General features: G+C 63.7%; 27 protein-coding genes, 5 tRNA genes and 1 pseudogene. 27 read left to right on the plus strand and 6 right to left on the minus strand.

Features of this window, described 5'->3' with window-relative positions; genetic code table 11:
- Positions 1-131: 131 nt before the first annotated feature.
- The 4 genes from pap to CKO15_RS08320 all read right to left on the minus strand — a co-directional run bounded on the left by pap (position 132) and on the right by CKO15_RS08320 (position 5,865).
- Positions 132-1,646, minus strand: coding sequence for a polyphosphate:AMP phosphotransferase (gene pap, locus CKO15_RS08305; protein WP_200194974.1), 1,515 nt, complete (start codon positions 1,644-1,646; stop codon positions 132-134).
- A gap of 28 nt (positions 1,647-1,674) precedes the next feature.
- The gene (locus CKO15_RS08310) at positions 1,675-3,423 is read right to left on the minus strand and encodes a BCCT family transporter (RefSeq protein ID WP_200194976.1); all 1,749 of its coding nucleotides are present in this window, start codon (positions 3,421-3,423) and stop codon (positions 1,675-1,677) included.
- A gap of 109 nt (positions 3,424-3,532) precedes the next feature.
- Entirely contained in the window at positions 3,533-4,855 is a 1,323-nt protein-coding gene (gene aepX, locus CKO15_RS08315; RefSeq protein ID WP_200194978.1) for a phosphoenolpyruvate mutase, read from the minus strand.
- 2 nt (positions 4,856-4,857) lie between these two features.
- A complete protein-coding gene (locus CKO15_RS08320; RefSeq protein ID WP_200194980.1) occupies positions 4,858-5,865 on the minus strand; it encodes an NAD-dependent epimerase in 1,008 nt (335 codons plus the stop codon).
- A 98-nt stretch (positions 5,866-5,963) separates the two neighbouring features.
- On the opposite strand from CKO15_RS08320, the gene hemH reads away from it, so the two are divergent.
- From hemH to radA, 21 genes and pseudogenes are all read left to right on the plus strand, one after another.
- A complete protein-coding gene (hemH, locus tag CKO15_RS08325) occupies positions 5,964-7,082 on the plus strand; it encodes a ferrochelatase (RefSeq protein WP_200194982.1) in 1,119 nt (372 codons plus the stop codon).
- A gap of 102 nt (positions 7,083-7,184) precedes the next feature.
- On the plus strand, positions 7,185-7,814 hold the full coding sequence (locus CKO15_RS08330; protein WP_200194984.1) for a Na+/H+ antiporter subunit E: 630 nt from the start codon (positions 7,185-7,187) through the stop codon (positions 7,812-7,814).
- A gap of 56 nt (positions 7,815-7,870) precedes the next feature.
- The gene (locus CKO15_RS08335) at positions 7,871-8,074 is read left to right on the plus strand and encodes an MrpF/PhaF family protein (protein WP_200195018.1); all 204 of its coding nucleotides are present in this window, start codon (positions 7,871-7,873) and stop codon (positions 8,072-8,074) included.
- A gap of 132 nt (positions 8,075-8,206) precedes the next feature.
- Positions 8,207-8,521, plus strand: a complete 315-nt coding sequence (locus tag CKO15_RS08340) for a cation:proton antiporter (protein ID WP_200194986.1) — start codon at positions 8,207-8,209, stop codon at positions 8,519-8,521.
- Complete coding sequence (locus CKO15_RS08345) at positions 8,518-9,591, plus strand: hydrogenase subunit MbhD domain-containing protein (protein ID WP_338036027.1); 1,074 nt, start codon at positions 8,518-8,520, stop codon at positions 9,589-9,591. Before CKO15_RS08340 ends, CKO15_RS08345 begins: the two co-directional genes overlap by 4 nt.
- The gene (locus CKO15_RS14525) at positions 9,591-10,043 is read left to right on the plus strand and encodes an NADH-quinone oxidoreductase subunit K (protein WP_200194988.1); all 453 of its coding nucleotides are present in this window, start codon (positions 9,591-9,593) and stop codon (positions 10,041-10,043) included. The genes CKO15_RS08345 and CKO15_RS14525 overlap by 1 nt, the downstream gene beginning before the upstream one ends.
- On the plus strand, positions 10,040-11,569 hold the full coding sequence (locus tag CKO15_RS08355; RefSeq protein WP_242464662.1) for a complex I subunit 5 family protein: 1,530 nt from the start codon (positions 10,040-10,042) through the stop codon (positions 11,567-11,569). Before CKO15_RS14525 ends, CKO15_RS08355 begins: the two co-directional genes overlap by 4 nt.
- A gap of 52 nt (positions 11,570-11,621) precedes the next feature.
- Positions 11,622-13,160: a complex I subunit 5 family protein gene (locus CKO15_RS08360; RefSeq protein ID WP_200195024.1), complete on the plus strand. Its 1,539-nt coding sequence runs from the start codon at positions 11,622-11,624 to the stop codon at positions 13,158-13,160.
- Entirely contained in the window at positions 13,157-15,091 is a 1,935-nt protein-coding gene (locus CKO15_RS08365; RefSeq protein WP_200194990.1) for a proton-conducting transporter transmembrane domain-containing protein, read from the plus strand. Before CKO15_RS08360 ends, CKO15_RS08365 begins: the two co-directional genes overlap by 4 nt.
- A 93-nt stretch (positions 15,092-15,184) precedes the next feature.
- Positions 15,185-16,549 (plus strand): ABC transporter ATP-binding protein, encoded by a 1,365-nt coding sequence (locus CKO15_RS08370; RefSeq protein ID WP_242464663.1) that lies wholly within the window; start codon positions 15,185-15,187, stop codon positions 16,547-16,549.
- Between the two features lie 90 nt (positions 16,550-16,639).
- The gene (locus tag CKO15_RS08375) at positions 16,640-21,157 is read left to right on the plus strand and encodes a chemotaxis protein CheB (RefSeq protein WP_200194992.1); all 4,518 of its coding nucleotides are present in this window, start codon (positions 16,640-16,642) and stop codon (positions 21,155-21,157) included.
- 103 nt (positions 21,158-21,260) lie between these two features.
- Positions 21,261-21,347 (plus strand) — tRNA-Leu (locus tag CKO15_RS08380).
- A 342-nt stretch (positions 21,348-21,689) separates the two neighbouring features.
- Entirely contained in the window at positions 21,690-24,104 is a 2,415-nt protein-coding gene (gene rnr, locus CKO15_RS08385; RefSeq protein WP_200194994.1) for a ribonuclease R, read from the plus strand.
- On the plus strand, positions 24,101-25,048 hold the full coding sequence (gene rlmB, locus CKO15_RS08390) for a 23S rRNA (guanosine(2251)-2'-O)-methyltransferase RlmB (protein ID WP_242464664.1): 948 nt from the start codon (positions 24,101-24,103) through the stop codon (positions 25,046-25,048). The genes rnr and rlmB overlap by 4 nt, the downstream gene beginning before the upstream one ends.
- 258 nt (positions 25,049-25,306) lie before the next feature.
- A complete protein-coding gene (rpsF, locus tag CKO15_RS08395; RefSeq protein ID WP_200194996.1) occupies positions 25,307-25,669 on the plus strand; it encodes a 30S ribosomal protein S6 in 363 nt (120 codons plus the stop codon).
- Positions 25,670-25,800: 131 nt separating this feature from the next.
- A complete protein-coding gene (gene rpsR / locus CKO15_RS08400) occupies positions 25,801-26,025 on the plus strand; it encodes a 30S ribosomal protein S18 (RefSeq protein ID WP_200194998.1) in 225 nt (74 codons plus the stop codon).
- Between the two features lie 29 nt (positions 26,026-26,054).
- Positions 26,055-26,975, plus strand: a complete 921-nt coding sequence (locus tag CKO15_RS08405; protein ID WP_200195000.1) for a hypothetical protein — start codon at positions 26,055-26,057, stop codon at positions 26,973-26,975.
- A 158-nt stretch (positions 26,976-27,133) separates the two neighbouring features.
- Positions 27,134-27,583, plus strand: coding sequence for a 50S ribosomal protein L9 (rplI, locus tag CKO15_RS08410; RefSeq protein WP_200195002.1), 450 nt, complete (start codon positions 27,134-27,136; stop codon positions 27,581-27,583).
- Positions 27,584-27,842: 259 nt separating this feature from the next.
- Positions 27,843-29,243 carry a replicative DNA helicase gene (gene dnaB, locus CKO15_RS08415; protein WP_200195004.1) on the plus strand — a complete coding sequence of 467 codons (1,401 nt, stop codon included), beginning with the start codon at positions 27,843-27,845 and terminating at the stop codon, positions 29,241-29,243.
- The gene (gene alr / locus CKO15_RS08420; RefSeq protein WP_200195006.1) at positions 29,240-30,673 is read left to right on the plus strand and encodes an alanine racemase; all 1,434 of its coding nucleotides are present in this window, start codon (positions 29,240-29,242) and stop codon (positions 30,671-30,673) included. Before dnaB ends, alr begins: the two co-directional genes overlap by 4 nt.
- A pseudogene (radA, locus tag CKO15_RS08425) lies at positions 30,657-32,045 on the plus strand (DNA repair protein RadA); the annotation flags it as partial. The gene alr and the pseudogene radA, both read left to right, overlap by 17 nt.
- Positions 32,046-32,376: 331 nt before the next feature.
- On the opposite strand, the gene CKO15_RS08430 reads toward radA, so the two are convergent.
- Both CKO15_RS08430 and folD read right to left on the minus strand, forming a co-directional pair.
- Entirely contained in the window at positions 32,377-32,793 is a 417-nt protein-coding gene (locus CKO15_RS08430; protein ID WP_200195011.1) for a PilZ domain-containing protein, read from the minus strand.
- A 217-nt stretch (positions 32,794-33,010) separates the two neighbouring features.
- Positions 33,011-33,871: a bifunctional methylenetetrahydrofolate dehydrogenase/methenyltetrahydrofolate cyclohydrolase FolD gene (gene folD, locus CKO15_RS08435; RefSeq protein WP_200195012.1), complete on the minus strand. Its 861-nt coding sequence runs from the start codon at positions 33,869-33,871 to the stop codon at positions 33,011-33,013.
- Between the two features lie 267 nt (positions 33,872-34,138).
- On the opposite strand from folD, the gene CKO15_RS08440 reads away from it, so the two are divergent.
- The 6 genes from CKO15_RS08440 (at position 34,139) to CKO15_RS08465 (ending at position 43,722) form a co-directional block, all read left to right on the plus strand.
- Positions 34,139-34,215, plus strand: a tRNA-Pro gene (locus CKO15_RS08440).
- Positions 34,216-34,291: 76 nt separating this feature from the next.
- Positions 34,292-34,368 (plus strand) — tRNA-Arg (locus CKO15_RS08445).
- Positions 34,369-34,475: 107 nt separating this feature from the next.
- Positions 34,476-34,551 (plus strand) — tRNA-His (locus tag CKO15_RS08450).
- A gap of 65 nt (positions 34,552-34,616) precedes the next feature.
- Positions 34,617-34,691: transfer RNA gene (locus CKO15_RS08455), tRNA-Lys, on the plus strand.
- A gap of 955 nt (positions 34,692-35,646) precedes the next feature.
- Positions 35,647-40,431 carry a hypothetical protein gene (locus CKO15_RS08460; RefSeq protein ID WP_200195014.1) on the plus strand — a complete coding sequence of 1,595 codons (4,785 nt, stop codon included), beginning with the start codon at positions 35,647-35,649 and terminating at the stop codon, positions 40,429-40,431.
- A 111-nt stretch (positions 40,432-40,542) separates the two neighbouring features.
- Complete coding sequence (locus CKO15_RS08465; RefSeq protein ID WP_200195016.1) at positions 40,543-43,722, plus strand: beta strand repeat-containing protein; 3,180 nt, start codon at positions 40,543-40,545, stop codon at positions 43,720-43,722.
- Positions 43,723-44,446: the final 724 nt, after the last annotated feature.

The raw sequence follows: 44,446 nt of genomic DNA on the forward strand, positions 1-44,446 counted from the left end.
CCCCTCCGGGCACGGCGCGAGCGGCGATCCATTCGCCGGCGGTTGGCGCGATTCCAACCCGCTAATCGTAAGCAGCACTGTTCGGCTTACGTCCGTAGGAATGGTTTTCTATGGTTTTAGGAACGGTGCTCTCAGTGAAGATCAAGCGCCTCCTCAATGCGCGCGGCCAGGTGCTCGATGGCCTGGACGCGGGCGGTGCGTTTGTCGTTCGCCGGCAGATAGAGCCACGGGGCGCCGCGGGAGTGGGTCGCTGCGATCATATCGGCGACGGCGGCTGCGTAGTCGTCCCATTTTTCGCGGTTGCGCCAATCCTCGTCGGTCAGTTTGTGGCGCTTGTAGGGATCCTTTTTGCGTGCCTTGAAGCGGCGCAGCTGTTCATCGGCGTCGATCTGTAGCCACATCTTAACGACCAGGATCTGAGACTCGAGCAGCTGCGACTCAAAGGCGTTGATCTCGTGATAGGCGCGTTGCCAGGCCGTCCGACTCGCTAACCCCTCGACCCGTTCGACCAAAACCCGACCGTACCAGGAGCGATCGAAGATGGCCAAGCGGCCACGCGGCGGAAGATGCCGCCAAAATCGCCACAGCCACGGCTGCGCGTGCTCCTCGTCGGTGGGAGCGCCGACCCGCACCACCCGGTAGCGCCGTGGGTCGAGCGGTTCGGTCAGACGGTGGATGGCCCCGCCTTTGCCGGCGGCATCTTGGCCCTCGAAGACGACGACGGCAGCGCGGTTTTGAAAGGCCGCCGCGCGTGTCAGGCGATCGAGGCGCGCCTGTGCTGCAGCCAAGCGCTCCCGGTAGGTGCTCTTATCGAGGCGTTTTTTCTCTGCCTTTGGCTCCGTCTCCGTCTCCGTCTCTTTAGGCTTGCTCCCTTTAGGCTTTGTGCCTTTGATCGCAGCCGGCGGGCGGGGCTGCGCGGGGTGGCGCGCGCGCCGCGACGGTGCCGGCAGGTCGGCGGCCTCAGCGATTGCCTTCGCATCGCCGGCTAAGCGGCGCTCGCAGGCCTCGGCGATGATCGTGGCGGTGTGGATTGCGCGCACACTGGGGTCGTGCTCAGCGATGCAGTGCCACGGTGCCCACGCGGCATGGGTCTCTTGCTGCGCCCGGGAGGAGGCGAAATCGAGCGCTTCGTACTGGGCGTGGCGCAGCCAGTCGATCTCGCTGACACGCCAGCACTGCTCGGGGTCGGCCTCCAGGCTCCGGAGTCTCTGGTACTGGGCCTCGCGGCCGATCGGATACCACATCTTGACGATCAAGGCCCCTTCAGCGGCGAGTTGGCGCTCGAAACCGGCGATGGTCTTGAGCCGTTCGTCCAGGCCGGCGTCGCTGATACGACCGCCGGCGAAGTCGAGAAAGGCGTCGTCGTACCAGGCGCCGACGAAGATGGCAAAACGGCCCTTCGGCGGCAGGGCGCGCCAGTAGCGCCACATCGCCGGGCGCTGGCGCTGCTCTTCGCTCGGGGCGGCGAAGGCGTGGGTGGCCATGTCCCGATTGTCGAACGAGCGGTTAAGGTGATTAAGGACGCCGCCGACCCCGGCTCCGGGCATACCAGCGGTCAGGAGGATGACCGGAAATTCGCCACGGTGCACGATCTCCGATTGCGCCAACAGCAGGCGGTAGCGAAGCGAGGTCTCTTTCTTGGCCACTTGCTGCCCCCTTCGATTACGGTGACTGCTAAGGCTTCCTGGAAGGCCCCGATTTCTCCGACTTCGGGGCGACTGAACTCTCCGAAGCCTCCGGGCTCTTTGGGTAGTGCGGCGGTTCGGCGTCAGGGCCGCACGGCGGGTAGTCCTCCGGCTCCTCCGGCGCGGTGGCGGTGCTCTCCTCGGTCGAGAGGACTTCCTCAAGCGTCTGCGGCGTGACGTGGTGGTCCGACTCGCTCAGCTCGATCATGCGCTGAAGCCGCTCGCGCATTAACGCCTCATGGAGCTCTTGTTGGCGCAGCTCGTTGCTCAAAGACTTCACCAGCGCAGCCGCCATGAACATCATCAACACCATAAAGGGCAAGGCGGCTACGATCGACACCGTCTGCAGCGCGGTCAGACCGCCACTGAGCAGCAAGGTCGCCGCCACCAGCACCTGCACCACCCCCCAGCTGACGCGGATCCAGCGCCGCGGGGAGAGCACCCCGCGACTGGTGAACATGCCGAGTACAAAGGTGGCCGAGTTCGCCGAGGTGACCACGAAGAGCACAATCAGCACCAGCATCAGCACGCCGAGCAGACCGCTCGCCGGGAGTTGATCCAAGGTCGCAAAGAGCGCCGAGCTCATTTCATTCACGACCGCATCGCCAATCCCGGCTTGCTTAAACAACTCGAAGTAGAGCGCCGAGCCGCCGAAGGTCGAGAACCACAGCGTGCTGAGGAGAACCGGCACACCCACGACGCCGATGACAAACTCGCGAATGGTTCGTCCGCGCGAGATGCGCGCAATAAAACTGCCGACGAAGGGCGCCCACGAGAGCCCCCACGCCCAGTAGAAGATGGTCCAGCGCTCGACCCAGGTGTCCTCGGTGTAGGGGGTCATCACCAAGCTCATGCCGATGGCGTTGGAGAAGTAGTCCCCAATCGCATTGGTCATCGCCGCGGTAATGAAATCGGTCGGCCCAAAGAAGAGGACGAAGAGGAGCAGGGCGGCTGCTAGCAGCATATTCGCGTCACTGACGTGGCGAATCCCACTCTCTAGGGGAGTCAGGGCGCAGAGCAAAAAGATGATCGTGATCCCGGTCAGGATCATCAACTGAGGCTCAATCCCGAAGGCGACGTCGGCGACCGTCCCCAGCCCGCTATTGATCTGGATCACCCCGAGCCCGAGGGTCGTCGCGACCCCGAAGACCGTCGAGACCACAGCGAGGATGTTGATGGTGTGGCCCCAGCCGCCATCGACGCGATCGCCGAGCGTGGAGCGAAAGGCCTCACTGATGAGCCCCGGGCGCTGCTGTCGAAACCGGACATAGGCGATGGCCAAGCCGACGATGGCGAAGTTCGCCCACTGATGAAAGCCCCAGTGGAAGACCGCATACTGCAAGCCTAAGCTGGCCGCCTCCGGTGTGCGCGGCTCGGCGTAGCCCAGCGGCGGGTCGACGTAGTGGGTGATTGGCTCGGCGACCCCCCAAAAGACCAGGCCGACCCCCATCCCGGCCGAGAAGATCATCCCTAGCCAGGTCGGGTAGGAGAACTCCGGACTCTCGCCGTCGGCTCCTAAGCGAATGCTGCCGTAGCGACTCACAGCAAGACCGATACAGAGAAGCAGAAACCCGGTGGTCGCAAAGAGGTAGAGCCAGCCGAAGTGGCTGGTGGTGAAGCCGAGCGCGATATCGGCCACCTGGCTGAACTCATCCGGGCGGAGCGTGCCCAGGAGCACAAAGGCCAGCAGCAATCCGAGGGAGATCAAAAAGACGGGTCCGGGACCTTTGCCTGTCATCGCATCAGCAGATTTTGTTGTGGGTTCTCGTGAGTACGGGCGCCCATCCTATCACGCGTATATCGAGGATTAAGCTTGAACTCGCCGGGCGCATCCGCCGCGCCCGGTTTTATCGAAGCCAGTCGCCCTCCGGGACTAGACCGAGGATCTCTTTGATGGAGAGCAGCTGCGCTTCGGCCTCCTTAGAGCGTCGGTGTTCAAGAATCGACTGGGCGGTGTTGACCATGGCAGGGTAGGCGCTGCGCAGTAGCTGGTTGGCGTAGATCACGACGTTGACTCCGCACGCCTCTAACGTCTGCTCATGGGTCTCGTTGTAGCTCGAGGGCACGGCAATCAACGGCACGCGATGGGCGAGTCGCTGATAGCGTTGCCCAAATGCTGCGACCTCATCGGCGGTGCGTTGGCAGCTGTGGATGAGGATACCGTCGGCGCCGGCGTCGATGTAGCCGCGCGCCCGTTCCAGGGCATCGTCGAGCCCCTGGCCGAGGATCAGGCTCTCGATGCGGGCGATGATCATAAATTCGGTGGTCAGCTTGGCGCGGTTGCCCACACCGATCTTCTCGGCCATCTCCTCAATGCTGGCTTGGGTCTGGGCGGCCTCAGTGCCGTAGAGGGAGTTGCGCTTGGCGCCGACTTTGTCCTCGATGACGGCCCCGGAGACGCCGAATCGCTCCAGGGTCCGGACCGTAAAGGCGAACTGTTCGGGCCGCCCGCCGCTATCGGCGTCGTAGAGGATCGGTTTGGTGGTCACCTCGACGATGTCCGAGAGGGTCTGCATCCGCGAGGTGACATCAACGGCCTCGATATCCGGTTTGCCCTTGGCGGTGGAGTCGGTCAGGCTGGAGAGCCACATGCCGTCGAATTCTACCCGCTGGCCCTCTTCCTCACGGACTACGTTCTCGACGATCAGTCCGGTCAGGCCGTTGTGGGCCTCCATAAGCCGCACCATGGGCTTGGCGTCGATCAGCCGGCGCAGCAGCCCGAGCCGCCGCCCTGGTGTAGTCCCGAATTGGCGGACGCTGCGGTTGAGCTGGGTCGAGGAGATGTCGGGTGTATAGGGGATCTCGACGAGCTCGCCGCCCCACTGCGCCAGGGTGTCGATTACACGCTGGCGGGTCTGCTTCTGTACCCCTTGTCGCCAGTCGTCGCCGTGGACAACGTAATCGGGCTTGAGCGCCTTGAGGTTCGGTACGTAGTCGAGCGTCTCTTGAGCTACGACTTCATCGACGCCTTTGAGGTTTTCGACGACCTCTCTGCGCTGCTCAAAGGTCATGTGCGGCAGGCGTTTGTACGAGGCGATGGCGCGATCGGTCAACAGCCCGACGACCACGCGCCCAAGCTCACGGGCTTCGCGCAGGATGTTGAGGTGACCCGGATGCACCAGGTCGGCGCTCATGCCGACGTAGACGGTAGCGTCTTTTTTTTGTGGCATTTTTATACCTGGTGGTACCAGCGATACCACTCGACGAAGCGCTTGACCCCTGCCTCTACGCTCACCTGTGGTCGGTAGCCGGTATCCCGAGTCAGGTCGGAGGCGTCGGCGTGGGTCTCGGGGACGTCGCCGGGCTGCAGCGGATGGAAGCGCTTCTCGGCGGTGATGCCGAGTTCCTGCTCCAGCACCTCGACGAAGCGCATCAGCGGCACTGCTTTAGTTGCGCCGATGTTATAGAGCCGCCACGGCGCATCCGAGGTGGCGGTGTCGGGCGCGGCCGGGTCCCACTCCGGATTGGGGGTGGCGATTCGGTCGGTGGCGCGGATCACCCCGTCGACGATGTCATCGACATAGGTAAAGTCGCGGCGATGGTTGCCGTGGTTGTAGACGTCGATCGGCTCGCCAGCGAGCATGTTGCGGGTGAAGAGGAAGAGCGCCATGTCGGGCCGTCCCCACGGGCCGTAGACGGTAAAAAAGCGCAGCCCGGTGCACGGCAGGCGGTAGAGGTGGGCGTAGCTGTGCGCCATGTGCTCGGTGGCCCTTTTGGTCGCGGCGTAGATGGCGAGCGGGTGATCGGTGTGCCGGTGCTCACTAAACGGCATATCGGTATGGGAGCCGTAGACCGAGCTCGTCGAGGCGAAGGCGAGATGCTCGACCTCGCTGTAGCGGCACCCCTCAAGGACGTTGAGTGTGCCGGTGACGTTGCTGTCGACGTAGCTGTGTGGATCGGTCAGGGAGTAGCGCACGCCGGCTTGCGCGGCTAGGTGGATGACGCGCTGGAAGCCCTCGCGGCGAAAGAGCGCTGCCATGCCGCTGCGATCGGCGAGATCGAGGCGGACGAAGCGGAACGCATCGTACCCTTGCAGCTGTGCCAGACGGGCCTCTTTGAGCGTGGGGTCGTAGTAGGGGTTGAGGTTGTCGAGGCCGACGACGGTATCGCCGCGCTCAAGCAGGGCGCGGGCGGTGTGGTAGCCGATAAAGCCGGCAGCGCCGGTAACGAGGTATTTCATGATGAGGAGTGTGGTCCGTGAGTTGAGTGGGTTCCCAGCGAGCGAGTCAGTCTCTAGCGTTGTGAGTGAGTGTCCAAAGCCAGTATGCTTCCCCTGCTATGAGACTCTACTCTAACAAGAGCGTGTTTCGCCACGACGATATGCCGGTGATGGGGGTTTTAGTAGCCAACCTCGGCACCCCGGACGAACCGACGACGACTGCGCTGCGTCGCTATTTGCGCGAGTTCCTCGGCGACCCACGGGTGATCGAGATCCCGAAGTGGCGCTGGTGGCCGATCCTCTTCGGGCTGGTGCTGCGGACCCGGCCGAAGAAGTCGGCTGCGGCTTACCGCGAGGTCTGGCGTAGCGATGGCTCGCCGCTGTTGACGATCGGCGAGCGCCAGGTTGCCGGCATCCGCCGCCGTCTTGAGGCGCGCAGTGCGGTCGGCCCCTTCGCCGTCGAGCTGGGGATGCGCTACGGCAATCCGTCGATCGCCGAGGCGCTGCATCGGCTGCGCGAGGCGGGGGCACAGCGCATCTTAGTCCTGCCGCTCTATCCGCAGTACTCGGCGACGACCACCGGCTCGACCTTCGACGCCGTGGCCAAAGAGCTGATGCGCTGGCGCTGGGTGCCGGAGTTGCGCATGGTCGGGCAGTACCACGACGATGCCGGCTATCTTGATGCCCTGGTGCGCTCGATTCGCGAGCACTGGGATCGCGAGGGGCGCGGTGAGCGGCTGCTCTTCTCCTTCCACGGCATGCCGCAGCGCTATCTGCTCAACGGCGATCCCTACTACTGCCAGTGCCACAAGACGGCACGCCTGCTTGCCGAACGGTTGCAGTTGCCCGCCGGGAGTTGGGAGGTCTCCTTCCAGTCCCGCTTTGGCAAGGAGGAGTGGCTGAAGCCGTATACCGACGAGACGGTGGTCCACATGGCGCGCGAGTTGGGAGTCAAGCGCCTCGATGTGGTCTGTCCGGGGTTTGCCGCCGACTGCCTGGAGACGCTTGAGGAGATCGCGGGTGAGAATCAAGAGTACTTCGAAGAGGCCGGTGGCGAGCGCCTGGCCTATATTCCGGCACTCAATGATCGGCACGACCACGTCGATGCCTTAGCGCGCCTGATTCTGCGCCACGCCCAAGGGTGGCCGGAGGCGGCGGCTAGCCGCAATTGGGAAGAGGAGCGGTGGCGACTGCAGGAGAGTGCCGAGCGGGCGCGTAAGCTCGGCGCGGAGGCCTGAACAGCGAGCGCAGCGGCGTGTGAGCGCAGCGGCGTGGGTGGGGCGGGCAGCGCGAGAAGAGGGGGCTGCGGCGCTATTTCGAAGAGGGCGCGAAGAGGGCGTATGCGGCGGTATTTCAAGGCGCTGTTAGTGGTTGTACCACTGTGGCTGATCCTCACCGGTGGGGCGCTCGGTGGCCTGTTCGGTTTGGTGACGGTGCTCGCCGCGGCGTTTGCCGCCGTGCTCTACGTCGGCCCGTGGACGCACCGTTGGCGCTGGCTGCGCATGCCGCGCTTTATTCTCTTCTTCCTGCAGCGCTCCCTGATCGGGGCGATCGATGTCGGCTACCGCGCGCTGCACCCGCGTCTGCCGTTGCATCCTGGCTGGATGAGTTACCGGCTGCGCCTGCCGTCGGGGGAGCCGCGGGTGGCGATGGTGGCGCTGGTGAGCCTGTTGCCCGGCACGCTGGCGGCCGATCTCTACGGCGATGAATTGGTGGTCCACGTCATTGTCCCAGACGCCGAGCCCGAGATCAGGCGGCTGGAGTCGCACATCGGTGTGCTCTACGGTTGCCTTGCTACGGGCGAGTCGGGCGAGTCGGGCGAGTCGGGCGAAACGAATGAAACGGCCAAGATGGGTACAACGAGCGGGCAAAGTGGCGAGGGAAGCAGTGAGGCAAGCAGTGAGGCAAGCAGTGGACAAAGCGCCGGGACCCGCACCGGGCCAAGCGGCGGGAGTAGGGGGAGATCGTGACGCTCTTATACACGGGACTGGCGGTCTTTCTGCTGCTGAATCTGCTCGTCGGCCTGATGCGCGTCTACTTCGGGCCGACGGCGGCGGATCGGATGCTCGCTGCCTTGCTCTTTGGGACGACAACAGTGGCGGTGCTGCTGCTGCTTGCTGAGGCGATGGCGCTGTCGGCTCTGCGCGATGTGGCGCTGCTCTTCACGCTACTGGCGGCGGTGGTTGCGCTCGCCTTTACGCGGCTGCCGCGGCGCTTTAAGGGCCGCTAGCGGGTCGCATTGGGACCCTAACGAGCCGCTTTGGAGGGCAGCGAATCACTAGCGGATCACTAGCGGGTGGGTCACTGAGACTCCCGCTGCGAGGGGCCGCCGAATAAGCCGCCGAATAAAGAGAGTTCGACCATGGAGACGATCGACCTGATCGATCTAGTCAGTATCGGGCTGCTGCTGCTCGGGGCGCTCTTCTTTCTGACGGGCACCGTCGGTCTGCTGCGCTTTAATAACTGCTTCGCCCGGCTGCACGCGCTGACTAAGGCCGATAACGTCGGTCTCGGCTGCATCGCCCTGGGGTTGATGCTGCAGGCCGAGTCGGGCTGGGCGGTGGCGAAGATCGCCCTGATTTGGGCCTTGGCGCAGCTCGCGGCGACCGTTTCGGCCCACCTGATCGCCCGCTTCTCGCTGCGCCTCGGTGGCGGGGTGCGGAGGATGCCGCCGTGATCCGTGCGCTGGCCGATGATGCCGTAAGCGGTGCCGCAACCGGTGCCGCAACCGGTGCCGCAACCGACCTAGAGATCGCCGCGCTGCTCTGGTGGGCCTTCGACGGGCTGCTGGCGCTCGGGCTGCTCGGGCTTGCCTATCAGGTCGTGGCCGGGCGACAGCTCTTTCGCAGTGTGGTGCTCTTTATCATCTACGGTCTGCTCATGGCAGTGGCGTGGGCGCGGCTGGCCGCCCCCGATTTGGCCTTGGCCGAGGCGGCGATCGGGGCCGGGCTGACCGGCGCACTGCTGCTCTCCGCCTACCGCAACCTGATCGGTACCGATGGGGAGGAGGGGCCGCATGCGCCGATCACCCCACCGGCGGGTGCGCCTCCGATGACCGTGCCGCGCTGGGCGGCGCTGTTCGCCGCCGCGCTCGCGGGGTTGCTGGTCGCTGGCATCGGCTGGGTGGCGGTCGGTCTGCAGCCGCCCGAGCAGACCGCCGGGCGGCTGGCCCTTGAGCAGCTGGCCGAGAGCGGGGTCGAGAATCCCGTCACCGCGGTGCTGTTGAACTTTCGCAGCATCGATACGATCGGCGAGGTGGTGGTGCTCTTTGTCGCCTTTCTCGCCGCCCGGGTGGTGGCGCAGGAACTCGATCACGCCGGCCCGGGCGATTGGCTGCGGGCGAGCCAGCGCGAGCCGTTGCTGGTCGGACCGCTGATCGCCTTCATCGCACCGATGGCGGTGCTGGTCACCGGCTACCTGCTCTGGGCCGGTGGCCATCAGCCGGGTGGGGCGTTTCAAGCCGGGGCGGTGTTGGCAGCGCTCGCCGTGCTGCTGCGTCTGACCGGGCGGCTGCGCCCACGCCTAGAGCCGACCCTGCTGGAGCGCAGCGTCCTGGTCGGTGGGGTGGTCCTCTTTAGTGCCATCGGACTGGCCGGCGCCGGGCTGGCCGGGGCGGTGCTTGAGTATCCGCCTGGCTGGGACTACCGCCTGATCCTGTTGATCGAGACGGTGCTGACGCTCTCGATCGCTTTGCCGTTGGCGTTGCTCTTTAGCGGCTCGGGTGGGCTGCGCCAGGAGGTGCGCTGATGAGTCAAGCGGCCTTCTACGCCCTGGTCGCCGGTGCCCTGACCGGAATCGGCATCTACGGTTTGATCACCCAGCGCCACCTGCTGCGCCGGGTGTTGGCGGTCAATATCCTCGGCAGCTCGGTCTTCTTGCTGCTCGTCGCCTTGGCCCGCCGCCATCCCGACTACGTCGATCCGGTTCCGCACGCCATGGTGCTTACCGGTATCGTCATCGCAGTCAGCGCGACCGCCTTTGCACTGGTCTTGGCGCGGCGCTACCACGCAGCGACCGGGTTAACGCACCTGCCTGAGGACGAAGAGTCGGAAGAGGCCTTGGCCCCCGGCCTGCTCAACCGGCGCTCGCTCGCAGACCGCCGCTCCGGTGGCGGGCCGCCTCCGGGGCAGCCCGAACGGCGCCAGGGCGCACGCCGCCGTTCCGATGAGGACCGCCGCTCCGATGAGGGCGCGCAATGAGCAGCGAGTTCGCGGACTCCGGATTGATGACCGCCGAGCTACTGACCGCGAGCGCCGAGCTGGCGCTGCCGCTGGTCTTCTTTGTCCCGCTGCTGACCGCGCTGTTGGTCTTTTGGGTCGGCAGCACGCGGGCGCCGTGGCTGCCGCCGCTGGGGGCGGCACTCACCGTAGCAGCAGCCGTGGTGCTGATCTTCGGGGTGGCGAACGGCGGGCCGCAGTCGCACCACCTGGGCGGCTGGCAGCCGCCGCTCGGTATCGAGCTCTACGCCGACGGCTTCGCGGCGGTCATGATCGCGCTTACGGCGGTGGTCGGCTTGGCGGTGACCCTCTATGCCGGCCCCTATCTGCGCGGCAAGGGGCTCTCCCTGGAGCACTTCTGGCCGCTGTGGCTGATCCAGTGGGCGACGCTCAACGGCATCTTTATCTCCGCCGATCTCTTTAACCTCTACGTGATGCTTGAGCTGCTGACGCTGACCGGGGCGCCGTTGGCGGCGATGGCCGCCGATCGCGCCGCGCTCAGCGCCGCGCTTCGCTACATGCTGCTCGCCCTGCTCGGCTCGTTGGCCTACCTGCTCGGGGTGGCGCTGCTCTACGGGGCGACCGGCTCGCTGCATCTCCAAGAGGTCGGCGCACTGCTTGAGGCCGACGCCACGGCGGCCATTGCTGCCGCGCTGATCACCGCTGGGCTCTTTGCCAAGGCGGCGATCTTCCCGCTGCACATCTGGCTGATGCCGGCGCACAGCAATGCCCCGGCACCGGCGAGCGCAGCCCTCTCGGCCCTCGTTGCCAAGGCCGTCGTCTACCTGGTGCTGCGGCTGTGGCTGTGGGTCTTCCCAGTGCTGCTCACCGCCCCGATGGGGTGGCTGATCGGTGGCATCGGAGCGGTGGCGATCGTCTACGGCGCGGTCCAGGCGATGCGCCAGCCACGCCTTAAACCGGTGATTGCCTACTCGACCATCGCCCAGTTCGGCTATCTGCTGCTGCTCTTGCCGCTGGTGGTGCTGCCGGCGGCGGCATTGCCGGCGTGGCAAGGGGCCGCTTACCACGCGGTGGTGCACGGGCTGGCGAAGGCCGCCGCCTTCTTGGCCGCCGGGAATATGATCTACGCCCTTGGCCACGACCGGCTCGAAGGGCTGCGCGGTCTGACGCCCTACCTCTCGGTCTCGATGCTGGCGCTGGCCCTGGCCTTTGCCAGCTTGATGGGGATGCCGCCGACCGGCGGATTCCTCTCGAAGTGGCTGCTGCTCAGTGGCGCGATCGCCGCCGAGCAGTGGCTGTGGGCGGCGGTGGTCATCGTCGGCGGGCTGCTGGCCGCCGTCTACGCCTTCCGCGTGTTGGCCTACGTGCACGCCGCGCCGCCGAGCGGCTGGGTCGAGCTGCGTGCGCCGCGCCGCTTACCGCGCATCATGGAGTGGACGCCGGTGGTGCTGGCGCTGTTGGCGCTGCTGCTCGGCGTCAGCGGTATGCCGCTGCTGCAGCTGCTCGCCCACGGCGCTCCGGAGATCGTTACCCAATGGGCGGAGTGACCGTATGGCAGGTATGGAAGGGGTGGGCATGGAGCGTGTGATGGGGGAGTGGATGGCGACAGCGGGGTCGGTTCAGCAGTCGCTCTATCAGGCGCTGCCGCTGATCACCCTGATCGTCTCGGCCTTGACCGCCGTGATCATCTTCGGTCTGCGCGATCACCGCCGCCGCCAGCGCACCTTTTGGAATCTCTTCGGGGCGACGATCAAGCTCGCTCTCGTCGCGGTAATGGTCTACGCCGTGGTACAGGGGGTTGTCCTCACCGTCAGCTGGCCCGTCCTTCCCGGCGTGACGCTGCGCCTGAGTGCCGATCCACTGGCGCTCTTCTTCGCGCTACTCTCGGCGGCGCTGTGGCTGCTCACAACACTCTACGCCATTGCCTATCTCGAAAACTCCGGGCAGCGGGCGCGTTTTTTCGGTTTTTTCTCCCTCTGTGTCGCGGCGACGGCCGGGATCGCCTTAGCTGGCAATCTCTTTACCTTTTTTATCTTCTACGAGGCGCTGACGCTGGCGACCTATCCGCTGGTGGTCCATCGTGGCCATCCGGCTGCCTTGGCCGCCGGGCGTACCTATCTGCGCTATACCCTGGGCGGCGGGGCGCTGCTGCTCTGCGGGGTGGTCGGGCTCTACGCCGGGGTCGGCGATCAAGCCTTCGCCCCCGGGGGGATGGAGGCGGTGGCGGCGTGGGCTGCCGAGTCGCCGCGGGCGGCTACCGTGGTGTTGGCGCTGCTGCTCGCCGGGGTCGCGGTTAAGGCGGCGTTGGTGCCGCTGCACGGTTGGCTGCCGATCGCTATGGTGGCGCCGGCGCCGGTCAGCGCCTTGCTCCATGCGGTGGCGGTGGTGAAGGCGGGCGCCTACGGGGTGATCCGCATCGTCCAAGACGTCTACGGCGCCGACTTGGCTCTTGAGTTGGGGGTTACACCGGTGCTGGCGGCGGTCGCGGCGGTGACGATCCTCTACGGCTCACTGCGTGCCCTGGCACAGCGTGATATCAAGCGCCGTCTGGCCTTTTCGACCGTCAGTCAGGTCTCTTTCATCACCCTCGGTGTCGCCATGGGAGGGGCGGTCGGGCTCGTCGGCGGCATCGTCCACCTGGTCCATCAGGGCCTGATGAAGATCACGCTCTTCTTCTGCGCCGGCAACTACGCCGAGAAACTCGGCATCCACCGCATCGATCAGCTCAACGGGGTCGGCTGGCGGATGCCGTGGACCTCGGTCGCCTTCACCATCGGGGCGCTGGGGATGATCGGGCTGCCGCCGTTGGCCGGCTTTATCAGCAAGTGGCACCTGGGGCTGGGAGCGTACCAGCAGGGGTGGTACTGGATCATCGGCGTGCTGGTCTGCAGTACGCTGCTCAATGCCGCCTACTTCCTGCCGGTGCTGCGGCGGATCTGGCTGCTGCCGTCGCCGCCAGGGGCGCCGTCGGAGCGGCTGCGTCTGCGCGGTCGGCGCTTAGAGGCGCATCCGTGGCTGCTGTGGCCGCCGCTGATCACCGCCCTGGCGGCGCTCTTTGCCGGCGTGCTGGCCGCCTCGCCGATCTCGCCGCTGAGCTGGGCGGAGCGCATCGTCGAACAGGAGTACGTGCTGCCGTGAATATTGCAGCGAGCCACGGTGTAGCGTGGTGGCTACCGGTGCTGGCGCTGTTGCCGCTGCTACTGGCCCCGCTGATTGGTTTCGGCGGGCCGCGCTGGGGGCGGCGCGCGGGGTGGCTGCTGGCCGCCTCTGGGGCGCTGCTGCTGATCCCGGCCTTGTGGGTGGTCGGACAGCCGGGTGGGCTGGTTGGGCTCGCTGGCCTTGGCGGCCCTGGCGGACTCGGAGGATTCGGAGGATTCGGAGGACTCGGAGGCGAGGCGAGCGGCGCCCGCTTGACCTTCGAGTTGCCGTGGCTGCTGCTCCATGTGCGCCTGCAGGTCGATGCGGCGAGCGCGCTGCTGCTGCTCTTAACGGCACTGTTGTGGGTCGCAGCGGTGGCCCAAGCGGTGGTGACGACAGCGGCAGATCGCCACTGCGGGCGCTTTGGGGCGGCGCTGGCGGTGACGCTTGCGGCCTTTACGACGGTCGTGTTGGCGGCCGACTTAGCGACCTTCTACTTCGCCTACGCCACCATGACGCTGGCCGCCTACCCGCTGATCATCCATCAGCAGACCCCGCAGGCGCAGCGCGCCGGACGCGTCTACCTGGCGATGGCGGTGCTGGCCGAGGGGGTGCTGCTCAGTGCGGTGTTGATGATCGCCGGGGCGGCTGGCAATCCGCAGTTGAGCGCGGTGCCGGAGATCATCGCCGCGCACCCCTTCAGCGATTGGTTGGTGCTGCTGCTCGGGGTCGGCTTTGCGGTCAAGGCCGGGGCGGTGCCGCTGCACGTCTGGCTGCCACTGGCCCATCCGGCCGCCCCAATCCCGGCGAGTGCGCTGCTCTCCGGGTTGCTGGTTAAAGCGGCGCTGGTCGGCTGGTTGCGGCTGCTGCCGCTCGGTGAGGCGGTGTGGCCGACCTTCGCGGCGGCAGCACTCGCCGTCGCCGTCGTGACCGTGCTCTATGCGAATCTGGTCGGTCTGACGCAGCGGCGGGCGAAGACCGTGCTCGCCTACTCGACGGTCAGTCAAATGGGGCTGCTGATCGCCATGGTGGGGTTGGCCGCGCTGGTGCCGGCCGCCGCCCCGGTGGCGTTTGCTGCCGCACTGCTCTTTGCCGTCCACCACGGGCTGGCGAAGGGGGCGCTCTTTTTGAGCTGTGCCTTTGCGGGGCGCCGTTCGGCGTGGCGGTATGCGCTGCTGCCGGCGCTCGCGTTAGCCGGAGCGCCGCTGAGCAGTGGGGCGGTGGCGAAGGCGGGCCTAAAGGAGGTGGGCGAGGCGGCCGCACTGGAAGCCCTGGTGCTCTCTCTCAGCTTCGCCTCGCTGCTGACGACGCTCCTGATGGCGCGGCTGCTCTGGCTGCTCTATCGGCAGGGGGTAGAGTCGCCGCAGGAGGGCGAGCAGCGGGGCGGGGAGTGGCTGACGCGCGCGACCGTCCTCTTTACCGTGGCCGCTTCGCTGACGGTGCCGTGGCTGCTGGCCGGGCGCTGCTGCCCGACGCTGCTGAGCGCGGCACTGCAGCCGAGTGCGTTGTGGGCGGCGGCCTGGCCGCTGCTGCTCGGCAGTGCGCTGGTGGTGGCAGCGCTCTTCGGGGGGTACGCACTGTGGCGGCGTTCGCTGAAGTCCCGCAGCGGCAACAGAGGTGATGATCACACACGAGACCGCATACGAGACTACATAGACAGCCACAGTCGCGACAGTCGCGGGCAGCCCTGGACGGTCCCCGAAGGCGACTGGATCAAACCCGCGCTCCTCGGTGGCGTGCGCTTGGCGCGGCGACTGCGTCGGCTTTGGCGTCGGGCTCCGCCGCGACCGCCGCTGCCGGCCTGGGGTGTGGTCGGGGCGCGCTGGTCGGCGGCGATCGAGAGCCGCCTCGTGGCCCTGGCGATGGCCGGCGCGCTCTTCCTGGTGCTGGTGCTTGGGATCAGCGTGCTCGGCATGTGGGCGGGGCGGTGAGTTGGGCAAGTGAGCGCAATCTGCAGCGCGAGTCGCCTTCGGTATTGAGAACTATTTGCAGATCTTGCATGATGGCTTGACGACGATCTGGCGATGCGACAGCTCAGCAACCGCCCAGCCGGCAGCACGCCGGCGCAGCAGACGAAGTGTGCGATGACGACCCAGAAGACTGAGAAGACTCAAGCCTCCGAAAAGGCTCAGGCACCTCAAAAGAACCAGAAGATCCAGCAGAAGCCCCAGCAGAAGCCCCAGCAGACGGGGTCTGCTCAGAGGTCTCGCACTGCGCGAGCGACGAAGTCAAGCGTATCAGCTGAGCCCACGACGGCCCCAGCGCCGCTCCTTGAGCTCCATCAGGTCCGCTGCTGCTACTGCGATGTCGTTGCCGTCACCAACCTCAGCTTCACCCTGGAGCCGGGGCGGATCGCGTGTCTCCTCGGCCCGAGCGGCTGTGGCAAGACGACAACACTGCGCACCATCGCCGGCTTTGAGCCGCTGTGTCAGGGGGTGGTCCGTCTGCGCAACGAGGTGATCTCCGCCCCGGGGTATACACTCCCCCCCGAGCGTCGCCGCATGAGCATGGTCTTCCAGGACTATGCGCTCTTTCCCCACCTCAATATCCAGCGCAACATCACCTTCGGACTGCGCCGGATGAGTCGCCGTGAGCGCGATCGACGCGCCGATGAACTGCTCGAATTGATCGATCTGGATGGGTACGGCAAGCGCTATCCGCACGAACTCTCGGGCGGGCAGCAGCAGCGCGTCGCCCTAGCGCGCGCGGTGGCCCCGCGTCCCGATCTGGTGCTGCTCGATGAGCCCTTCTCTAATCTCGATACCGAACTGCGCGAGCGCCTGAGTCGCCAATTCCAGGAGATCTTTCGCCATCAGGGCGTGAGCGCCATCTTAGTCACCCACGATCAGCACGAGGCCTTCGCTATGGCCGACGAGATCGGTCTGATGCGCAACGGCGAGCTGGTGCAGTGGGACACCCCCTATAACCTCTACCACCACCCGAAACACCCCTTCGTCGGCGACTTTATCGGCTTTGGCAGCATGATCGACGGTACGGTCTTCGACGCCGAACGGGTGCGCACCGAGGTCGGCATGCTGCACGGCACTCCCGATGAGATCCCATGGCCGCGCGGCACCGCCCTTGAGGTGCTGGTGCGGCCCTACGAGGTCAAGATGGGGGTGGCCCCGGCGGCGTTTCACGGGCGCGTAATCAAAAAGGCCTTCAGGGGGCTCGATAGCCTCTACACCCTGCGCCTGCCGAGCGGTCACGAGCTGCTTGCGTTCGCCCCGAGCACGCACGATTACAAGATCGGCAGCGAGGTCGGTCTAAAGCTGCAGCCGACGCGTATCGTCGCCTTTGCCAAGACCGAGCAGCCGACCGGCTGCTGCCGCGCGGAGGAGGGCGAGGTTACCGCGGCAGCGCCACTGCCCGAGGCTGCTTACGGGTAGGTGCGGGTAGGAGCCTATTGCTACGGTGCGCCGAACGTGTTTTGATCGGGGCGGGGTCGTGTAGACATGGGCAGCTGAAGGCGAACGAAGGTGACGGAACCACCCCTCCATCTTGGTGAGCAGAGCGACGACGAGGCCCCGCTGCTGGTCGGTGTGGCGGCCTCTGCCGGTGGCCTGGAGGCGTTGCGTGAGCTGTTGCGCCATCTGCCCGAAGAGTGTGATCTGGCGATCATCGTCGCGCAGCACCTCTCGCCCCACCATCGCAGTATCCTGCCCGAACTGCTAGCCGCCGAGGCCAAGCTGACCGTCTGTGCCGCCGAAGATGGCGCGCTGATTGTGCCCGGGACGGTCTACGTCACTCCCTCGAATAACGATGTGATCGTCGAAGAGGGGCGGATTCGCCTGCTGCCGCCGCCCGATCGCATCATGCCGAAACCCTCGGCCGATCGCCTCTTTCGCTCGCTGGCCGCCGAGCGTGCCGAGTCGTGTGCCGGTGTTGTGCTCTCTGGCACCGGCAGCGATGGCGCGGCTGGGGTGCGGGCGATCAAGGCCGCTGGCGGCGTCGTCTTCGTCCAAGAGCCGAAGACTGCGCTCTACGACGGGATGCCGCGCGCTGCCCTCGATACCGGCTGTGCCGATGCTGTGCCGACGCTCGCCGGTATCGCCGAGCGCCTCTGCTGGTTGGCTGCTGGCGCGCTGCAGGCCGAGGAGGTCATCACCGGCGGCGATGCCCTTGAGCGGATCATGCAGCGAGTCTACCGCGACCGGCGCATGGATCTGAGCGCTTACCGCGAGCCGACCGTGCAGCGGCGCCTGCACCGGCGCTTAGTCGCCACCGGCAGCCCCGATCTTGAAGCCTACGAGCGGCTGCTGGTCGAGGACGAGAGCGAGATGGATCGGCTCTGCCGCGAGTTGCTGATCTCGGTGACCGAATTCTTCCGCGACCGGCCCGCTTTCCAAGCGTTGCAGCGGGTGCTTGAGTCAATGGTCCAGCACCGCACCTGCGGTCATGAACTGCGGGTCTGGGTGCCGGGGTGCGCAACGGGTGAGGAGGCTTACTCCATCGGAATCCTGCTCGCTGAAGCGCTCGGTGAGCAGCGTTCAAACTACTCGATACAGATCTTTGCCACCGATCTCGATGAGGAGGCGCTGAACGAGGCGCGCCTCGGTCTCTATCCGGCCGGTGCCGTACACGATCTGCCGCGGCATCTGGTTGAGAAGTACTTTACCCGCGAGGCGGGCCAGGTACGGGTCGTTAAGTTGCTGCGCGAGATGATGGTCTTTGCCCGGCAGGATCTGCTCAACGATCCGCCCTTTACCCGCCTCGATCTAATCAGCTGCCGCAACGTGTTGATCTACATGCGCCCTGAGACGCAGCACCGACTCCTTGAGCTCTTCCACTACGCACTGCGCCAATCGGGGCGGCTCTTTCTCGGGCGGGCTGAAGGCGTCAGTGGCCGCGACTACCTCTATACACCGCTCGATTCGACGCAGCGGCTCTATCAGCGGCGCAGCGATGTACAGTCGATGCAGCCGCACTTTGGCGGCGGCCAGCGCCGGCACGGCGGTACGGCCGTTGGGGCAGGGGGTGCGCAGGCGGGGCGGCGGAAGAGCCAGCAGGGGCTCATCGAGCGGGTCGCCGAGGCGACGATGCAAGCCTACGCCCCGCCGAGCGTCCTCGTCGATGCCTCCGGGACGGTGGTGCGCAGCGATCGTGCCTCCCCGTATATGGGCTTGCCCGATGGCGAGATTAACCTCGGGGCGCAGTCGATGGTCTGCGAGGAGCTGCGCTCCGATTTTGTCACCCTGTTGGCGCGCAGCCACCGCGAAGGCTGTGTTCAGGAGGGCAGCCCGGTTGCCGTCGCTGGAATGGATCACCGCGTGCGACTGCGTGTGGTACCGGTCTCCGGTGCCGGTTCCGGCGATGCCGTGCACTACCTGGTCTTCTTCGAGCCGGTCGCCGTCGCCATCGACCCGCAGTTCGCGATCGCCGATGCCGACGATGCGGCACAGCGCGTCATCGAGGTGCTGCAGGCGGAGCTGACCGCAACCCGCGAACACCTCAACATCATCACCGAGGAGCTCGAACGCGCCAATCAAGAGCTGCAGTCGACCAACGAGGAGCTGCAGTCGTCGAACGAAGAGCTGCAATCGACCAACGAAGAGCTTGAGACGAGCAACGAGGAGCTGCAGTCGACCAACGAAGAGTTGACAACGGTCAACGAAGAGCTGAACCGTCGCAGCGAGGAGCTTTCGGCCGCCTACGACGATCTTAACAACGTCATGGACAGTCTCGGCGATCCGCTGCTGGTGCTCGACGATCAGCTCTGCATCAAGCAGATCAATAGCGCCGCGCGCTGCTTCTTCGGCCTTGAAGGCGAACGCCTCGGTATGCCGATCACGATGATCAGCACCAAGCTCGGCGTCGACGGTTTGGTCGAGCGCGTGCAGCGGGTCTTGCGGCAGGGGGCGCCGCAGGAGGAGCAGATCGACGTCGCGGGCGAGGGCTTTCTGTTGCGCCTGCACCCCTACCGCGATCATCACGGGCGGATCTGTGGCTGTGTCCTCTTTATGGTCAATCAAAGTGGGGTGATTCGCGCCGAGCAGGGGTTGCGTGAGACTCAGGCGCGGTTGGTTGGGGTGTTGCGCCACGCCCCGCTGCTCGCCGCCTTTACCGCCGAAGATGGCCGCTTCCGCTTTGTCAATCCGGCCTTTGAGCGCTTCTTCCAGCTCGATCCGGGGGCGGCCCTGGACAGCGTCCCGCACGAGGTGTTGCCGGCCGAGGCGGCCGATGAGTTGCTTGCTGGCGATCACGAGGCGCGCGAGACGCTAGGCTCGTCGGTGGTCGAGCGCAGCCTGACGGTCAATGGCCGCGAGCGGCGGCTGTGGATCTACCGCATCCCGATCTTGGTCGACCCTGATAGCGGCGAGCTCGATATCGTCTGCACCCTCGCCCTGGAGGTCACCGAGTGGTGGCAGGCGGTCTCGCAGGCCCGTTTGCAGGCGCAGGCGCTTGATTCGGCCTCCGAGGGGATGGTGCTGACCGATGCCACCGCCGACGATCACCCGATCATCTACTGCAACCGCGCCTTTACCGAGCTGACCGGCTACACCGCCGACGAGATCTACGGCGAGAACTGCCGCATCTTGCAGGGGCCGGAGACCGACGCCGATGCCAAAGTCGTGCTGCGCGACGCCCTGCAGCGCCAAGAGGCCGTCGAGGTCACCCTGATCAACTACCGCAAAGACGGCAGCACCTTCCCGAACCATTTGCGGATTACCCCGATTCGCGATGAGCAAGGGCAGGTGACCCACTACTTAGGCATTCAGACCGATGTCAGTGCAGCCGAGAAGGCGCGGCATGAACTGCTGCAGGCGAAGGCCGAAGCCGAGGCGGCCAGCCTTGCTAAGACCGAGTTCCTCTCCTCGATGAGCCACGAGCTGCGCACCCCGCTCAACGCCATCCTCGGCTTCACGCAGCTGCTACGCGGCGACGGCGAGCCCGATGCCGAGACTCGGCAGCGCTACTACCAGCACGTCCTCCACGCGGGCTGGTTTCTGCGCGATCTGGTCAACGAGGTGCTTGATCTGGCGCGGATTGAGGCCGGGCAGCTCGCGGTTCACCCGGAGCCTCGGGCGCTGGCGCCGCTCATTGAACAGTGCATCGCCTTTGTCTGGGCCGATTCGCAGGCGAGCGAGATCAAGATCGAGACGCAGCTTGATGAGGCGGCGTGGGTCGAGGTCGATCCGGTGCGTGCCCGGCAGATCTTCACGAACTTGCTCTCCAATGCGGTGAAATACAACCGCCGTGGTGGTGCGGTGACGCTGACGGTCCGCTGCGAGGAGAGTGGCTGGGTCACGGTCGATGTCACCGACACCGGCTACGGGATCGACGCCGAGCGGCAGCAGCGCCTCTTTCGCCCCTTTGAACGTCTCGGGCAGGAGCGCAGCACCATTGAGGGCAGCGGGATCGGCCTGGTCGTCTCGCAACACTTAGCGCAGCTGATGGGCGGGCGGCTGCGGTTGCACCGCAGTGCTCCGGGCGAGGGGAGCACCTTCCGGCTGCAGTTGCCGCGGGCTGCGCCGCCGGCGCTACGCAGCGAGCCGGAGCGGCCCGCAGCCGGGTCTCCAGGGCAGTCTCCGGGGCAGTCTCCAAGGACAGGTCCCAGTGCGGCGGTAGGCAGCACTGCTGAGGCTGGTGCGGGCGCGGCGGCAGAGGGCACCACGGAGCCCCTGATCCGGGTCCTCTACGTCGAGGACAACGAGCTGAATATGACCTTGGTGCGCGGGCTGATCCGGCGGCGGAGCAACGTCGAGCTGATCGAGGCGGCGACCGGCGCCGAAGGCATTGCTGCTGCGCAGCGGGAGGCGCTCGACCTGATCCTGCTCGATTTGCATCTGCCCGATATGACCGGCTTCGATATCATGGCCGCACTGCGCGAGTCGGGCGCTGCTGACGGCATCCCGGTGGTGGCGGTCAGCGCCGATGCCTTAGAGCAGCAGCAGGAGCGGGCGCGGCGCGAGGGCTTTAGTGAGTACCTGGTGAAGCCGTTCCGGCTTGAAGATCTAGAGCGGCTGCTGGTGGTGGCGCGTGAGCCGGGCGTCTGATAGGCCCGCTAGCGAAGCGTTTGATAGGGCCGCTAGCAAAGCGTTTGACACCTCCCAGCGGCCGCATTACTATAGCCGCCACATCGCATCCGTGATGTGGTGTGCCGAGGTGGCGAAATTGGTAGACGCGCTAGCTTCAGGTGCTAGTGGGGGAAACCCCGTGGAGGTTCGAGTCCTCTCCTCGGCACCAAATGCCTTTTAGATCGTATGCTCCCGACCCTCCGGTTTGCCCCCCGCTCTGTCGGCCTCTTCGGCTTGTCGGCCCCTTCGGCCATGCTGTCGTTCGCCCTCTTGTCTGCGCGCAATACCACTCCGCGAAAGAGCATCCCCCAAGGCAGCGGCTCAAGCCCGCAGAGCAGCGGTTCGGCTCCGCAAAGCAGCGCCCCGACTTCGCAAAGTAGCGGCTCAGTTCCGCACAGCAGCGGCCCGATCCTGCAGTGCAGTGGTCCGAACCCGCACAGCAGCGGCCCGCGAATCAGCAGCCCCCCTATACCCGCCCGAGCTTTTCGCTCAGGCCTGAAGGAAATATTGTATGGCGAAACGTCCCACTAAGCCGCCCCGCCGCGACCCCTACCAGGAGCGCGAGCAGGCGAAGTACGACAACCCTATCCCGAGCCGCGAATACCTGCTCGAACTGTTGAGTGCCCATGGGCGCCCACTCGGGCGGCGCGAGATCGCTGAGGCGCTGGAGCTAGAGAGCCCCGAACAGCACGAGGCGCTGCGCCGGCGGCTGCGGGCGATGGAGCGCGACGGGCAGCTGGTGCGCAATCGCCGCCGCGGCTATTTGGTGGTCGATCACCGCGAGTTGGTGCGCGGGCGGGTCATCGGCCGCCCCGACGGTGCCGGCTTTTTGATGCCCGACGGTGCCGCTGACGGCACGGGCGGGCGGGCCGCGGCGGGGCGCGGCGGTACATCGCGCATCTCGCTCTCGCCGCGGCAGATGCGCAGCCTGCTCCACTCCGATCGCGCCGTAGTGCGGGTGACCGGGTGTGACGAGCAGGGGCAGCCGGTCGGTGAGTTGGTCGAGATCCTTGAGCGCGGCAATCGACAGATTACCGGGCGCTTCTTCGAAGAGCACGGCGTCGGCTTTCTGGTCCCGGAGAACAAACGCCTCCACCAAGACGTGCTGCTCAGCGCCGATGGCCGCGGCGGTGCCGAGGATGGCGAGTTGGCGGTCGCCGAGATTCTGGCTCAGCCCACCGCACGACGCCAGCCGATCGGCCGCATCGTCCGGGTCCTCGGGCGCAGCATCGATGTCGGTGAAGAGGACGAGGTCGCAGCGCGTATCCACGGCGTGCCGATCGAGTGGCCGGACGGCGTCGAAGCCGAGGCGGCGCGTTTTGGCGCCGAGGTGGGTGAGGCCGATCACGCCGCCCGCACCGACCTGCGCCACCTGCCCCTGCTGACCATCGACGGCGCCGACGCCAAAGACTTCGACGACGCCCTCTACTGCGAGCCGACGGCGAAGGGGTGGCGGTTGCTCGTCGCCATCGCCGATGTCTCGCACTACGTCCGCCCCGGCAGTGCGCTCGATGCCGAAGGGCGCACGCGCGGCAACTCGGTCTACTTCCCGCGCTCGGTCGTGCCGATGCTCCCCGAGACGCTCTCTAACGGCCTCTGCTCGCTCAATCCGCACGTCGATCGGCTCTGTATGGTCTGCGACGTCCTCCTGCAGGGCAACGGCAAGATCCTCCGCTCGCGCTTCTATCGCGGGGTGATGCGCTCGGCGGCCCGCCTGACCTACGACCAGGCCGCCGCGGCGATCGTCGACGGCAACGAACGGGTGCGGGGGGCGCTCGAGGCGCCGATCTTAAAGCAGCTCGAGAGCCTGCATCGGCTCTATCAGACGCTGCGCCAAGCGCGCGAGCGGCGTGGGGCGATCGACTTCGACACCACCGAGACGGCGATGCGCTTCGATGAGCGCGGCCGGGTCGTCGCCGTCGAGCCGACGGTGCGCAACGACTTCCACCGCACCGTCGAAGAGTGCATGATCACCGCCAACGTCTGTGCGGCGAAGTTTCTCGGTAAGCACAAGGTGCCGGGGCTCTACCGGGTGCACGAGCACCCGAACGAAGAGCGCCTTGAGAAGCTGCGCGGCTTCCTCGCCCAGGTTGGCCTCACCCTCGGCGGCGGTGACGCCCCGAGCGGGCTCGACTACGCCGCGGTGATGGAGGCCGCCCGGCAGCGCCCCGATCGCCACCTGATCGAGACGGTGCTGCTGCGCTCGATGCAGGCCGCCGAGTACCGCCCCGATAACGCCGGCCACTTCGGGCTGGCGCTTGAGGCCTACGCCCACTTTACCTCGCCGATCCGCCGCTACCCCGATCTCGTCGTCCACCGCGCCATCGGCCATATCCTCGACGGTCAGCGCGGGGCGAGCTTCCCGATGAGCCACCACGACTTGGTCACCCTCGGCGAGCACTGCTCGATGACCGAGCGGCGCGCCGACGAGGCGACTCGTGATGCCGCGATGACGCTCAAGTGCGAGTATCTGGCCGATCACCTCGGCGGGGAGTTCGAAGGGGTGATCGCCGCGGTGACCTCGTTCGGTCTCTTCGTACAGCTTGAGGGGGTCTACGTCGATGGTCTGGTCCACATCACCAACCTGGAGAGCGACTTCTTCCACTACGACCAGGTCGGACACTGCTTGATCGGCGAGCGCACTGGCAAGGAGTACCGCCTCAGCGACCGCGTGCGGGTGCGTGTCGCCCGGGTCGATAAGGAGGAGCGCAAGATCGACCTGGAGATGCTTGCCCACCCACTGGCACGTCCGGGCAGCGGCGGCAAGGGCAGCGCTAGCAAGAGACGCGGCGCCAAGGGCAGCTCCAGCAAGGGCAGTTCTAGCAAGGGCGGCGGCGGTAAGGCTGGCGCTAGTGAAGGGGGTGGCGACCAGGAAGGCGGAGCCGCGCGCAAAGGGCGCAACCAAGGCGGCAGGCGCAAGCGTTGAAGCAGCGCTCTCAGCACCCTCAGCGCTCTGGTAAGACCGGTAAGGATCGCCAGACTCGTAAGCCTGGCAAGCCTGGCAAGCCTGGCAAGCCTGGCCGGTCCGCTCAGCCGGAGCCGACGAAGGCGACCAGCCGGGAGTCGGGTGAGGCGCAAACAGCCGCCGCAGCCGCCACCACCGAGAGCCTGATCTACGGGCGCCACCCGGTGCGCGAGGTCGTCGCCTACGACCCGGCCGGGGTCACCGCGGTCTGGGTCGATGCCGCCGTGCGCTGCGACCCGCAGATCGCCCGACTGCTGGCCAAGCTAGAGCGCCAGCAGGTGCCGCTGCAGCGCACCTCGCGCCACGGCCTCGACGACTGGCTCAGCGGGGTCGGGCTCAGTGGTGCCAACCACCAAGGCATCGTCGTCAGCTACCGCGGGGCGCCGGTGCGCGGCGAAGGCGAACTCGCCGAACTGATCGAGCAGCACCCTGAGCCGCTGCTGCTCGTCCTCGACTGCGTTCAAGACCCGCACAACCTCGGCGCCTGTCTGCGCAGTGCCGCCGCCGCCGGCGCTGCCGGAGTGATTGCGCCGCGTGATCGCGCCGCGGCCCTCAGCCCGGCCGTCTACAAGGTGGCCGCTGGCGCGGTGCAGCGCATCCCCTTCTTCCAAGTCACCAACCTGGCGCGCACCCTGGCAACCCTGCAGGCGGCCGGGATCTTCACCGTCGGGGCCGCCGGCGAGGCCGAGCGTACCCTCTACAGCCTCGATCTCTCCGGCCCACTGGCGCTGGTGTTAGGCGGCGAGGGCGAGGGGCTGCGCCGACTGACCCGCGAGCGCTGCGACTTCCTCGCCGCGGTGCCGATGCCGGGCGGCGTCGAGAGCTTGAACGTCTCGGTCGCTGCCGGGGTCTTCCTCTTCGAGGCGGTGCGCCAGCGCGGCGGCTATACCGAAGGCGGCACCTAGGTGTGGCACCCAAGTTTCGCACCCAAGTTTCGCACTTATGTGTGGCACCTAAGTGTGGCACCTAGTGAGGCCGTAACGCATCAGCCGAGGCGGCGGCTCTTCCTTATTGGGGCCGCTTTCGGGTAGACTCCACCGCTCACCGTAAGCCTTGCCTCACGGCTCCCTGGAGCGCTTCGATGGTGCTGCTTTTACCAGGGTGGCGGAGGCTTATTGGGCGAGCGTCTGCTTGATACGCCCGATGATCCGAAAGGAGTAAAGATGCGACACTACGAGATCGTCTTTATGGTCCACCCGGACCAAAGCGACCAGGTGCCTGCCATGGTCGAGCGCTACCGCAGCATTGTCGAGTCGAGCGGCGGCACCGTCCACCGCCTCGAAGATTGGGGGCGGCGCCAACTCGCCTACCCGATCAACAAGCTGATCAAGGCGCACTACGTGCTGATGAACGTCGAGTGCGGCAAAGAGGAGCTCGACGAGCTGACCTCGGCCTTCCGCTTCAACGACGCGGTGATTCGTAACCTCGTGCTCAATCGCGACGAGCCGGTCACCGAGCCCTCACCGCTGGCCAAGGGCAGCGAGCGCCGCGACGAGCGCCGCGAGACGGCGGACGAAGACGATTGACCGCGCCGTACCCGACCGAGTGCGCCAGCCAGTGCACCCGCTAGGTGTACGGATCGAGCGCTCAGCCATCAGTTAAGTGCACCAGCAGGTGCAACGAGTGCAACAGGTAGCAGCAAGTAGAGGAGCTCACCATGGGACGCTTTTTCCGGCGCCGTAAATTCTGCAAATTCACCGCCGAAGGGGTCAAAGAGATCGATTACAAAGATCTCAACACCCTGAAGAACTACATCACCGATACCGGCAAGATCGTACCGAGCCGGATCACCGGGACCAACGCCCGCTATCAGCGCCAACTCGCCGCCGCCATCAAGCGGGCTCGCTACCTGGCGCTGCTGCCCTACACCGACCGGCACTGAGTCGGCCTGAGTCGGCTGAGGGTGGCCCTGTGACTACGCAGAGCGGCGGATTGATCTATAACTTCGGTGCCTTCATCCTGCGCGGGCCGTTTCAGGCCGCGACGGTGATGGTCGCTGCGAGTCTGTTGCCGCTGCTGGCGGTCTTGGCCATCGCCGCGCTGGCGCTGGTAACCCTGCGGCAAGGGATGCAGTACGGCGCGGTGGCGATGCTGCTCGCCGGGGCGCTGCTATCGGCCCTGTTGTGGGCGATGGCAGGGACGGTAGAGCCGGCCTTGCGCATCCTGCTAGAGCAGTGGCTGCCGGTGCTGCTGCTCGCTGAGTGGCTGCGGCGCACCGTCTCGCTGCCGAGCACCGTCCTGCTCTGGGCCGGGCTCGGCGCCTTGGTCGTGCTCGGTTTTCATCTGCTGATCGACGACCCGGGCGCGCACTGGCTGGTGATCATTGAGCGCTTCCTGGCGGCGACCGGTGCCGAGGGGCTGGGCACTGAGGCCGAGGCCTTCCTCACCGACGAGATCGTGCCGATCATGACCGGGTTGTGGGTGCTGAACCTGATGCTCGTGGTGCTGATCGGGTTGCTCCTCGGGCGCGGTCTGCAAGCGTTGATGTTCAATCCAGGCGGGTTGCGTGAGGAGTTTCACGCCCTCGATCTGGGGCGAGTCACCGCAGCCGCCGGCTTGCTGATTCTGCTCAGTGCGGTGCTATTCGGGCCGGGGCTCCTCTACGATCTGGCACTGGTGGTGGCTGCGGCCTTTATCGTCCAGGCCCTGGCGGCGACCCACGCCCTGCTGGCGCTGCGGCAGTGGAGCGCGGCGTGGCTGATGCCGGTCTACCTGGTGATCCCCTTTCTCTACATGCCGATGGCGCTGTTGGGGATCGGTGAGGCGCTCTTTCAGTGGCGCCGCCGCTGGGGAGGCGGCGGCAGCAGTGGCGGTGGTCACACCGGGGTTTGATTTCGGTTCGATGGGGTTTGGCCCGGGTTGTCTGGGCTTGATTCGCTTTGATGCGGTTCGGCTCGGTTTGCTTGGGCTCGATCTGCTTTGATGCGGTTCGGCCCGATTTGCTTGGGCTTGATTCGCTTTGATGCGGTTTGATTGAAGAGGTTTAAACAATGGAACTCATACTGTTGGAAAAGGTCGCCAATCTCGGCGATCTGGGCGACCGGGTCCGGGTGCGGCCCGGTTACGGGCGCAACTACCTGCTGCCCTACGGCAAGGCGAAACCGGCGACCGCCGAGAACATTCGCTACTTCGAGGAGCGCCGCGCCGAGCTTGAGGCGCGGGCGCGTGATGCCTTCCAGGCCGCACAAGCCCGTCTGGAGCAGCTGCAGGGGCGCACGCTGACGATCCAAGCCAAGGCCGGTGAGCAGGGCAAGCTCTTCGGTTCGGTTGGGCCGGCCGACATCGCGAACGCAGCCGAGGCCGCGGGGATCGAATTGGCCCGGCGTGAGGTGCGGATGCCCGAGGGGCCGATCCGGGTCGCCGGTAGCTACGAGGTCGCCGTGCAGTTGCACACCGACGTCGAAGGGGTGCTCTCGATCGTCGTCGAGGGCCAGGAGTAGCGTAGGAGCAGCGCAAGAGCAGCGTAAGAGCGAGTTAGGAGTAGTGTAGGAGTACAGGAGGGCCGGCGCTCAGCGGCTCAGCTCTGATCTGCTCCGAGGTCTCCAGGGGGCGCATCGGGGTCGTCCTCGGTCGTCTCCGGGGGCTTCCCCGGTTGGCCCGAGGATCGTCCTCGGTCGCCCCGGTTCGTCGCCCCGGTTCCTAGAATCCGCTTCCACAAATCCGTTTCCACGAATTCGCTTCCTAGAACTCGCTTCGCAGATGGGGGAGAGGCCGGTGCAGCACGAAGGGGCCGCCTCAAGCGCCGAGGCTCTTAAAGTACCGCCTCACGATCTGGAGGCTGAACAGTCCGTCCTCGGCGGGCTGATGCTCGATAACTCGGCCTGGGATCAGATCGCCGACCGCCTCCACGAAGAGGACTTCTACCGCCGCGAACACCGCCTCGTCTATCGGGCGATGGGCGAGTTGGCCGAGCGCGGCCATCCACTCGATGTGGTGACCCTCTCAGGGCGGCTGCGCCAGCAGGGCAAGTTGGACGATGCCGGTGGGCTCAGCTACTTAGGCGGGATCGCCCGCGAGACCCCGTCGGCGGCGAATATCCGCGCCTACGCCGACATCGTGCGCGAGCGCTCGGTGCTGCGCCAGCTCATCCGGGCCGGTTCCGAGGTCGCCGAGTCGGCCTTCCAGCCGCAAGGCCGCAGCAGCGATGAACTGCTCGATTCTGCCGAGCGGACCATCTTCCAGATCGCCGAGCAGACGGGGCGCCACCGCCAGGGCTTCGTCGGCATGCGCGAGCTCATGCCGCAGGTCGTCGAGCGCATCGATGCCCTCTACCGGACGCAGGAGGCGGTCACCGGCCTGCCGACCGGCTTCGACGATCTCGATCAGATGACCTCGGGGCTGCAGAATGGCGACTTGGTCATCGTCGCCGGCCGCCCCTCGATGGGCAAGACCACGGTGGCGATGAACATCGTCGAGCACGTCGTCATGCACCGTAAGGCGCCGGTCGCCGTCTTCTCGATGGAGATGCCGGCTGAGGCGCTGGCCATGCGCATGCTCGCCTCGCTCGGACGGGTGCCGCTGCAGCGGATTCGCTCCGGTCGGTTGCAGGACGACGACTGGCCGCGTCTGACCTCGACGATGAGCCTGCTCGCCGAGGCGCCGCTCTTCGTCGACGACTCACCGGGCTTAACACCGACCGACGTGCGCGCCCGCGCCCGCCGTCTGCGCCGCGAGCACGACGCCCTCGGACTCGTCGTCATCGACTACCTGCAGCTGATGCAGATCTCCGGTTACCGCGAAAACCGCGCCGGTGAGCTCTCCGAGATCTCGCGTGGACTCAAAGCGCTCGCTAAAGAGCTCAACACCCCGGTCGTAGCACTCTCGCAGCTCAACCGCTCGCTTGAGCAGCGCCCGAACAAACGCCCGATTATGTCCGATCTACGCGAATCGGGGGCGATTGAACAGGACGCAGACCTGATCGCCTTCATCTATCGCGATGAGGTCTATAACGAAGACAGCCCCGATAAGGGGGTCGCCGAGTTGATCATCGGCAAGCAGCGGCAGGGGCCGATCGGCACCGTCCGCCTGACCTTCCTCGGTGAGTACACACGCTTTGAAAACCACACCGAGGATATCTACGGCGGGGGCATTCCGGGGTGAGTCGCGGGGCGCAGGCGGTGATCGATCTTGCGGCGCTGCGGGCCAATCTGCGTACGGCCCGCAAGGCCGCCGCCGGAGCCCGCGTCATGGCGGTGGTGAAGTCGGACGGCTACGGCCACGGCCTGGCCCGGGTCGCCGCTGCGCTGGCAGGCGGTGGCGGTGGCGGTGGCGCTAGGGCTGGTGCGGGGCCTGGGGCCGGTGCTGGTGTCGGCGCGGGGGTTGGTGGCGGCGGTGCCGGTGTTGCTGCTGACGCCGCTGCCGACGCCTTCGCCGTCACCACACTCGAGGAGGCGCTGACACTGCGCCGCTGCGGCATCACGCAGCCGGTGGTGCTGCTGCAAGGGCCGTTCGCCGCGGCCGACCTCGAGCCGGCGGCAAGCGCACAGCTGGAGCTGGTGATCCACGCCGCCTGGCAGGTCGAGGCCCTAGAGCAAGCAAGTGCTCTGACCGCGCCGCTGCGCCTCTGGCTCAAGGTCGATAGCGGTATGAATCGGCTCGGCTTTCCGCCCGCGGCGGTGCCGGAGATGTGGCGCCGGCTGCAGGCGCTGCCGCAGCGCAGCGGCGAGATCGGCTTTATGACCCACTTAGCCTGCGCCGACGATCGCCGCAGCGGCATGACCGCGCAGCAGTTGGCGACCTTCGATGCGGCTTGCGCCGGGCTGCCGGGGCCGCGTTCGGCGGCGAATTCGGCCGGGTTGCTCGGCTGGCCGGAGAGTCGGCTCGATTGGGTCCGCCCCGGCATCATGCTCTACGGCGCCTCGCCCTTTATCGAGCCGCGCGCCGACGATCCGCTGCTTGAGCCGGTGATGACGCTGCAGGGGCGACTGGTCGCCATCAAGCAGTGTGCCCGCGGGGCGGTGGTCGGCTACGGGGCGACCTACCGCTGCCCGGAGGCGATGCCGCTCGGCGTCGTCTCAGTCGGTTACGGTGATGGCTATCCGCGCCACGCCCCGAGTGGTACGCCGGTGGAGGTCGGTGTGGGCTCGGGCTCGGGCGCGGGCTCGGATTCGGGCTCGGGGGCGATGAGCGACCTGATGGTTCATTCGGGGCCGCCGGGGCACTCGGGGCAACCGGTTCAGCGGGCGCAGCCGGCAGCGCTCGTTGGGCGGATCTCGATGGATATGCTGGCGATCGATCTGCGTCGGGCGCCGGCTGCCCGCCCAGGAGATCGGGTCGTGCTGTGGGGCGCTCAACCGCGTCCGGAGACGATTGCCAAGGCGGCCGGGACGATCGCCTACGAGCTCTTCTGCCAAGTGACCCCGCGGGTGGAGCGAGTCGAGCGCGAGGAACAAGTGGGACAAGAGGAGCGGGCAGCCCAGGTGGAGCTTGCGGAGCGGGTGGAACGCGAGCAACAGGGAGAGCGGGTAGAGCGGGCAGAACCCGTGAAGCGCGAGGAGCGGGGAGGGCGGCGGCGTGGCGGCGCGCGCTAAGCAGCACTACCGCTGCACTGCCTGTGGCGCGGTGCAGCCGCAGTGGGTCGGCCAGTGTCCGGAGTGCGGCGCCTGGAACACCCTGGAGGCGCAACTGCTGCCGCCCTCCGGCGGTGCGTCAGGGCGGGCCAGCGGTGGGCTGGCCAGCGGCGGGTTAGCAAATGGCGGGTTAGCGAGCGGTGCCGGTGGCTGGAGTCTGGCGAGTCTGGCCGGCGGTGCTGTCGAGGCGGCGACGACGACGTCCCTAGCGACCGTCTCGACCGCCCCCGAGCCGCGCCTGCCGAGTGGCCTCGGCGAACTCGATCGCGTCCTTGGCGGCGGCTTGGTGCCCGGTTCGGTGGTGCTGATCGGCGGCGAGCCGGGGATCGGCAAATCGACCCTGCTGCTGCAGACCTTGGCTGCCCTCTCGCGGCACCATCCGGCCCTCTACGCCACCGGCGAGGAGTCGCTGCAGCAGGTCGCACTGCGCGGGCAGCGCCTCGGGGTTGCCGATGCCGCCTTGGAGCTGATGGCCGAGACCTCGGTCGAGCGCATCGTGGCGACGGCGGCACAGCTGCGGCCGCAGGCGCTGGTTGTCGACTCCGTGCAGACGGTGCACACGGCAGCACTCAACTCCGCCCCCGGCTCGGTCTCACAGGTGCGCGAGAGCGCAGCGCAGCTGGTGCGTTTGGCTAAGGAGAGCGGAACGACGGTCATCCTGGTCGGCCACGTCACCAAGGAGGGGGCGATCGCCGGGCCGCGCGTGCTCGAACACATGGTCGATACCGTACTCTACTTCGAGAGCGATCAAGGCAGTCGCTACCGGCTGCTGCGCGCCTTCAAAAACCGCTTCGGTGCCGCCAACGAACTCGGCCTCTTCGCCATGACCGAGGACGGTCTGCGCCAGGTGCGTAACCCCTCGTCGATCTTTCTATCGCGCCACGAGCAGGAGGTCGCCGGCAGTGCCATCGTCGTCACGCGCGAGGGCAGCCGCCCGCTGCTGCTCGAGGTCCAGGCGCTGGTTGCCGACTCGGCGCTGCAGCAGCCGCGCCGGGTAGCGGTCGGCATCGAGCCGTCGCGCCTCGCCCTGCTGCTTGCGGTCTTGCAGCGCCACGGCGGGGTGACGACCGCCGGACAGGACGTCTTTATCAACGTCGTCGGCGGAGTGCGCATTCAGGAGACGGCCGGCGACTTGGCGACGGTCGCGGCGGTGCTCTCAAGCTTGCGCAACCGCCCGCTGCCGCGCCACGCGGTGCTCTTCGGCGAGCTGGGGCTGGCCGGTGAGGTGCGGCCGGTCCCGGGCGGCGAGGAGCGTTTGGCCGAGGCGGCGAAGCACGGCTTTACGCGCGCTGTGGTGCCGCTTCAGAACGTGCCGCGGCGTGGCAGACGTGGCGGCAGACAGCGTGGCGGTGAGGGCGGTACGCAGCGTGGTCAGAGCGGCGGTGAAGGCGGGAAGGGCGGGAAGGGCGGTGAGCGCGGTCAGCGCGAGATCGAGATGGACGGTATGACGGTGCATCCGGTGCAGCGGTTGGAGGAGGCGCTGGAACTGCTCTTTGGGTGAATCTCTGAGCCCGTGAGGGGCGTTCTGCGGGTGCGTAACCAAGCAAAACGAAGTGAAGCGCAAGCAAAACGAAGTGAAGCGAAGCACAGCAAAGCGAAGCACAGCAAAGCGAAGCACAGCAAAGCGAAGCACAGCAAAGCGAAGCCAATTTTTGTTTGACTCGCTAATCCTCGATCAGCTGTGTCAGCTCGCGGTGCATCGTCTCGGGGTCGCCGAGGTTTGCCTCGATCAGGTTGCGTAGATGCATGATGCTGTCGATGTCGATGCGGCGACAGCGCAGCCCGATCTCTTTGCCGCGCCAGTGGACCGGTTCGACCTCCATGCGAATGACGTCGTGCTCGCTCAGTGCGACAGTGAGGGCGAAGAGGCAGCTGCCGTCGAGCAGATCGCCGCTCGGCTCATCGCCGCTGCTCAGGCTGACGAGCGCACCGCGCAGGGAGACATCGAGCAATTCGACGGTGTGCTCCCGGCAGCCCTCTTTGAGTGGCAGCAGTTGCGCCGGGGTGTGAAACGCGATCCGGCTGAAACGCCGCCGCTCTTCGCTGCTCATCGGCCCGCTACTCATCGGCCCGCTACTCATCGGCCTCTCCCTCCCCCGTGCTGTCGATGACGGCTCGGCTCTTTGGGTCGCCGATGCCTTCAGTCGTCTTTAGTTGCCTCTAGTCGCCTCTAGTCGCGGGTCTTATGGCCGCACTGCCGATTTCAGAAGGCTCAGCCCAGCTCAGCCTAAGCCAACCCAACCTAACCCAAGCCAACCCAAGCCAACCCAAGCCAACCCAAGCCAACCCCAACTCAGCTTAGCACGGTCGGGCGCGGTTACGGGCCGCCTCCAGAGTATTCTCAAGCAGGGTGGCCACGGTCATGGGGCCGACCCCGCCGGGTACGGGCGTAATCCAGCCAGCGCGCTCGCGCGCCTCCTCAAAGTCGACGTCACCGGTCAGCGTACCGTTGTCGCGGCGGTTAATCCCGACATCGATGACGATGGCGCCGGGGGCGATCCAGTCGCCGCGGATCAAGGCCGGCTGCCCGACCGAGGCGACGACGAGGTCGGCCTGGCGCACCCGCCCCGGCAGGTCGCGGGTGCGGCTGTGACAGATGGTGATGGTGCAGCGGGCATTCAGCAGCTCTAGTGCCATCGGCCGGCCGACGATGTTCGATTGCCCGACGATTACGGCATCGCGTCCGGCGAGCTCTTCGCCGGTGGCGGCGAGCAGCGTCATGATGCCGCGTGGGGTGCAGGGGCGCAGGCCGGGCAGGCGGGTGACGAGGCGGCCCATGTTCTCCGGGTGGAAACCGTCGACGTCCTTGGCCGGGTCGATACGCTCAATGACTCGTTGCGTATTGATGGCCGGCGGCAGGGGGAGCTGGACCAGGATGCCGTCGATCTCGGGGTCGGCGTTGAGGGTGTCGATGTGCTCAAGCAGCGTCTCTTCGCTGGTCTCGGTCGGTAGCTCGTAGGCGCGAGAGGCGATCCCAGCCTCTTCGCAGGCGCGGTGTTTGTTGCGGACGTAGACCGCCGAGGCCGGATCACCGCCGACCAGCACGACGGCCAGTCCTGGGCGGCGCAGCCCCTGGGCAAGACGTTCGGCGACGGCTTGGCCGACCTGTTCGCGGCGTGCGGCTGCAATTGCCTTACCATCGAGTATCTGCGCTGACATGAGGCCCTCAAGGTGGTGAAGGGGGTGAATAGAAAGCGATTCGGACGGCGTCTATGATAGGTGTCTAATAGGCGTCTATGCGATAGGCGCCTATAATAACTGAGGGGTTTGCCTGTTGCATACTTGAGTGCGGCTACTTGAGTGCGGCTACTTGAGTGCGGTCGAGGTGGCCTGGCCGATTGACGCCCGGTTGCGAGGCGAGTATGATCTCACCTCGGACGCGGCGGGCTAACGCCACAGGCGCGCTAGTCCTGCAGAGTGTAGCAGCGGGGTGTAGCGCAGTCTGGTAGCGCACCTGCTTTGGGAGCAGGGAGTCGGGGGTTCGAATCCCTCCACCCCGACCAAGCCTGCAAAGCTTGCGTAGCCTGCCGCAGTGTGCTGGCGCGTAGACCAAGGCGCGATGGCGAAGACCGAGATCCTGCGCCCGTAGCTCAATTGGATAGAGCATCGGCCTTCTAAGCCGACGGTTGCAGGTTCGAGCCCTGCCGGGCGTGCCACAGCACGGCGGTGTCGGTGTGCAGGGGCCGGAGAATTGCGAGCACGGTTGTAAATGCTCAATAGAATTAAAGAGTTGTAGGCGAACTCAAACAGTAAGCGAACGATGGTGGGCGTAGCTCAGTTGGTAGAGCCCCGGATTGTGGCTCCGGTGGTCGTGGGTTCGAGTCCCATCGCTCACCCCATCTTTACGCGGTTCTCTCCTCATCTCGTCTGGCTCGGTCGCTGGGCCGTGCCTGTCTCAGTATCTGGGCCGCTAGCTCAATGGTAGAGCAGCTGACTCTTAATCAGTAGGTTGAAGGTTCGAGTCCTTCGCGGCCCACCATTTCACTTCACTTCACTTCACTTCATTTCACTTCAAACCACCGCTTCAAGCCTCTCCAAGCTGCTACAAGCTACAAGCTACAAGCTACAAGCTACAAGCTACGAGCTACAAGCTACTTCGCGGCTTCCCTCGTTTTCCGCTCTTCTCTGTTGTTCTCTTTCCTTGCTCCATCCTTCTCCTTCTTCTTGCTCCCTTCCTGCTCCCTTCCTGCTGCTTGCTGACGGGCTCCCCTGACGAGTTTTGCGGCGGTGTTGCGGCTGTGGCGCTGCGGTCTCGGCTGGGCTGTGCCAGCTAGTTGATCAGGCGGCTGGGCTTAGGGGCTGGACTGGCTGGCCGTCTGGCGGCTTGGTTGCCTGGCTGGCTGGCTGACTGCCGGGCGGCTGGCTGCCTCATGGCTGCCTGGCTGGCACCGTTGTGTGGCATACGTTTTGGGTCTCTCTGTCATGTTCAGTGGGCGCGATTGTGTAACGATCGGGTAACAAGTCGATCCTACTCTTGTTCTGCTGGCATCCGTCAGTTATAAGGTTACGGCCAGGGTCTCATACGGCTTGATAGCTTGACAGTCGTGGCTACTCGGCGGTAGCCTCAGCGTGCGGGCGTCGAATGGATACGCCGTGTGTCTTCGCATCGCCGTATGGGGTATTCGGGGGCATGCAGGGAGAAGAAGAGATGGTAGAGCGCAGAGACTTTAACCGTGGCAGCGCAGCGCCTTGGGGTGGCAGGAGGCTTCTCCCGGCAGCAGGGGGGCGGTTGGCGGTGGATTGCGTGGGGTCGCGACGTGGGTGAGGGGCGGCTACGCAAGTTGCCGAGGGTGTGCGTGACGGGTTGTTGCGCTTCGGCCGAGTCCCCGATTCGTTCGAGAGTCAACCAATAAATGGGGCTGATTGGCCTTCGGGTCGGTCGGCTTAGCTGGCTGAAGATCAAGGTTTAAGTTGAAAATCAACAGGAGAGCATTATGAGCCGCAATCGGTTTGAGAAGCTGGACGACCTATTCATGGACGTGGTAATCGGTCAGTACACCGTGTCCACTTTGGTGCAAGATGCCAGTGCCACGGGCCACTTCGAGAAGGTGGTGGCTGCCGCGTACTTCATGCGCGGTGAGTTGACCGCGGAGCAGGCGGAGAATGCCGATTTCACGCAGATGCACATGGGCTTTGCGCGCTCCCAGTATTGGCTGAATGGCCTGGAGAGCGGTCGCTACGATCCCGAAACCTTGCTCAGCGAGATGATTGAGCAGGCACTCGTTGGACAGCTTGGAGAGAATGCTGATGCAGTCACCCGCAATCAGCAGATCGGGGTTGCACGGGAACTGAGCCATGCGATTCGGGACCCCGATGCGACTTTTGAGGACTTGATCGCTATCCGTGATCGTGCCTACGAGGACTTCTTCCAAGGCGAGGCGCCGAGCGTGCCCGATGTGGAAGGGCGGACTTTCACGCTCACTCAAAATGCCGACCGTGTGCCGGAGTTCATGGGCACCTCGCGCAGTGATTTGTTTGATGCGCCGATCACCACGGTGAACTTCCAAAACGGCAACACGCTGAATACGGGTGACGTGCTGGACGGGAATGGTGGCAGCAGCAATAAGCTGGTAGCGCACATCATCAACGATGCGTTTGTGGCGAGTGGTCTCGGTGCGGTGCGTCCGACGACGAAAAACATTCAGAACGTCGAGATCACGGCGCTCGCTACTGAAAATGAGAATGAGGTCAGGCTTGATGCTTCGCGGATGGAAGATATCGAGCACATTGGCTCCTACAACAGCAACGCTAGTTTGGTGATTCAGGATCTGAATACGCGCAACAGCGAAGACGGCACGAAGCGCTTTACGGATGAGATCACCTTTCGAATGGATCACACGTCGAACCAGAACACCGGCGGTGGTGCATCGGATTTGACGGTCTACTTTGATGAGAACTATCTCATTGAGCGTATAGAGGGCGATCTGACCGAGATCTATTTTGAGATGATGAACACCAATGCGCACCGGGCGGGTCACGATCCGCTGGTCAGTGTGTTCATTCGGCGGATGGAGTTCGATGTCAACGGCCAGCTGGTCAAGGTGCACGAGCACCTGGACGGAGAGGAGTTTGAGTCGACGGGTGAGAACATCACGACCTATCAACAGTTGGTGAATGCGCTCTACACCGTGGATGCTGATGGCAACGCCCAAGGGGCACTTCCTGACGCGCTGGAGGCAGCGGGGCTTGAACGAGATGCAGCGATAGCCCGTTTAGGTGGTGAGTTTAGTTTCTTCGATGGCGATACTGGCGAGATGGTTGTTGGTGATCATCAGATTGTCATTGAGGCGACGCCGGGCAATACCGTCTCCCATGTCAATGCGGAGCTTGAGGTTGCGCAGACGGAAAGCCGTGCTGAGGTTAACGGTGAGCGGATCGACAACTGGTCTCGCCACGAGCGTGTTGACTTTGACGTGGACCCGGGCGATCAAGAACTCAAGACCACGATTGAGTTGCACAAGGTTGGCCGCGGTTCCGACGGTGGTAATGTGCTGATTGGTGGTAAGTCGCAGAGTGCCACCTCGAAGGGCATTCCGGTCTTTGACGTCCACGTACTGGGCGGTGACGACAAGCCGAGCAACATTGGCTGGCTGGCGACCACGAATAGCGACCTAGAGACGGTCAACATACGTTCTGTTAATTACAACAACCGTGTTAATGAGGATGGTAACCCCACATGGGCGGATCTGACGATCCGTGATGGTTTCTCTCCTCAGGGTGTTGCAGGCGTAGCGGCGCAGAACAGCCTGGACCTTGTTGACGCCCGGGGGTTTAATGGCCATCTGGTGCTGGGTCGTAATCTGACGCAAGAGCGTGATTATGATGGCAATGATCCGAATACACCAGAGCCCGTTGTAGATGGCAACATTGTTGCTAACGAGCAGATTACTCGCAATGTGTTGAACCTGCACAATTTGCAGGGCAATGGTGCGAGCAGCACGGAGTTGTTTGGTACCATTAATCGTGATGGTGTCTACAGCTACCGGAGCTCGACGGATGATATTGCGGTTGAATTTGCAACTTCGACCAGTGTCGATTTCCGTTTGGACACGGGTGTTGGGAACGATGTGATCGTTGCGAGGCTCAACGGTGAAGCCGTCAATTCGCTCGGTGAGTGGTTTGAGATTGACGCGGGCTCGGGTGACAACTTCGTCAACGTTCGGATGACGGATGGCGTCTCGCTGCGGACCATGGAAGAGCTCGGGAACCTGCACATCACTACGGGCTCTGGGCGCGATACGGTGATTGTGAATGGTCACGGGACCTTCGACATCAACACCGGTGGTGGCAGCGATTTGATCATCATCCAGTCAGCGGACCGCAGTGGCCTTGAGCGCAACTACAGCGATCGCTACGAGGTCGAGGGGTTTGCTGCTGAGAATGGCAGTGCAACCATGGGCAGCTGGATCATTGGTGATCCGACGGGTCCACAGACCTGGGGTACGGGTGGTGAGTGGAACGATGCGGGTTCAGCTCGTGTTCTGTACAAAGCCAAACTGACCCTGTCGTTTGCAGGTATCGAAGAGACGGTTGAAATCGATACTGACCGTGGTGGTAACTTTATTGCTCACCAGGCTGATATCAATAACGCCATTAAGGACGCAATCGATAGCAATGCCGAGCTGAGCAAGCTGCTGCGCTACAGCGACTCTACCGGCAATCAGGCGCTCGAGATTGAAGCTCTGATCGGCGGTTTGAACAACCTGGCTATTGTCATCTACCAGCCGCGGCTGGAAGCTGATGCAGTCAATCTCGCCGAAGACCTTGAAGCGGGTCGAGACGTTTTGATTGAAGGGGGTGATGTTTCAGCTCTGAGGCAGGGTCTGATTGAGACTGGCTTCAGAGACTCTACTTCTGATCATCTGGAAGATGCGAGCGACATTGCAGCACGGACCAGTTCGAATGGCTTCCACGGTTCTGTCGATGAGGAGGGTGTGGGCGATAACAACACCTACTCCACCATCCAGTACAGTCATGACAATGCCGATCAGGTTGATAATGGCTATGGTGCTGGCGAGGACATCTTTAGTGAGAACGATTACTTCTGGTCTGGTGGTGTTTTCAGTGGCAGCGATGACACCATGGGCTACAGTGAGTCGATCATCAACGCAGGTACCGGGGCCCACAACGTTGTCGTGATGCACTCCAACCCGTTGAGTTCAAACACGCTGGTGATTGATGGCAGCATGGGTGCTAACGATAAGGTGACGGTAGTCAACTGGCACACCCGGTCACCTGAGTCGGTTAGTGATGCTAGCCATATGGGTAGACACGCGTTGGATTTTTCTGCCTTCCTGAGCGACGAGGATGATCCATCGTCCAATATTGCTAACAACACGCAATCGGCTTCGCTGATTGAGCCGACGGCCAATATTGTTAACAACGCAAATGCTTTTACTAATCAATCGCCCAGCGTCTCTGATACCGATGGTCTTGCAAGGCCCAACTCGGTCAACGTGATTCGCTTCCAAAGCGATGTTGATGACACCTTTGCCGGCCTGGATGGTGCGACGTTGGTTCGTGCGTTGAATAACGCGGACAACAATCCCGCCACGAGCAACTATGGCAACTTGAACGCTGGCTTGTTGACTCCTACCTTGGGCGGCAGTACTCCTGTTAACAGCACCCTCAACCACATCATTATGGTTGAGAATGATCGTAACGAAGGCGAATACAAAGTCTTCCATGTGACTTCAACTTGGGATGTTACGAACAATCGGACGACCACCCAGGGTGACGGCAACAACAACCTGTTCAACAGCAATGTGAATGAGTTGGGCACCTTGGATTTTGGTGCTTCGATCAACGTAATGTTGGCGGGAAGTGTAGCTCACACCAACTACTTGGTTGCTCTGCGTGAGGCGGTGGATGCGGCCGGTGGTAATGTCTGGGCAGTTCAGCAGGTCGCCTATGACTCAAACGGAGACGGTAATAAGGATCAAATCGTCGATAACCCTGGTTATGCTCCTGGGGTTCCGGAGCCGTACTTCAGTGTCGCGGCGCTCAATGTTCCGAGGGGCGTCGAGTTCGAAGAGGGCGAGGATAGTGCCGCCGTGACGATCAATGGGACGGTGCAGAATACCGGCCATGCCGAAGGCACCCAGGAGATCACGCTGACGGTCGGTGACGATGAGATTGATACCTGGACCTGGAATGAGACGCTCGATGCAGGCGATACCTTCGATATCCCCGAGACCGTTGTCAACCTTGGGGAGGGGACTTACGAGGTGAGGCTGTCGACGGGTGACCACTCGATGACGAGGACCGTCGAGGTTGGGGAGGAAGTGGACATTGCCCCCGATCGTCACGTTCACGATGTCGTAGATGGAGAAGATCTGGACGCTGATGACATTGCCGCTGAGAACAACATGGATGCCGTGTCGTTCGCATTCCCGGAGCCAGCACTGCCGGGTGACAGCGTCTTTATCGAGAATTTCAATGAGGGTGATCAGCTCGATTTCAGCGTGCTTGGGCTGGATGAGTTCAGCGAGGAGTACTTCGATTTCACTACGCGCAGCGAGACCACGAACACAGTGCGCGTGCGCGTCGGTGAAGATGTCGATAATTTTGATGCGCCCTCATGGTTTGTCAATTTGGTAGGGGTCGAAAACGACGTGTTTAGTTACTTCCAGGATTTCCAAGATGAGGCGATCGACGCCGGCCAGCTTATTGAGCAGGTCGGTGTCGCCATAAACACCGAGGATTGGTTGGTGGTGTAGCCAAGAGATGGAAACAGAGTGGGGGCGATCTGCCCCCCACTCTCTTCCCTCCCTCCCCTCTCCCACTTCCCTTACTCAAAGTAGCAGAACAAACTATAGAGGGTTAAGAAAATGTCCAGCGAAAAGGCCAACGACCTGATCACACAGTTGAACGACCTGCTTGATCTTGGCATCGAAGCAGACACCCCTGACGGTGCGGCGATGAGGGCACGCATCCTCCAAGAGTGGGATCGCGGTGCGACCATCGACGTAATTGACTTGGTAACGTATTTCAATCGCTTTAGCCCGTCGTACCGAGACGCTGACGAGGGCGAGCGTCAACAGATGCGGGATGATGTCGGGCAGTTTATCGAAGACAACCCGGGTTTGGTGGAGGCTCCTGATGTCGATGTGCCGGATGTGCCGGGTGTGCCGGGGGAGACTTTCACGCTCACTGCAAGTACCGATGCTATCCTGACCGACAGCTTCAGCCAGAACGTCAATCCAGATGATAAGTATCTGTCCAATGCGGACGATGAAATCAATGCGTTGAACTACCTGCGCAGTTCGACCTACATTGAAGATCCCAGCACCACCGACAATGACGTGCTCAAAGCCAATATCGGTACGAGCGTGACGATTACCCCCACGCTGATCAATATCGAAACGTTGGAGTTGCGCTCCATCAATAACGGTGCCGATGTTAGTTTTGGTGGTATCGAGGGCACCAACTTGGTGACCGTGACCGGTACACCAGCAATGGAACTATCAAGCTTCGTCCAAGACGGCAGTGTAGAAGCCCGACTGGCTGCAAACAATGACCTCACGATTACCGGTGCTGATAACGGCACAACTGATGATGTGTTCAACCTAAGCGTTGAAGGCTCAACCGGAACAAGCGGACGCATTAATCTTGACTCTGCAGGTACCGCTGTAGCAATCGGAACGGTAAATCTAGAAAGCCGTGGAACCGCTGAGAACATTATGCGTTTAGACTCGGCTACTGGCGATTACACCGGTATCACCGATCTTAACCTATCCGGTAGCGCAGCGCTTAAGCTGACGACCGATTATGCGGTTGCTTCAAATATTGATGCCACTGATTTAGACGGTGACCTCACCATCACCCTCGTGGGTGCGGGTGTTACAGGCAGCTTCGACATGGGCGATGTGCTCACCGGTGATTTCAAAGAGATTTCACTACAAGCCTATGATGCTGCTGCCGTCGTCGACTTCACCGATATCAGTGGCCTAGAGACGGTCAATGCTATAGCGGCAAATGCCGATGGCACAGCTAACGCTAACAACATCACCCTAGACATTGCCAAGGATGTCGAAGTAGGTCTCCAGGCCGGTGATGGTAATAATGACGTGGTTATCCGCGTTGACGGCGCCGGTGCGGTTGGTAGCGATAATGACTCGCTGATCGTCAATATCGGCGGTGCAATCCAAGCGGAAACCAACAATCTCACGATTGCTGATGTACAAAACATCACTTTCAACTCTACCACCACCGCAACCGGTGATATTACGAATGCGTTGACAAATACTGTAACCACAGGCGCGCTAGAGCACCTGACGGTGAACGCCACGACCGCTGGGTTCAGCTCTACAGGCTTCACCATGGCTGCCGGCAGTGCTACCAAGACTGTTTCAGAAACCTTTGCCATCACCACAACCGGAGATGAAGATATTGCGCTGGGTACGCTTACTACCGGAGCCAATATCAACAAGATCACCCTAGACAACAGTGGCGAAGGTGATCGTTCATTGTCGATCACAGCCGGTGATCTAAAAGCAGTGGAATCATCAACCCAAGCTGCCGGTGAAGGTGTTGTCGTCACGGGTGAGGGCACCGGTGATGTGGTGATTACGGACGATGCTACTAACGGAACCATCATCACAGAGATGATCATCAATGGTGATGACTACGCAGGTGATACCTATGTAGCCACAGCCACCGGTAATATCGACGCCGATAACTATACCGGCGTAAACGGCATTATCCTAACGGGTATCTATAACGACACCATCAGCAACCTAGGTGCTGACACCACCGTGATCTCGACGGCTAACGCGACAGCGATTACAATTGAAAACAAAACCGGCGTCACCTCACAAGACGTCTTGCTGAAGATGGCTGCCAATGGGGCTTGGACCGCTAATCTTACGGCCAACAGCGTTAAGACCCTCAACATCACCACCGATGATGAGAACCAAACGGGCAACAGTGCCCACACCGTGACCACTCTGGCTGCGACGAACCTTGAAACCCTCAATATTGAAGCAGCCGAAGAGGCGTCGTTTGTATTGGATAATACCTACACCACCCGTGTGGGTGAAGCCGGCGATCGTAACTTCGCCATCAACCTGAGCGGCGAGGGTGCGATCACCTTCGACGACGGCATCACCAGCGGTGCAGGCATTGACACCATCACCATCGATGCCAGTGGAACAGGCACTCGAAGCTTGGGCGCACTCACCACTTCAGACATGTCGAACGGCGGTAACCTCACCATCACCGGTGATCAAGATGTTGCAATCACTGATATTATTGATACGGGCGCGACAGCACAAAAGCTCAACCTGCTCAGTGATGCCAATATCACCATTGGCGACGTGAACGTGCCGATTGCCGCTGCTTCAACCTACACCATCAACTCCAGCTCAACGGATGGTGAAGGGACGAACCAGATTACTGATGCATCTAACATTGATTTTACGGCCAGTGGCGATAACTCGATAACCTCGAGCCTGAAGATCATCGGTAACCAAGACTTTGTCCTTGGTCAAGGTGGCGACGAAATTGACTTTCTAACAGGTGCCGGTGAGGCGCATCAAAACGCACTTGACGCCTCTGAATTCACTGGAGAGCTGACGGCATTTATTGCGCGTGGAACCGGTGATGCCGAATCCAGCTTCGTTGAGATTCTGGTTGGAACAGGGGATGCTACGTTCAATTTGAACAATGCCACCACCGGCGCCAACCAAGACATTATGAAGTACATCTTCAGTGAAGATGGTATTGGTGAAGTTGAAATCACCAACTTCTCGGTGGACGATAGCCTTGACCAGCTTGACTTCTCTGCCTTCTTCACAGGTACAGTGGCTCAATCTGGTATGACCGGTACCAGTGCTGGATCTACGGGTTATATTACTGCGGATGGCGATAATGTTCTTAAGGTAGAGCTGGGTGCCGGCGGTACAGATGCTTACATCACCGCCGTAAATGGCGAGTTTGAAGGCAGCATCAAGCTAACAGGTATCGGTGACCTTGCCAGCTTTGAAAATGGCAACTTCGACTTCGCCTAATCCTCTCCCAAGGACAGGATGTCTAAGCCCACTCCCCACAAAGGATGCGGCTTAGATTAAAGCAAAAGTTGAAAAGCAACAAAGAACCCCCAGCCTAAAAAACTGGGGGTTTTTTATGCCTGAAGGAAATTCTGGAAGATTACGACGGGCATAATCTCGGGGCTTTGCGCCACTGCGCCCTTATGTTTCTAGGGGACACCCACTTTGTATTGCGCCTTTTGGTGAATTTTGAGAAGATGAAGCCATGACCCGCCCTCGCTCAGAACAGGTATCCGTCACGGATACGCCGTGGTACCACGTGGTGTCGCGGTGCGTCCGCCGTGCTTTTCTCTGTGGTCAGTGGAAGGGGAACAGGGACAGGCACTTTGGTTTGGGTGGGCAAGGAAGGTAGTAGACAGGGAAGCATTGTCACATGGAAGTGCGGGCCATGCTGAGACTCAGACGCATTTAAGGTGGTGTGGCTTAGGATGATTGAGGAATCAGTCGGTAACGAGCGTTTCTACTTCGTCTAACGGGTCTTATGTTAAAAGGTTGGTAGGGAGTAGGGCACGGCGGCCCGTTTCAGTCGATTTATTTGCTGAAGGAAGAGATGGGGTAGGGACAGGCAGAGCGCCGAGATAAATCGGTAGGAGATTGGAGGTGAAAGCCCTCTGCCCGGTAAGGGAGGCCACCGGCCGGGACCCCGAGTCATGGGCTGTTGCCCGCGAGGGCAGTGGCTAAGCGT

This window comes from Halorhodospira abdelmalekii (assembly GCF_016583625.1).
Taxonomy (GTDB): domain Bacteria; phylum Pseudomonadota; class Gammaproteobacteria; order Nitrococcales; family Halorhodospiraceae; genus Halorhodospira; species Halorhodospira abdelmalekii.

Bases quoted from the DNA above. Each gene is read 5' to 3' on its own strand.
- CKO15_RS08310 (WP_200194976.1), bottom strand. From the start codon at position 3,423: ATGACAGGCAAAGGTCCCGGACCCGTCTTTTTGATCTCCCTCGGATTG.
- aepX (WP_200194978.1), bottom strand. From the start codon at position 4,855: ATGCCACAAAAAAAAGACGCTACCGTCTACGTCGGCATGAGCGCCGAC.
- CKO15_RS08320 (WP_200194980.1), bottom strand. From the start codon at position 5,865: ATGAAATACCTCGTTACCGGCGCTGCCGGCTTTATCGGCTACCACACC.
- hemH (WP_200194982.1), top strand. From the start codon at position 5,964: ATGAGACTCTACTCTAACAAGAGCGTGTTTCGCCACGACGATATGCCG.
- CKO15_RS08330 (WP_200194984.1), top strand. From the start codon at position 7,185: ATGCGGCGGTATTTCAAGGCGCTGTTAGTGGTTGTACCACTGTGGCTG.
- CKO15_RS08335 (WP_200195018.1), top strand. From the start codon at position 7,871: ATGCGCGTCTACTTCGGGCCGACGGCGGCGGATCGGATGCTCGCTGCC.
- CKO15_RS08340 (WP_200194986.1), top strand. From the start codon at position 8,207: ATGGAGACGATCGACCTGATCGATCTAGTCAGTATCGGGCTGCTGCTG.
- CKO15_RS14525 (WP_200194988.1), top strand. From the start codon at position 9,591: ATGAGTCAAGCGGCCTTCTACGCCCTGGTCGCCGGTGCCCTGACCGGA.
- CKO15_RS08355 (WP_242464662.1), top strand. From the start codon at position 10,040: ATGAGCAGCGAGTTCGCGGACTCCGGATTGATGACCGCCGAGCTACTG.
- CKO15_RS08360 (WP_200195024.1), top strand. From the start codon at position 11,622: ATGGCGACAGCGGGGTCGGTTCAGCAGTCGCTCTATCAGGCGCTGCCG.
- CKO15_RS08370 (WP_242464663.1), top strand. From the start codon at position 15,185: ATGCGACAGCTCAGCAACCGCCCAGCCGGCAGCACGCCGGCGCAGCAG.
- rnr (WP_200194994.1), top strand. From the start codon at position 21,690: ATGGCGAAACGTCCCACTAAGCCGCCCCGCCGCGACCCCTACCAGGAG.
- rpsF (WP_200194996.1), top strand. From the start codon at position 25,307: ATGCGACACTACGAGATCGTCTTTATGGTCCACCCGGACCAAAGCGAC.
- rpsR (WP_200194998.1), top strand. From the start codon at position 25,801: ATGGGACGCTTTTTCCGGCGCCGTAAATTCTGCAAATTCACCGCCGAA.
- rplI (WP_200195002.1), top strand. From the start codon at position 27,134: ATGGAACTCATACTGTTGGAAAAGGTCGCCAATCTCGGCGATCTGGGC.
- dnaB (WP_200195004.1), top strand. From the start codon at position 27,843: ATGGGGGAGAGGCCGGTGCAGCACGAAGGGGCCGCCTCAAGCGCCGAG.
- CKO15_RS08430 (WP_200195011.1), bottom strand. From the start codon at position 32,793: ATGAGTAGCGGGCCGATGAGTAGCGGGCCGATGAGCAGCGAAGAGCGG.
- folD (WP_200195012.1), bottom strand. From the start codon at position 33,871: ATGTCAGCGCAGATACTCGATGGTAAGGCAATTGCAGCCGCACGCCGC.
- CKO15_RS08460 (WP_200195014.1), top strand. From the start codon at position 35,647: ATGAGCCGCAATCGGTTTGAGAAGCTGGACGACCTATTCATGGACGTG.
- CKO15_RS08465 (WP_200195016.1), top strand. From the start codon at position 40,543: ATGTCCAGCGAAAAGGCCAACGACCTGATCACACAGTTGAACGACCTG.